Here is a 52,940-nt window from a genome sequence, read left to right on the forward strand (position 1 = left end):
GCGCCGCCCCGTCCGGGCAGCGCGCCGCTCCCTGCGGCCGGGACGGCCGGGGTGCTAGTGGGTGAGGTCGATGGCGACGACGCCCACCGCGATGATCAGGGCGGCGGAGAGGAGGAAGCCGGCCGTGATGGCGATGAGCGCCCAGGAGCGGGCGGATCCCGGTCGCTGCGAGCCGGGGCGGTCGGGGGCTGATGAGCTGGTCTGGTTCATGCCCACCATTCTGCGGCATCCGTGCGACCGGCTCCACCACGACGCGGCCCCGCACGCCGCCCAGCGGGCCCCGGCACGCGGGCCACGGGGTCTTGACGCGGCGCGGAGCAGCCCACAGACTGTGACCACTCGCGCCAAACGTCTGTTTTCAGACCTTTGTGGAATCCCGGAGGGATCGTCCCATGCCCGAATCCCCAGCACAGCCCACCCGCACCGACGAGTACTTCCAGCACCGCCAGCTCCGGTCCGGCGCCGCGGGCTGGGTCCTGCTCGCCGGCCTGGGCATCGCCTACGTCATCTCCGGGGACTTCGCCGGATGGAACATCGGCCTCTCCCAGGGCGGGTGGGGCGGGCTGCTCATCGCCTTCGTGCTCATGGGCCTCATGTACACCTGCATGGTCTTCGGCCTCGCCGAGCTCTCCTCCACCCTCCCCACGGCGGGCGCCGGCTACGGGTTCGCCCGCCGCGCCCTCGGCCCGCTCGGCGGCTTCGCCACCGGGACGGCCGTGCTCATCGAGTACGCCGTGGCCCCCGCCGCGATCGCCACGTTCATCGGCGGCTACATCGAGGCGCTGGGCCTGTTCGGGATCACCAACTCCTGGCCCGTCTACCTCGTGACCTACCTGGTGTTCATGGGCATCCACATGTACGGGGTGGGCGAGGCGCTCAAGCTGATGTTCGGGATCACCGTGATCGCGGTCCTCGCGCTGGGGGTGACCGTCGTCGCGCTCGTGCCGCACTTCGACGCCGCCAACCTCTTCGACATCGTCCCGGACGACGCCGTGGGGGCGAGCGCGTTCCTGCCCATGGGCTACGCGGGGGCGATGGCGGCCCTGGTCTACGGCATCTGGTTCTTCCTGGCGATCGAGGGCGTGCCGCTGGCCGCCGAGGAGACCGCCGACCCCCGCCGGGACATGCCGCGCGGGATCATCGTGGCCATGGGATTCCTCCTGGTCTCCGGCGCGCTCATGCTGGTCCTGGTGCCCGGAGCCGGCGGCTCGGAGGCGATGAGCACCTCGGACAACCCGCTGCCGGAGGCCATCCGCACGGTCGCCGGGGCGGACAGCGTGATGGCGAACATCGTGAACTACGCGGGCCTGGCCGGGCTGGTCGCGAGCTTCTTCTCCATCATGTTCGCCTACTCGCGGCAGCTGTTCGCCCTCTCCCGGGCCGGGTACCTGCCGCGCTTCCTCTCGCTGACCGGCAAGCGCAGGACCCCGTGGGTCGCCCTCATCGTGCCCGGCAGCATCGGTTTCGTGCTCGCGGCGGTGACCGGCGACGGCGGTCTGCTCATCAACATCGCGGTCTTCGGCGCCACCGTCTCCTACGTGCTGCTGAACCTCTCCCACATCGTGCTGCGGCTGCGCGAGCCGGACCTCCCGCGCGGCTACCGCACCCCGGGCGGCGTGGTCACCACCGGCATCGCCCTGGTGCTGGCGCTCGTGGCCGTGGTCGCGACGTTCCTGGTCGACGTGCTCGCCGCGTCCATCACGGCCCTCGTGTTCGTCGTCTTCCTCGCCTACTACTGGTTCTACAGCCGCCACCGGCTCGTGGGCCACGCCCCCGAGGAGGAGTTCGCGCAGATCCGCACCGCCGAGGCGGACCTGCACTGACGACCCGCCCCGCCCGACCCCCACTCCCCACGATCCCATCGATTCCAGCGATCCCAGCGACGAAGGACCGGACCCATGACCGAGACTCCCCAGCACCCGCGCAACGACCGGATGCTCACCGTCGAGCAGCTGCGGCGGCACGTCGCCGACGGGCTCGTGGACACCGTGGTCCTGGCGTTCACCGACATGCAGGGCCGGCTGCAGGGCAAGCTCAACCACGCGCAGTTCTTCCTGGACTCGGTGCTGGACGAGGGCGCCGAGGGCTGCAACTACCTGCTGGCCGTGGACACGGAGATGAACACCGTGGGCGGGTACTCGATCAGCGACTGGTCCTCGGGCTACGGGGACATGGAGTTCGCCATGGACCTGGACACCATCCGGCTGATGCCGCACAACCCGGGGCAGGTGATGATCCAGTGCGACCTCACCGGCCACGACGGCCGGCTGATCCCGATGTCACCGCGGTCCATGCTGCGCCGCCAGCTCGACCGCGCCCGGGACCTGGGCTTCACCATGGTCACCGGCACCGAGCTGGAGTTCTGCGTCTACAACACCAGCTACGAGGACGCCTGGGACGGCGGCTACCGGAACCTGGTCCCGGCCAACCAGTACAACGTGGACTACTCCGTGCTGGGCTCCCAGCGGGTCGAGCCGCTGCTGCGGGAGATCCGCAACGCCATGTACGCCGCCGGGCTGACCGTGGAGTCCGCCAAGGGCGAGTGCAACCTCGGCCAGCACGAGATCGCGTTCCGCTACGACGAGGGCATGGTCACCGCGGACAACCACGTGGTCTACAAGCTCGCCTCGAAGCAGATCGCCCACCAGCAGGGGAAGTCCATCACCTTCATGGCCAAGCCCAACGAGCGCGAGGGCAGCTCCTGCCACATCCACATGTCCCTGCGCGGACCGGACGGGGAACTGGTCTTCTGGGACCGGGAGCAGGACGCCCGCTCCCGCACCTACGAGCACTTCATCGCCGGGGTGCTGCGCACCATGCGGGAGTTCACGCTGTTCTACGCCCCGACCATCAACTCGTACAAGCGCTTCGTCGAGGGCAGCTTCGCCCCCACCTCGGTGGCCTGGGGCGTGGACAACCGCTCCTGCGCGGTGCGCCTGGTGGGCAGCGGGCAGTCCGCCCGGATGGAGAACCGGCTCCCGGGCGGGGACGTGAACCCGTACCTGGCGCTGGCCGCGATGCTGGCCTCGGGCCTGCACGGCATCGAGCAGGAGCTCGAGCTGGAGCCGATGACCGAGGGCAACGCCTACGAGTCCGACGCCCCCGTGGTGCCCTCGACCATGCGCGAGGCCCGGGACCTGCTCGCCGGCTCGGAGCTCGCGCGGGAGCTGTTCGGCGAGGACGTCGTCGAGCACTACGTGCACTACGCCGACGTGGAGCTGACGGCCTTCGAGGCCGCCGTCACCGACTGGGAGCTGCGCCGTGGCTTCGAGCGCCTCTGAGCCGGGCGGGCCCGGGTACCGGCCCCGGATCGGGCTGACCACCTACTACCAGGAGGGCTCCTGGGGGGTCTGGAACTCCGTGGCGGCGATCGTCCCGGGCGCCTACGTCGAGGCGGTCGCCGCCGCCGGGGGCACCCCCCTGCTGCTGCCCCCGGTCGGGACCGATCCCGGCGTGCTGGACCTGCTGGACGGGCTGGTCGTCATCGGCGGCGTGGACGTGGACCCGCGCTTCTACGGCGCCGAGCGGCACGAGCTGACCTCGTCCCAGCCCTCCCGCGACGAGCACGACCTCGCCCTGACCCGGGCGGCGCTGGAGCGCGGGCTGCCCCTGTTCGCGATCTGCCGCGGCGCCCAGATCCTCAACGTGGCCCTCGGCGGCACCCTGATCCAGCACCTGCCCGACGTCAACGAGAACGCCGTGCGCTACCGGCCGGAGCCGGGCCGCTACGGGGAGGTCGAGTTCAGCACCGCGCCGGGCAGCCGCTGCCGGGAGCTGCTGGGCGAGACGGCGTGGTCCCCGTGCTACCACCACCAGGCGCTGGAGACCGTGGCCGAGGGACTGGTCGTGACCGCCCGTGCCGAGGACGGGACGGTCGAGGCCGTCGAGACCACGGAGGGCGGCTGGACGCTCGGCGTGCAGTTCCACCCCGAGGAGAACCGGAAGGACTCCCGGCTCTTCGAGGGCTTCGTCCGCGTGGCCCACGACTGGGCGCAGGGCCTCACCCCGCAGCACCGCACCCCGCAGGACCGCCCCGGGGGGACCGGCCGGGCACAGACCGCCCCACAGCGAGAGGACACCCGCATCCCATGACCACCACGCAGATCATCGACCCCGCCACCGAGGAGCTCGTCGGCACCGTCGAGCTGACGTCCCGGGAGCAGACGGACGCGGCGATCGAACGGGCCCGGCGGGCCTTCGACACCTGGCGCACCGTGGCCCCCGCCGACCGCGCCCGGCTGCTGCGCCGCTTCGCCGACGCGGTGGACGCCGACCTCGAGCACCTGGCGGCCCTGGAGGTCCGCAACGCCGGGCACACCATCGGCAACGCCCGCTGGGAGGCCGGCAACGTCCGGGACGTGCTGACCTACTACTCCGGGGCGCCCGAGCGGCTCTCGGGGCAGCAGATCCCCGTCCCGGGCGGGGTCAACCTCACCTTCCACGAACCGCTCGGCGTGGTGGGCATGATCGTGCCCTGGAACTTCCCCATGCCGATCGCCGCGTGGGGATTCGCCCCGGCGCTCGCCGCCGGCAACACGGTGGTGCTCAAGCCCGCCGAGCTGACCCCGCTCACGGCCGTCCGGCTCGGGGAGCTGGCCCTGGAGGCAGGGCTCCCCGAGGGCGTGCTCACCGTGCTGCCCGGGAAGGGCTCGGTGGTGGGGGATCGCTTCGTGACCCACCCCGCCGTGCGCAAGGTCGTGTTCACCGGCTCCACCGCGGTGGGCAGGCGGATCATGGCCGGCTGCGCGGAGCAGGTCAAGCGACTCACCCTCGAGCTGGGGGGCAAGAACTCCAACATCGTCTTCGCGGACGCCGACCTCGAGCAGGCCGCCGCCACCGCTCCCGCCGGGGCCCTGGACAACGCGGGCCAGGACTGCTGCGCCCGCTCCCGGGTGCTGGTCCAGCGCTCCGTGCTGGACCGCTTCCTGGAGCTGCTGGAACCGGCCGTGCGGGACTTCGCGTGCGGGGACCCCTGGGACGAGGCCACGCAGATGGGGCCGCTGGTCTCGGCCGCGCACCGGGACTCCGTGGCGTCCTTCCTCGACGACGACGCTCGGGTCGCCTTCCGCGGCACCGCCCCCGACGGCCCCGGCTGGTGGTTCCCGCCCACCGTGCTCACCCCGACCCCGGACGCCCGGGTGTTCCGGGAGGAGATCTTCGGTCCGGTCATCTCCGTGGTCCCCTTCGAGGACGAGGCGGACGCCGTGCGGATCGCCAACGACACCGAGTACGGGCTCTCCGGGTCGATCTGGACCCGGGACGTGGGGCGTGCGCTGCGGGTCTCCCGCGCCGTCGACGCCGGGAACCTCTCCGTCAACTCGCACGCCTCGGTGCGGTACTGGACGCCGTTCGGCGGCTTCAAGCAGTCCGGCTTCGGCCGGGAGCTCGGCCCGGACGCCCCGCAGGCGTTCACCGAGACCAAGAACGTGTTCCTCGCCACCGGCTGACCCCACCGGCTGACGCCCCCCGCACCACCACCCGCCCCGCCCGGGGCGGCCCCCACCACCGAAGGAGGACCCATGGAGGTCAACGCCCGCCGCCTGGTCGGCCGCAGCGCCGTCATCACGGGAGGGGCCAGCGGCATCGGTCTCGCCGCGGCCCGCCGCCTCGCCGCCGAGGGCGCGCACGTCGTCGTCGCGGACCTGAACCCCGCGGCCGGGGAGGCGGCCGCCGAGGAGGTCGGGGGGCTGTTCGTGCGCACCGACGTGGCGGACGAGGCGGACGTCGTCGCGCTCTACGCGGCGACGCACGAGGCCTACGGATCGGTGGACATCGCCTTCAACAACGCCGGGATCAACCCGACCGACGACGCCTCGATCCTGGACACCGGCCTCGACGCGTGGCGGAGGGTGCAGGAGGTGAACCTCACCAGCGTCTTCCACTGCTGCAGGCACGCCATCCCCTACATGCGGGAGCAGGGGAAGGGCTCGATCGTCAACACCGCGTCCTTCGTGGCCGTCATGGGCGCGGCGACCTCCCAGATCTCCTACAGCGCGTCGAAGGGCGGAGTGCTGTCGATGAGCCGGGAGCTCGGCGTGCAGTTCGCCCGGGAGGGGATCCGCGTCAACGCCCTGTGCCCCGGCCCGGTCAACACGCCGCTGCTGCAGGACCTGTTCGCCGCGGACCCGGAGCAGGCCCAGCGCCGGCTCGTGCACGTGCCGGCCGGGCGGTTCGCGGAGCCGGAGGAGATCGCCGCGGCGGTCGCGTTCCTGGCCAGCGACGACGCCTCGTTCGTCAACGCCGCCACGTTCCTGGTGGACGGGGGGATCTCCGGGGCCTACGTCACCCCGGTGTGACCCGCCGGGATCAGGAGGCGGCGCCGGACAGGTCCTCCCGCAGCGCCGCTACGAATCCGTCCACGTCCTCCTCGGCGGTGTCCCACGAGCACATCAGACGGACCTCGCCGACCGCCGGGTCCCACACGTAGAACGGCCAGCGCTCCTGCAGCCGGGCCGTGGTTGCGGCCGGGAGCACCGCGAAGACGGCGTTGGCCTCCGGGGTCTGCGTCACCCGGGCGCCGGGGACCTCCGCGATCCCGGCGGCCAGGCGCCGGGCCATCGCGTTGGCCCGGCGGGCCGAGTCGAGCCACAGGTCCCCCGCGTGCAGGGCCAGCAGCTGCGCGGACACGAAGCGCATCTTCGAGGCCAGCTGGGTGGAGAGCTTGCGCACGAACCGGGGCTGGCGCACGGCGTCCGGGGTGAGCACCACGACGGCCTCCGCGCCCATCAGCCCGTTCTTGGTCCCGCCCCAGGAGACCACGTCCACGCCCGCGTCGGTGGTCAGGGTCTGCAGCGGGACGTCCAGGGCCGCGGCGGCGTTGGCGAGCCGGGCGCCGTCCAGGTGGACCGCCAGCCCCAGGCCGTGCGCGTGCTCGCAGACCGCGCGCAGCTCCTCCGGCGTGTAGACGGTGCCGAGCTCGGTGGACTGGGTGACGGTGACGACGCGCGGCTGGGCATGGTGCTCGAAGCCGAAGCCGTGCGCCTCCCGGTCGATCAGCTCCGGCGTCAGCTTCCCGTCCGGGGCGGGCACCGCCAGCATCTTCACGCCCGCGACCTTCTCGGGCGCCCCGCACTCGTCCACGTGCGCGTGCGCCGTGGTCGTGCAGATCGCGGCGTCCCAGCGGTCGGTCATCGCCGCGAGCGCCACGACGTTCGCGCCCGTGCCGTTGAACAAGGGGTAGCACTGCGCGTGCTCCCCGAAGTGCCGGCGGACCACGTCCTGCAGCGCCTCGGTGTAGGGGTCCGCTCCGTAGGCGCCCACGTGGCCGCCGTTGGCGGTCGCGAGGGCCTGGAGCACCTCGGGGTGGACGCCGGCGTGGTTGTCGCTGGCGAAGCCCCTCCGGGCGGGGTCGTGCAGGCGGGACAGGACGGAGTCGGTCACAGGGGTCCTTCCGGTGGGTCGGCGGTGCGCTGGGCGGCACTCGCACTCTACTCGCGCGTCCGCCGGGGCCGCCCGGCCCGCGCCCGGTGCGGGACCCGCCGACCGCGGGCGCGCCCGGTGCCGGTCCTCGGTAGGGTCGGGGCATGCGCATCGTGCGGGCCGCCGCGGCCGTGGTCGTCCGGGAGGACGGCCGGCTGCTGCTGGTCCGCCGGGGCACGGAGCCCCAGCGCGGGCGCTGGAGCGTGCCGGGCGGAACGGTGGAGCCCGGCGAGACCGTGGCCGAGGCCGCCGTCCGGGAGGCCTTCGAGGAGACGGGTGCCCGGGTGCGCGCGGAGCGGGAGCTGGGGGTGGTGCGCGTCCCGGCCGGCGCGGGCGTCGTGTACGAGGTGCACGACGTCGCCGCGACCTACCTCGGCGGGACGCTGCGCCCCGGCGACGACGCCGACGCCGTGCGCTGGGCGGCCCCGGGGGAGCTCGCGGAGCTCGAGACCACCGACGGGCTGCTGGAGCACCTCGCCCGCTTCGGCATCCGCCCGGGCTGAGCCGGGGCCCGTGCCGCCTCTCGTCCGGGCCCGCGGCGCGTGCTTGGATAGGGGCATGGCACAGACGCGGGGCTTCTACGTCGACACCGTGGAGCGCACCACCACGGCGGACCAGGACGCGGTGTGGGCGGTCGTCGAGGGCATCGGCGGCGAGCGCGGCTGGTACAGCACCGACCGCGCCTGGGCGGCCCGCGCCACGGCCAACCGCCTGGGCCTCCCGCCCGGGCGGCTGCGCCACCGCGAGGACCCGGACCACCTGTCGACCGGCGAGCGCCTGGACTGGTGGACCGTCGAGGCCCTCGAGCCGCCGCGGCGGCTGCGGCTGCGGTCCGTGGTGCGGATGCCGGGGGACGCCTGGCTCGACATCTGCCTGGAACCGCGCCCGGACGGCACCCTCGTCTACCGCCAGACCACGGTCTTCCGCCCGGCAGGTGCCGCCGGCCGTGCCTACTGGTACGCCATGCTCGCCCCGCACAAGGCCGTCCTGGGCCGGCTCGCCACGGACATCCTGCGGCAGGCGGGCGGATAGGGCTCTTCCGCCCCGGCCGCTCCCGCCGTAGCGTGGTCTCACCGGCCACCGTGACGCCCGGTGGACGCGGCCGGTGGCCGGGGGAGTACCTCGGCACCGCTGCCGGGCGGAGCCTCCAGGAGAGTGCCGCCATGACCGCCGACGCCCCGTCCGTCCCCGATTCCCGCGCCCTGGCCGACGAGGCCGTCGCCCTGGTCCGCGAGTGGCTCGTGCGCGCCGCCGAGGGCCGCCGGCGCCGCGACGGCGCCGCCGACCGGCTCGCCACCGTCCTGCAGGACCCCCACGGGCTCGAGTTCACCGTCGGCTTCGTGGACCGGGTGGTGCGCACCGAGGACGTGCGGGCCGCCGGGCGGGCCCTGCACGGGCTCGCCGAGATCGTGCCCCGCACCATGTCCGCGGCGGACCGCGCCCAGATCCGGCTCGGGGCGGCCCTCTCGGCCACGGCGCCCCAGGTGGTCGTCCCCGCCGCCCGGACCCGGCTCCGCCAGCTCGTGGGCCACATGATCGTCGACGCCCGCCCCCGGCCGTTCGGGCAGGCCGTCAAGCGGCTGACCGCCCAGGGGCACCGGCTCAACATCAACCTGCTGGGCGAGGAGGTCCTCGGCGGGGAGGAGGCCGACAAGCACCTCGCCGAGGCCGCCGCGCTGCTGGACCGGGACGACGTCGACTACGTCTCCGTCAAGGTCTCCTCCGTGGTCCCGCAGCTCTCCCACTGGGGCTTCGAGGGGACCGTGGCGAAGGTCGTCGAACGGCTGCTGCCCGTCTACCGGGCTGCCGCCCAGGCCCCGGCCGGCAGCAAGTTCATCAACCTCGACATGGAGGTCTACTCTGACCTGCACCTCACCACCGAGGTGTTCACGCGCCTGCTCGAGCACCCGGAGCTGCGCGGTCTCGAGGCGGGCATCGTGGTCCAGGCCTATCTGCCGGACGCGCTCGCGGTGGTCCGGCGGCTCTCGGTGTGGGCCGCCGCGCGGGTCGAGGCCGGCGGCGCCGGGATCAAGGTGCGGCTCGTCAAGGGCGCGAACCTCCCCATGGAGCGCGTGGACGCCGAGCTGCACGGCTGGCCCCTGGCCACGTGGGACAGCAAGCAGGAGACCGACACCAACTACAAGCGGGTGCTCGACTGGCTGTTCGTGCCCGGGCGGATGACCGGGCTGCGGCTGGGGGTGGCCGGGCACAACCTCTTCGACATCGCCTTCGCCCACCTGCTCGCCCGGCGCCGGGGCGTGACGGAGCGGATCGAGTTCGAGATGCTCCAGGGCATGGCGGTCGAGCAGGCGGGGGCCGTGAGCGCCGACGTGGGGCAGCTCCTGCTCTACGTGCCCGCCGTGCGCCCGGCGGAGTTCGACGTGGCTGTGTCCTACCTCGTGCGCCGGCTCGAGGAGAACGCCTCGCACGAGAACTTCATGTCGGGGATCTTCGAGCTGGCCCCGGACAACGAGGTCTTCGCCCGGGAGGAGCGCCGCTTCCGCGCCGCCCTGGAGGCACTCGACCCGCAGGAGAGCGCCGCCCCGGCCCCCGCCCGGGCCCAGGACCGCACCGCGCCCGGGGCCGGGTCCGCGCACCTGCCGCTGGAGGAGCCCTTCCGCAACGAGCCGGACACCGACGTGTCCGTGCCCGCGAACCAGGCGTGGGCGGACGGGATCGCGGCCCGGATCACGGACCGCCAGTGGTACGAGTCCCTGCCGGTGCCCGATCCCGTCGGCGCCGAGGACGTCGAGCGGCTCGTGCGCACGGGGCGGGACGCCGCCGGGCAGTGGCACGCCCGCGGCGCCCGCGAGCGGGCGGAGGTCCTCAACCGGGCGGCGGACGTGCTGGCCGGGCGGCGGGCGCACCTGCTGGCCGTGGCCGGGGCGGAGGCGGGCAAGACCCTGGGCCAGACGGACCCGGAGGTCTCGGAGGCGATCGACTTCTGCCGCTGGTACGCCCGCCGCGCCCTCGAGCTCGAGGCCGTGGACGGCGCCCGGTTCGTCCCGGACCGGCTCGTGCTGATCACCCCGCCGTGGAACTTCCCGCTCGCGATCCCCACCGGTTCCACGGTCGCCGCCCTCGCCGCCGGCGCCGCCGTGCTGCACAAGCCCGCCCCGGAGACCCGGCGCTGCTCGACCGCCGTGGTCGAGGCGCTGTGGGAGGCCGGCGTGCCGCGGGACGTGCTCCAGCTCGTCGACTCCGTCGAGGGGGAGGTGGGGCAGGCCATCGTCTCCCACCCCGGGGTGGACCGCATCGTGCTGACCGGCGCCTACGAGACCGCCCGGCTCTTCCAGTCCTGGCGGGCGGGCCGCCCCATGACCGCCGAGACGTCGGGGAAGAACGCCCTGGTCGTCACGCCCAGCGCGGACCGGGACCGCGCCGTGTGGGACCTCGTGACGAGTGCCTTCGGCCACGCCGGGCAGAAGTGCTCGGCGGCCTCCCTCGGCATCCTGGTGGGCAGCGTGGCGGAGTCCGCGCGGTTCCGCCGCCAGCTCCTGGACGCCGCGTCCTCGATGGTCGTGGACTGGCCGCAGAACCTGCAGGCCTCGGTGGGCCCGGTGATCGCCGAGCCCGGGGAGAAGCTGCACCGCGCGCTGACCCGGCTCGAGCCGGGGGAGCAGTGGCTGCTCGAGCCGCGGCAGCTCGACGGCACCGGGCGGCTGTGGCGGCCCGGGATCCGGACGGGCGTGGCCCCCGGCTCCTTCTTCCACCGCACCGAGTGCTTCGGCCCCGTCCTGGGGCTGATGGAGGCCGCTGACCTGCAGGAGGCGATCGAGCTGCAGACCGCGGTCGAGTACGGGCTGACCGCCGGGCTGCACTCCCTGGACCCCGACGAGGTCAGCACCTGGCTGGAGCTGGTCGCGGCCGGGAACCTCTACGTCAATCGCGGCATCACCGGGGCGATCGTCCAGCGCCAGCCCTTCGGCGGCTGGAAGCGGTCCTCGGTGGGCCTGGGCGCCAAGGCCGGCGGACCGAACTACCTGGTCCAGCTCGGCACGTGGCAGAAGGCCCCCTTCGCGGAGGCCCCCGCCGGGCAGGACGGCACCGAGCTCTCCGAGTCCGTCGCCCACCACCTCGCCGAGCTCGGCCCCCTCGTGCCCGAGCCGGACGCCGCCTGGCTGACGGCCTGCGCCGAGCAGGACCAGGCGTGGTGGGACCGGGAGTTCGGCCGGACCCACGACCCCACCGGTCTGCAGGCCGAGGCCAACCTGTTCCGCTACCGCCCGCGCGACGTCGTCGTGCGCGCGGCCGAGGACGCCCCCCTCACGGACGTGGTCCGGGTGGGCCTCGCCGCGGTGCGCTCCGGCGCGCGCACGGTCCTCGCCCCCGCGGCCGAGGTCCCCGCGGAGGTGCGGGGACTGTTCCGCTCGGTGCTGGACCCCTGCGGGGACGAGGCCTTCGCCCGGGTCGCCGCGGACTGGACCGACCCGAGCGGCGCCGGGCGGATCCGGGTGGTGGGCAGCGCGCCCGGGCTCGCCGAGGCGCTCGCGGAGCGGCCCGAGATCGCGCTGCTGACCGGTCCGGTGGTCGGCGCCTCCCGCGTGGAGATGCTGCCGTTCCTCGCGGAGCAGGCCGTCTCCGTCACGATGCACCGCTTCGGCAACCCCTCGACGGACGCCGAGACGGTGGTCCAGCGGCTGATCGCGTCCTCGCCGGGCCTGGGCACACCGGCGCCGGCCGCGCCACCGGAACCCCCGGCCGACATGTAGGCGTCGCCCCTGGTGGGGGCGACTACCGGGTGCCAGGCTGGGTGCATGCGCGCATCCCTGAGGTACCTCGCACTGGGCCTGGCCGGAGCGCTCGGCGTCTCCGGCACCGTTCTCGGCGGCTCCGCGGCCGTCGCGCACGACGATCCGCGGCACGGGGGACGGGACGCCCCCGTCACCGCCGAGCTGCCCAAGGTCCCCACCATGACCGGCGGCGGCGGGGCGGTCTCCTCCGTGGACCCCCTCGCGAGCCAGGTCGGCATCGACGTGCTCGAGCGGGGCGGCACCGCGGCGGACGCCGCCGTGGCCGCGGCCGCCGCCCTGGGCGTCACCGAGCCGTACTCCGCGGGCATCGGGGGCGGCGGCTTCTTCGTGCACCACAGCGCCGAGACCGGGGAGGTCCGCACGATCGACGGGCGCGAGACCGCCCCGGCGACGTTCACGGAGGAGGAGTTCCTGGACGAGGACGGCGAGGCCCTCGACTTCGCCACCGTGGTCAGCTCCGGGAAGTCCGTGGGCGTGCCCGGCACCCTGGCCACCTGGGAGACCGCGGCCGAGGAGTTCGGCACGATGGACCTGCACGACCTGTTGCGGCCCGCGGAGCGGATCGCCGCCCGCGGCTTCGTGGTGGACGAGAACTTCCAGGAGCAGACGGCCCAGAACGCCGAGCGCTTCCGGACGTTCCCCGAGACCGCGGAACTGTTCCTGCCCGGTGGCGAGGCGCCGGAGGTCGGCACCGTGTTCCGCAATCCCGACCTCGCCCGCACCTACCACTCGATCCGGCACGAGGGCACCGGCGCCTTCTACGACGGGCCCATCGGGGCGGCGGTCGTCGACGCGAGCCGCCGGCCGGCCACCGTCGAGGGCACGGAGGTGCTCGCCGGGGAGCTGACCCTGGCGGACCTGCAGGCCTACGAGGCCCTGCTCAAAGAGCCGACCCACACCGAGTACCGCGGCCTGGACGTCTACGGCATGGGCCTGCCCAGCTCCGGCGGCATCACGGTGGCCGAGACCCTCAACCTGCTCGAGGCCTACGACGAGCGCACCGGGACCGGGCTGGCCGAGGTCCCCGACGCCCAGTACCTGCACCGCTTCGCGGAGGCCACGGCGACCGCCTTCGCCGACCGCAACCGGTGGATCGGGGACGTCGAGGGCGTGCCCGTGGAGCAGCTCACGAGCCAGGAGTTCGCCGACGAGCGCGCGTGCCTCTTCGACCCCGGGACGGCGCAGGAGCGCCCGATCCCCTTCGGGGAGCCCGACGGGGAGTACGCCGAGTGCGGGGCGCCCGGGGCCCGCCAGCCCGAGCCCGCCGGCGGCGTCTCGACCACCCACCTCAACGTGGCCGACCGGTGGGGCAACGTGGTGTCCTACACCCTCACCATCGAGCAGACCGGCGGCTCCGGGATTACGGTCCCGGAGCACGGGTTCCTGCTCAACAACGAGCTGACCGACTTCAACTTCACACCCGTCACGGAGGGCGTGCCGGACCCGAACCTGCCCGGTCCGGGCAAGCGGCCCCGCTCGTCGATGAGCCCCACGATCGTGCTCCGTGACGGGGAGCCGTGGATGTCGGTGGGCTCGCCCGGCGGCGCCACGATCATCACCACGGTGGCGCAGATCCTCACCGGGCACATCGACCGGGACCTCGCCCTCGTGGACGCCGTGGCCGCGCCCCGGCTGAGCTCCCGCAACGGGGCGGAGGAGTTCGACCTCGGCCTGGCCGACTCCGAGGTCGGCCGGCAGCTGAGCGGGCTGGGCCACACCCTGGTCCCGCCCCCGCGCCGCTGGATCGGCAACGCCTCGGCCATCCGGTTCCTGGACGACGACCGCTTCGAGGCGGCGGCCGAGACCGAGCGCGGCTACGGCGGCTCCGCCATGGTGGTGCACCCCGAGCCGTGACCCGGCTCCGACGACGCCGCGGGCCCCGTCCGCCCCGGACGGGCTCCGCAGCCGTGCCGGGACAGGTCCTACGCTGGGACCGGACCGCGCGTCCCGCGCCGCCCCCGCCCGACCCAGGAGCCGCACCGTGTTCAGCCATCCGCCCGCCGACCGCCCCGGACCCGTCGAACCCGTCGTGCCGGGCGATCCTGCCCTGGACGACCGGTGGCGGGCGGCGACGGCCGGCTGGCGCCCGTCCTCGATCCGCCCGTCCTCGGTCCGCACGGGCGAGCCGGACCGCGTCCGGGCCTGGGTGCGCCACGCCTGGGAGGACCTCGACGGCCCGACCGCACGGACAGGGGACGACGACGACGCACTCGCCCGGCGGGTGCGCGACCTGATGACCGTGGCCGCGCTGTTCGTCCTGCAGGAGCGCTTCCTGGCCGTCGCCGCCGGCGAGCCGGTCCCCGCCGAGGCGCCCGACCCCCGCGGGGACGGCGCCCCGCTGGACGACGACGAGGTCCTGGCGGTCGTGCGGCAGACGTGGGACGTCGACCCGGCGGAGGAGGGGACGGACGGGTTCGCGGCGGAGCTCGCCGGCTTCTTGCAGGACCACCTGGACGAGCTCGCCGAGGAGGTCCGCGAGCGGCTGGTGGACCGGCGGGGCCCCACCCAGGTGTTCGCCGAGCTGTGGAGCCTGGAGCACGTGGACGAGCTCGAGCCCGCCGACGAGGAGGGGCGGCCGCCGTTCCCGCTCTCCACCGATGACATCGCCTGGATCGTCAGCGGCGTCCCGGGTCCCGAGAAGCACGCCGCCTGGGAGTGGCTCGTCCGCTGAGCCGGGGCCGGGCCGTGCCGCCGGAATAAGTGCGACCGCCGACAAGTTTTATGGATGTATCCACAAAATCTGCGACGAGGAGCCCCGCATGACCCTCCAGCTCGGCCTCAACACCTTCGGCGACCTCTATCCCGGTCCGGACGGCCGGATGCTCGGCGGGGCGCAGGTGATCCGCAACGTCGTGGCCGAGGCGGTCCTGGCCGACCAGGTGGGCCTGGACTTCTTCGGCATCGGCGAGCACCACCGCGAGGACTTCGCGGTCTCCTCGCCGGAGACGGTGCTCGCCGGCATCGCCACGGTCACCGAGCGGATCCGGCTGGGCTCGGCGGTGACGGTGCTCAGCTCCGACGACCCGGTGCGGGTCTACCAGCGCTTCGCCACCGTGGACGCCCTCTCCTCCGGCCGCGCCGAGGTGATCCTGGGCCGCGGCTCCTTCACGGAGTCCTTCCCGCTGTTCGGCCATCCGCTGGACGAGTACGAGGCCCTGTTCGAGGAGAAGCTGCAGCTGTTCGACCGGTTGCGCACCGAGGGCCGGATCGACTGGCAGGGCCGGCTGCGCGCGCCGATCCAGGGCCTGGAGGTGTACCCCAAGACCGAGGCCGGCGCGCTGCGGACGTGGATCGCCGTGGGCGGCTCGCCCAACTCGGTGGTCCGCGCGGCCCACTACGGCCTGCCCGTCATCTTCGCCATCATCGGCGGCAGCCCGGCGGCCTTCGCGCCCTTCGCCGACTACTACCGCCAGGCCCTCGGGCACTTCGGCAAGGAGGCGCAGCCGGTGGCGTTCCACTCCCCGGGCTACGTGGCGGAGACCGACGAGCAGGCCCGCGAGGAGTTCTTCCCGCACCAGGCCTACACGCACGCCCGGATCGGCCGGGAGCGCGGCTGGGGCCCCCTGACCCGTTCGGAGTTCGACGCGATGTGCGGGCCGGAGGGCGCCTACTTCGTGGGCTCCCCGGAGACGGTCGCCCGCAAGATCGTCCGGTCCTCGGCGGCGCTCGGCGCGTCCCGGTTCGACCTCAAGTACGCGGTGGGCACCCTGGACCACGCCCGGATGCGCCGCAGCATCGAGCTGTACGGCACCGAGGTGCGCCGCTACGTCGAGGACATGACCGCCGACCTGGCCGGTGCCGCCGTGGTGTGACGCCGTGGTGTGACGCCGGCCCGGCCCGGTGCCGGCCGCGCCGGGCCGGAGCGGGCCGTGTCGGGACGAGCCGCTCAGAGCCGGCTCGTCACCGCGTCGGGGGGCAGGGTGGCCCGCACCGTGGTCCCCACGCCCGGCTGCGACCGGACCTCCAGCGCGGCCCCCGCGGCGTCGGCGATGTCCCGCATGATGCGCAGTCCCAGATGGCCCTCCGGGGAGCCCCGGGAGTCGTCGAAGCCGGTGCCGTCGTCGCTGATCGTCAGCACCGTGGCGCCGTGCTCCACGCCGAGCCGCAGGCTCACCGTGGACGCGTGGGCGTGCTTCGAGATGTTCGCGAACGCCTCCCGCGCCACCTTCAGGAGCATGCCCTCCTGCTCCGGGGTGAGGAGCACCGCGGGGCTGATCTGCACGGACGTGTCGATCCCCCGCTGGGCCAGCGGGTCCGCGAGCCGGGCCAGGGCCTTGGGCAGCCCGAGGGTCAGCAGGTCCGGGGAGTACAGGGCGGTGGTGATCCCGCGCAGGGTGCGCAGGCTGCCCTGCAGGATCGCCCGCGACCGGCCCAGGGCGCTGCGCTGCTCCGGCACGGCCGCAGTCATCTCCTGGGCCTCCAGGGAGTAGGACAGGCCGGCCAGGTCCTGGATCACGTCGTCGTGCAGGTCCCGGGCGACCCGGACCCGTTCCAGCTCGGCGGCGTCCACGGCGTGCTGGAGCAGCTGGGCGCGCGCCGTCCGGTGGTCCTGGATCCGGCGGGCGAGGCTGACCGCGGGGGCCAGCTGCGCGAGCTGCAGCAGCGCCAGGGTCAGGAGGACGACCGGGGCCATGCCCATGAGCACGGAGCGCTGCTCGTCCCGCACGATCGAGTCGTCGTAGTAGGCCTCGAAGACGAGCTGCTCGCCGCCGGCGGGGACGAAGCCCACGTAGACCTCGACCAGGCCCCCGGCCCCGGACTCGTGCGCGTTCTCCGCGTCGTGCTGATGCTCGACCGTGGCGACCCCCTCGCCCCGGGCCACGAGCTCCTCGTCCCACGAGGGCGGTCCGTAGTTCTGTCCGATGAGGGCGCGCTCGTCGGAGTACAGGACCGTGCCGTCCGCGTCCCAGATCTTGATCCGGTGGATGGTGCCGTCGGTCAGCCACGGCTGCAGCCGGACGTCCAGCTGGGCGGTGGCGGCGGCGTCGCCCGCCAGGAGGTCGTCGGTGATCAGGGGCGCCACGGCGTAGTTGGCCAGCCGCTGGGTGATGCGCAGGACGCTGTCGACGGCGTGCTCCTCGGCGACGGCCCGGATCCACCACGTCGCCGGGACGGCCGCGACGAGCAGCACCACGAGCCCGGTGAGCAGGAATCTGCGCACCGCGGCCCGCACCTCGGACCGGTCCGTCGGCGGGGCCGGCGGCGGCAGCGGCCAGTCGTCGAAGACGGGCGCGGCCCCCGGGTCGGCGCGGTCCACGCGCGAGAGCAGGCGTCTCACGGCCGGGCCGTCAGCAGGCCGAGCCTCGAGGCCACGGCGACCGCCTCCAGCTGGGAGTGCGCCCCCAGCTTGACGAGGATCGTCTTCACGTAGCCGCGGCAGGTGTTCGGGGTGATGTTCAGCAGCTGTGCGTTCGCGCCCACGCTGTGCCCCTCGGCCATCAGGCGCAGGACCTGCAGCTCGCGCCGGGTGAGCGCCGGGACCCCGGCGTCCGGCCGGCGGGCCGGATCCGTGGCCGCGAGCAGCGAGGGGTGGACCGCCATCGTGCCGCAGCGGGCGCTGCGGATGGTCTCGAGCAGGGTCGCGAGCGAGCCGTCCTTCGGCAGGAACGCGCAGATCCCGGTGCTCGCGGCGGCCTCGAGGACGTGCTGGGTGGGGTCGCCGGTCAGCATGACGATCCGGGTCCCCGGCCGGTCCCGGAGGATCCGGGCGGAGGCGGTCACCCCGTTGCCGCCGGCGAGGTGGTAGTCCATGACCACCACGTCGGGCCGCAGTGCCGCGCTCAGGCGGACGCTCGACTCGACGTCGTCGGCCACGCCGACGCTGCACAGGTCCGGCTCCTGGCCCAGCGCGCCGGTCAGCAGCTCCGCGAACGTGGTGTGGTCGTCCACCACCAGTATCGAGGTGCGCGCCGCGCGCCCCTCCGCAATGTCAGCGTCCATCTCGGACCAGCCCTCCGGCAACTCCCGTACTACGTGTGAGTAGTATGCCGATTGCAAATCATGGGCACCAAGCGGGCGGCTGTCACCTGTTTGGGGCTTGACAAGCGGGCATTCCGTTCGGAAACGCCGTCGGTTGCACCTGCTCACGCCGCCACCCCCTAGGCGGCCGTGCTCAGATTGCGGCCCAGGAAGGCCTGGAGCACCGAGGCCGCCTCCTGCCGGGCGAGCGGGACGCGGGTGCCGGGCATCCAGTCCGGGGCGCCGGCCCGGCCGTGGAGCACGAGGAGGGCCGTCAGGGCCTGACCGAGCTCGTCGCCGGTGGTCGCCGTGGCGCGCAGCATCCGGGCGTAGGACGCCTGCAACGACGAGGAGGGAGCGCATCCCAGCTCGTGGACCAGGGTCCGCCGGCACTGCTCGTAGGCCTGCAGGCCCTCGACCGAGCGCCCAGCTCCTTCGAGCCCGAGCACGAGCACGGTCCAGGCGCGTTCGTTCAGCGGGTCGGCCGCGAGCACCTTCCGGGCCTGGACCACGGCTTCCTCGCAGCGGCCCAGCTCGAGGTCTGCCTCGGCCAGCAGCACACGGGCCTCGGTCACTCGAGCCGCGAAGGCGCTGCGCTGGGAGTCGATCCACTCGCAGTCCTGCTCGTCCTCCAGCAGGGCGCCCGAGGCCATGCCCAGCGCGCGGTGGAGCAGCAGATCCGCCTCGCGGGCGGAGGAGCGCATCGCGGTGTCCAGCAGCCGCTCGAAGCGGGGCAGGTCCAGGTCCACCAGGGCGGCGTCGACGACGTAGCCGCCGTTCGTGGTCCTCAGCGGACCGTTCCTGCCCTGTCCGGGCTGGAGGTGCCGGCGCAGAACGCTGACGTAGCTCTCCAGGTTCGCGGAAGCCGCCGCGGGCGCGTCGGCCCCCCAGAGCAGGTCGACGAGTCGTTGTTTCGACACCGGTGTCCCCAGGTGCAGGAGGAGGATCTCGAGGATCCGCCGCTGCCGGGGACCCCCCAGTTCCTTCGACGTCAGGGTCCGGCTCCCGCGCCGGACCACGAACGGACCGATGACCTGCACCGACAGCCGGACCCCCGTGGCACCGGCTGCGGTTCGAACGTCGACAGTAGAAACTTCCATCGTGATCACTCCCCCCGAAGTGCCTCCACTATGGCGGTCGGCTCCCCTCGGCCAACAGCACCGGATGGGGGGGAGGGGCACCCCCCCATCTGAGGGGTGTGCCATAGGGAACGACCGGCGCGCAGGGTGCCGGCCCCCGGGCGTCCGGGCCTCGCCCGCCCGGCAGCAGTCCGCCCGGAGGGCCGGACGGACCCGGCCGCAGCCCTCGCGGTCACTGGCCGGCGACATGGAACGTCATGAACACGGGGTGGCTGTCCCCCGACCGGACGACGTGCGGAGGCGATCGGTCCGCACCGCAACGTTTCTCCAAGGTCCCGTGCCGACCGTGGGGTCATGACCACTCAGGAATCGACAGCCGTCATCGACACCCCACCGGCCCGGCGGGGACGCCACCGCTGGATGCTGCCGGCGCTGTTCCTGCTGGCGCTCCTCCTGGTGCTCGCGCACGGTGCCCTCTCCGCGGAGAAGGAGCCGGGCACCATGCTCGGGGCCTCCGGGTCCGTGCCCGGAGGGCTCGCGCGTCTCAACGGGGTCATGCCGTACACGCAGTTCGTCGCCCAGGAGGGACGGGACGTGCCGGCGGAGCTCACCGGAGACGTCCCGAGCGGCGCCCACCTGGTGATCGTCCTGCTGGAGCTCACCGCCATGGAGCCCGGAGGCCTGGAGTTCGACGCCGACGACTACGTGGTGGAGCGGCTCGGGGGACGCACGTCGCAGGTGGTCTGGGCGTCGCCGTCCGAAGCTCCGCTCGCGCAGAACGAGACCGTGCAGGCGGAGCTGGTCTTCGAGGTGCCCGACAAGGCCCTCGAGCTGACCCTCGCCGGAGCCGGCGACGTGCGTCTGTCGATGGGTACCGAACACCACAGCGGCGGCGGAGGACGCTGACCGCACGGGACGACCCGGTCGGGGGACTGGTCGTTCCATCACACGTCTTGACCAGAACGCGGGACCGCGCGGAGCGCGACGGTCCCGATCCAAGGGGGAACAACATCATGGCCGTCTCGAGAAGAAACGTCCTGCTGCTGGGCGGGCTGGGAGTCGCAGGGGCGGCTCTGGGCGTGCCGACGACAGCGGTCAACGCCAAGTCGGCGAGCGCGCTCGCCGACTCCCTGATGCCCAGGCCGTTCCGGACCGGGTTCGCCCAGGCGCCCGTCCTCGGTGCCGACGACCCGCTCGGTCGACCCACGATCGATCCCGTCGACGGAAAGCCCATCAAGTACTACACGGTCACGGAGCAGGCCGCCTCGGCCCAGATCCTGCCGACGGCGGGTCTCCTGACGCCCATTCTCGGCTACAACGGCATCTTCCCGGGTCCCACGATCGACGTCTACCAGGGCACGAAGGTCGAGCTCACCGTGGTGAACAAGCTGCCGCGCCAGCACGCCCTGGACGGTCACAGCCTGGACACGTCCACCCACCTGCACGGTTCCGCTTCGCTGCCCCAGTACGACGGCTACGCCAGTGACATCACGCGCCCGGGGTTCCAGAAGACGTACAAGTATCCGAACTTCCAGGGCGCCAGGACCCTCTGGTACCACGACCACGGGGTCCACCACACCGCGCTCAACGCCTATTCGGGACTGGCGGGGCAGTACCACATGCACGACGCCCACTCGGAGCGGCTCCTGCCGCGGGGGAAGTACGACGTCGCGCTCACCGTCTCCGACGCGATGTTCGCCGCCAACGGCTCCCTGGGCTACGACGACAACAGCCGGTCGGGGCTGTGGGGGGACGTCATCCTCGTGAACGGCAGGCCCTGGCCCGTCATGAAGGTGCAGAAGCGGGTCTACCGGTTCCGCTTCCTCAACTGCAGCATCTCCCGGTCCTTCCGGCCCCGGCTCAGCACGGGGGACCCGCTCGTCATGGTCGCCACGGACGGCGGGCTGATGCCCACCGCCCAGCCTGTCCGCGAGTACCGGCACGCCAGCGCCGAGCGCTACGAGTTCCTCGTCGACTTCAGCAAGTACAGGACGGGACAGCGGATCGAACTGCAGAACCTGTCCAACGACAACAACGTCGACTACGACTTCACGAACAAGATCATGGCCTTCGACGTCGTGGACGAGCCCGTGGACACGTCCGACCCCACCTGGAACCGGATTCCCACCACTCTCGCCGGCAGCGAGGTGATGGACCTGCAGGAGAGCCGGTCGACCAGGACGCGGCGCTTCCGGGTCAAGCGCGAGAACAGCACCTGGACGATCGACGGGGTCACCTGGGCGGACGTCATCGCCAGCAACTACCGCAAGGTCGCCGCGGAGGTGCCGCTGGGGGCCACGGAGATCTGGGAGTTCGAGAACAGCTCGGGCGGGTGGTTCCACCCCATGCACATCCACCTGGTGGACTTCAAGATCCTGGGCCGCAACGGCAGAGCCCCCTTCGCCTACGAGAAGGGGCCGAAGGACACCGTCTACGTGGGCGAGGGCGAGACCGTCCGCCTGCTCATGAAGTTCGGTCCCCACCAGGGCCGGTACATGGTGCACTGCCACAACCTGGTCCACGAGGACCACGACATGATGGTGCAGTACCAGGTCGGCGAGTCCGTGGACCCGGACCCCAACGATCCGATGACGGCGGCCCCGGCGGTGCCGGCGGGAACGAGCAGCACCACGCCGTCCCCCGAGCCGTCCCCCTCGGCCTCGCCCTCGCCGTCGGCCTCGCCCTCGCCGTCGCCCTCACCGTCGGCATCGCCGTCACCGTCGCCGTCGCCCTCACCGTCGGCATCGCCGTCACCGTCGCCGTCGCCCTCACCGTCGGCATCGCCGTCACCGTCGCCCACGCCCACCAAGAACTCCGGGAAGAAGTCGCAGACCAAGGATCCGCGTGCCGGCAGATGAGGTGCACCTGTCGTCGCAGCCGTACGGGCTCAGCGGACCCGCTGTCCCGAGAAGAGAGGATGAGCTGACATGCTGCAGCTGAGCCCGGCCCCCGACCCGACCCGGCAGAAGCCGGACCGGACACGTCACCGGCCCATCGGGTCGCGGACCGTCTGGGCGGTCCTGCTGGGCGTGGCCCTGGTCCTGGCCACCCGGGCCTGGTTGATCGAACCCGTGGTCGTCGCCTCGGACAGCATGGAGCCCACGATGGGGCAGAGGAGCGTGGCGCTGCTGCTGAAGCTCGATCCCGATCCCGCCGCGGTGTCCGCGGGCACCGCGGTCGTCTTCCCCCACCCCGATGACGGCAGCACGACCGTGAAGCGGGTGGTGGCCACCGGCGGACAGACCGTGGCGATCGAGGACTCCCTCCTCGTCGTCGACGGCAGGACGGTCGACGAGCCGTTCGTCGACCACAGCCGGATCGACGGCACCTACTTCGGCCCGGTCACCGTCCCCGACGGACACGTCTTCGTCATGGGCGACAACCGGGGGGTGTCGGTCGACTCCCGGCACTTCGGCACCGTGCCCGCCGAGGACCTGGAGGCCACGGTCCTGCTGCCCCGGCCCTGAGCCGGCCGCCGCCCGACGGCGCCCGCACCGGCGGGCCCGGGACATCTCACTCCCCTCGTCCCGGGCCCGCTCCTCCACGTCATGGACGGAGCATCTGCAAGGTATTTCCAAGACCCGCACCGTTGTCTGTTTGCACATGCACCAGCTGGGGGAGAAGGACATCCGATGAAAACCACGAAGAGGATCCGCGTGCCGGAGGGGACGGCGGCGGAGGGCGTCTCGCGCAGGGGCGTCCTCACCGGAGTGATGGCGGGCCTGGCCGCGCTGCCGGTCGCCGGCCAGGCCCATGCCGCGCCCAGGACGCCCGCACCCAAGGTTCCCGCACCCACGGCTCCCGCCGCGGCTCGAGTGCTGAGCGCGGCCCGGTCGGGCCACGGCACGGGGGCGCCGCGCGGCTCCGACATCGCGGTCACCGCGGGGCGGACCAAGGAGGGACGCTTCGGGGTCATGTTCAAGAAGCTCCCGGCCTTCGCCCCGAGCGACGACCTGCTGGCGGATCTCGCGCAGCAGATGGTCGACCGCACCCCGCCGCTGGCCGACGTCTCGCTGAGCAACGACGGGTTCGACAACCCGGACATTCCCGCCGGCTACGCCTACCTGGGGCAGTTCATCGACCACGACATGACGCTCGACAAGACGCCCATGCCGCTGCAGGACATGGACCCGCAGGGCCTCACCAACTTCGACACCCCTTTCTTCGAGCTGGGCTCCGTCTACGGCCGGGGACCGGCCGCCGACCCCCAGCTCTACGACCCGGCCGATCGGCGCCGGATGCGCATCGGGCGGAACCACGACGGTTTCCCGGACCTGCCGCGCAACGCGGACGGCACCGCGATCATCGGGGACCACCGCAACGACGAGAACCTGATCGTCGCCCAGTTCCACCTCACCTTCCTGCAGCTGCACAACAGGTTCGTGGACGAGGGCAGGACGTTCCAGCAGGCGCAGCAGCTGACCCGGTGGCACTACCAGTGGCTGATCGTGCACGACTTCCTGCCCCGGATGGTGGGCAAGGGCCTGGTGGCCGGCATGCTCAGGCCGCGCCGGGGCGGACCGACCGGGGTGGACTGCAGGTTCTACAAACCCGGCAATCCCACCCGGCCCATGATGCCCATCGAGTACTCGGTGGCCGCCTACCGGTTCGGCCACAGCATGATCCGCGCCGAGTACGAGATGCACGACGCGGTCACCATTCCCTTCTTCGGGCACCCGTCGAACGACCTCCGCGGCTCTCGCCCGCTGCCGACCAGAGCCCGGGCCGACTGGAACTATTTCTTCGACGTCCCCGGGATGAGCGAACCGGACGACCGCAACATGACCCGGCTGATCGACACCAAGCTGGCGCTCCCGCTCGACGAGCTCCCGCCGACCGTGGTGCAGCACGTCGACGGCGCCATCCTCTCCCTGGCCCACCGGAACCTGCTGCGGGGCAAGCGGCTGGGCCTGCCGGCCGGCCAGGACGTCGCCAGGGCCATGGGCGTGGCGCCGATCCCCAACGACAGGCTCGGGCTCACGGACCCCGGCTGGAACGGCCGGGCACCGCTGTGGTTCTACATCCTCAAGGAGGCGGAGCTGCTCGGCGGCAGGACGCTGGGTCCCGTCGGCGGGAGGATCATCGCGGAGGTCGTCCTCGGCATCCTCTCGCTGGACCGCACCTCGTTCCTCAACGCCCCCACCGGATGGGCGCCTGCGCGGACACCGTTCGAGTGCGGCGACTTCCTCGAGATGGCCGGTGCCCTCGAGAACATGCCGGTCGGCGACGAGGACGAGGGCACCGAGGACGAGGGCACAGAGGACGAGACGGAGGAGCCGCACGAGGACGAGGAGGAGGTCGAGACGGCGGGCTGAGGACGCGGCCGGCATCAGCGCACGCACAGGACCGTCCTGCCCCTCCGGGCAGGGCGGTCCTGTGCGTGGGCCTGTGGGCGAACCGCGGACCCACAGCACGCAGGAACGGGTCCGGGCCCGTGCTCCGAGAGGTCTCGGAGCGCGGGCCCGGCAGGGGGATGATGTGCTGCGTCTGTGCTGCTATCCGGCTGCGACCACCCCCGTTGCGGTGCCGCCGCGGGTCGACTCCACCAGGATGCTGGACACCCGCTGGCCGGGGCCGGGCTTGGCCCGGTACTCCCAGTTGCCCAGGGTGTCCACCGACGCCGAGGCGATCTTGACGGGCGTACCGTTGCTGGTGTTGTAGATGTTGACCGACGAGACCGGGTTCAGCAGCGTCGGAGCACCGGCCACCACGGCCGTTCCGGAGAGCCGGATCTCCTTGCCCACCCGGTGCCGGGAGGCGGCGTCGACGGTCACCGTGTCGTCGCTCCTCAGCGTGATCGTCACCGGATCGCTCCTGTTGCCGGCGGCGTCCTTGACCACCAGCTGCAGCACCGGGTCCGTGTCCGGTGCCTTGGGCGCGGTGGCGGCGGCCGTCGTGAAGAACGGCACGGTCACCTTGGGCTTCGCCACGTCCGTCCTGTCGAACGTCACCTTGGGCGCGCTGGGATCCTCCTTCTGGGACCATTCGTAGGCGACGACGCCGACGTTGTCCCTCGAACCGCTGCCGTCCAGCTCGGTCGCGATGGCGCGGGCGACGGAGGTCGGCAGCGCGGCGACGGCAGCGGTCGGCTTCTCGGTGTCCTCGACCGGGGTGCCGGTGCCTCCACCCGCGCCTCCCTCGGTCTCCGTGACAGGACCGGGGTTCTCACCTTCAGGAGGAGCGGGGACCGCCGCCGGTGACGCCTCGCCGCCCGTGACCACGACCGGAACAGTGGCCCTGCCGGAGCCGGTCGCGACGGTGACGTCGACCGGGGGCGCCACGGTCTCGAACGTGCCCTCGTGGGTGCCGTCGGCGCCGGCCACCATGGTGCCGTCGAATCCCCTGACGCCGACGACCTTCGGGGTGGACCCCGGGGACGTCTTCGCCGTGACCGTCAGCTTCGTGCCGTCGTACGTGGCGGCGGTGGGGATGGAGACGTCGCTCACGCTCACGGTGCTGGTGCTCTGCGGGTCGTCGGTGAGGTTCTTGACGGTCACCTCGCCGGGTGCTGCGCCGTTGAGCTGGATGCGGGCATAGGCGAGTTCGGAGTCCCCGGGGGCCTTCTCCAGCGGAGTGGTCGGGATGTTCTGCCCGGACACCTCGAGGACATCGCCGCGGCTGGTCGCGAAGACGTCGAGGAAGCCGTCGTTGACGACGGCCTGCTCCGCCTTCACCCCCGTGTTGGTGGCGATCTTGCCCTGGACGGTGAACAGGTCGGTGCTCGCGGCGACGGGCGCGCCGGTCGCCGAGTTCGTGCCGGTCATGGAGAAGGTGGTCCGAAGACCCCCCACGATCCTGTGCGGGACGTCCGGGTTGCCGAGGTAGCCCGCGGGGGCCCCGGTGTCCCACTTCAGGAACGGGCCGAGATTGCTCCCCAGCGGCGTGGTGAAGTTCCCGACAGCCGGAGCGATGTCCTCCACGAGCTTGGCGTTGCCCTCGGCGTCGGTGTCGACCTCGATGGTCCCGTACGGGTGCGGGAAGGACAGCGTGCTGTTGGCCGGCCCGTCCTTGACCACGAGTCGCTGGCGGGCGAAGACCATCTGCTCCCCGGGGGCCACCTCGTTGCCGAAGGCGGCCTCCAGCCCGAGCGTCAGCACGGCACTTCCCCCACCGGGAAGGTCCAGCTCGGAACCGGCCAGCATGTAGAAGATCTCGTGGGGGAAGTTCCCGGGCAGCGCGAGAGGCTGCTCCGGGTCGAAGCCCTCCTCGGGAGCCAGGCCGCAGAGCGGGTTGCGGCCGTCGTCGCACAGTTCCAGGCGTGTCCCGGTCTTGTCCTCGTACCAGGCCGGGAACCCGTACTTGCTGTTCACGGGGCCGACGGCCTCCAGCTGGTTCTTGTTCGTCTCGGTGACCTTGGTCGCGGCGACCGCTGCGCTGATGCCCGTGGCCCCCAGGGCCAGGGCCAAGGACGCTGCGAGACCCTGGCGGAGGCGAGGTCGCCTCGGTGGATCCCGGAAGAGCTCCCTGGGGCGGGTTGGCGTGCTCATGATGTCTCCTCATAGAGCGGGTGGTGATAACACCGCAAATATGTGGAGCGACGCTTGGAAAAACCCTGTCGCACCCGTGACGAACAGCACGTGCGTCACGGCGCGCTGTCTGCGCGAGGGGCGGCGATCATCCGCGCCCCGACGCCCGGAGCCGGTCGAGGGGGCCGGGCCGGCCCGGCGTTCCGCGGGTACCGGCCACGGACGACCTGCCGGGGACGGGCAGACCGGTGTCCGTCGCACCGCACCGGCGGCACGGAGCGACAGCGCGTTCGCTCGTGCGACGCACGGCGTCACACCGGGCCGGGACGCACGTTCCGGTGCTCAGCCCCGCAGCCGGGCCACGGCGTGCTCCTGGTCGAGGATCTCCTGGCGCATCTCGTCCTCGAGGAAGGCGAGCAGGGCGCGGGAGAGGTCCGGGTTCTCGGAGGCCACGGCGTCCCGGGCCACGGCCGCCCGGAAGTCGTGCGCGAACCCGTCGATCGCGGTCTGGGCCACGCAGCTGTGCGTGGAGATGCCGCACAGCAGCAGGTGGGTGGCCTCCAGGTTGCGCAGCCGGGCCGCGAGGTCGGTGTCGAAGAACGCGCTGTCGCGGGTCTTGACGAGTCCCGTCCCGCCCTCGGTGTCGAGGCCGGCCACGTACTCGGACTGCTCCGTGCCGGGGAACGCGAACCCCTGCCCGTCGTCGTGCATGTTGACGGTCCACGTGGAGCGGTCCCGCTCGTGCTGGGTGCGGATCAGCACGATCGGGCAGCCGCCCTCGCGGGCCGCCCGGATCAGCTCGTTGACCTTCGCCGTCACGGGCTCCCGCTGCTCCTCGAGCTCGGGGAAGTCGAAGTACGAGTTCTGCATGTCGATGACGAGCAGGGCGGTGCGGCCCTGCGCCGGGTGCTGGGGCATGGCGTCCTCTCCGGTGCGGGGGAGCCCTGCGAGGAGCTCCGGTGGACAACGATCCGATCAGTGAACTTACTACCTTCGGGCGCGCGGCTCCACCCCGTTCCGGGGCTCCGGTAGCCTGAGGCGCATGGCCTATCACGCGGACTCCCTCGAGCTCGAGGGCAAGGAGATCCTCACGTGGGAACGCTTCGGCGAAGCGACCCAGGAGCTCGCCCAGAGCGTCGTGGACAGCGGCTTCCTGCCGGACATCATCATCGCCGTGGCCCGCGGCGGACTGCTCCCGGCCGGTGCGCTGTCCTACGCGATGGGGGTCAAGCTCTCCGACGCGATCAACGTGGAGTTCTACACCGACGTCCACCAGACCCTGCCGGACCCCGTGCTGCTCGCCCCGATGCTGGACACCGAGTCCATCGCGGGCCGGAAGCTGCTCGTGGTCGACGACGTGGCCGACTCCGGACGGACCCTCGCCCTGGTGCTGGAGCTGCTGCGCGGCCTGGGCGCCGAGGCGCGCTCCGCCGTCATCTACGGCAAGCCGCGCTCCGTGATCCGCCCCGACTACCTGTGGAAGGCCACCGACGACTGGATCGTCTTCCCGTGGTCGGCCGCACCGCCGGTCACCGCCGGGGCCTGACCGGGACGAGCCCGCGCACCACGGCGGAGGCACGCTCCGTCAGCGCAGGGCCGCCCGCACCCCGGGACGTCCCGCCACGACGAGCCACACGACGTTGACCGCCACGAGGACGGTGGTGCTCAGCCCGGGCAGCAGGTGACCGCCCAGGAGGAACACCGCGAGATCGAACAGGTCGCCCAGCACCGCCAGGGAGCAGAAGACGATGCCGAGGATCCAGCCCCACTGCAGCTGCTCGCGCAGCGGGAACCAGACGAGCGCGTAGAGCGCGGTCGTCAGCAGCACGCCGAAGAGCGCCAGCACGGCGCCCAGACCGCCCCCGGGCAGCCCCGGGAACAGGACCAGGTCCTCCATGCCCGGCAGCAGGGTGCTGGGGCCCGCGACCGCCTGCACACCCGTGTCCACCACGTTCACCACGAGGGAGAGCAGGGTCAGCCGCAGCAGGAGCCGCAGCGGGGCGGTCCTCGGCGGCCGGGGCGGGACCGTCCCCGGGCCGCCGGGACCGTGCGGGTGCTGGCTCATGGCCTGTGCCTCCTGGCGCGTGCGGGGTGTGCTCACCGCCGAACCTACCGTCCCCGGGCCCGCCCGGCACGGGTTCCTCCGGTGCGTCCCGCGGGAACCGCCCGCCGGGACGGCCGCTGCGACGTGGATCACCCGGGGTAGGGTGGCACGGTAGGCACCGACGGCGCGACCGCTCGTCGGTCGTGCGCGCACCCGTGACGACCGACCAGCCAGGAGCAGCCGCGACATGACGACTCAGCACGACCGCACCGCCGCCCCCGAACGCCACCGCGCCGAGGTCATCGACGCGCCGCTGCGCGCGGACGTCCGCCGCATCACCACCCTGCTGGGGGAGACCCTCGTGCGCCAGCGCGGCGAGGAGCTGCTGGAGCTCGTCGAGCAGGTCCGCCGCCTCACCAAGGACGCGAAGGACGCCAAGGCCTCCGGGGCCGACGACGCCGCGGGCCGGGTCCGCGACCTGCTCGGCTCCCTGCCCCTCGACCGTGCGACGGACCTGGTGCGGGCCTTCGCCCACTACTTCCACCTGGCCAACGCCGCCGAGCAGGTGCACCGCGTGCGCGTGCTGGGCGGTCGCGCCGAGGAGGAGGGGTGGCTCGCCGCGGCCGTCACCGACGTCGTCGGCGAGGCCGGTCCCGACGCCCTGCGGGACGCGGTGGGCCGCCTGGACGTGCGGCCGGTGTTCACCGCGCACCCCACCGAGGCCTCCCGGCGCTCGGTGCTGACCAAGATCCGGCACCTCTCCGACATCCTGGCCCGCGAGACCGCCGAGGGCTCCGCCGCGCGCCGCAGCCAGGACCGGCGCCTCGCGGAGCTGATCGAGCTCCTGTGGCAGACCGACGAGCTGCGCCAGAACCGCCCCACCCCGCTCGACGAGGCCCGCAACGCCCTGTACTACCTGCGGGAGGTCCTCACCGAGACCATGCCCGTGCTGCTCGCGGACCTGGAGGACCAGCTCTCGCAGCACGACGTGCACCTGCCCGCCGGCCCGCCGCCGCTGCGCTTCGGCTCGTGGATCGGCGGGGACCGGGACGGCAACCCCAACGTCACCCCCGAGATGACCCGGCGCGTGCTCCAGCTGCAGGGGCAGGCGGCCGTCGACATCGCCCTGGGCTTCCTGGACGTGCTGGTCTCCCGGCTGTCCCCCTCCACCGCCATCGTCGAGATCGACCCCGAGCTCCAGGACTCCGTGGCGCGGGACGTGGCCCACCTGCCCGGCCTGGACCCGCGCGTGCTCGAGCTCAACGCCCAGGAGCCGTACCGGCTCAAGCTCACCTGCATCAAGGCCAAGCTCATCAACACCCGCCGCCGGTTCGCGGAGGAGACCGTGCACGAGCCGGGCCGGGACTACCGGGCCACCGCCGAGCTCGTGGCGGACCTGGACGTGGTGGCCCGCTCGCTGCGCCACCACACGGGCGCGCTCGCCGCGGACGGCTCCCTCGCCGCCGCGACCCGCACCATCGCCGGCTTCGGTCTCGGCCTGGCCACCCTGGACGTGCGCGAGCACGCCGACGCCCACCACGAGGCCGTCGGCCAGCTGCTCGACCGGCTGGGCGAGCTGGAGCGCCCGTACGCGGAGATGGACCGCGCCGCGCGCGCCGCGGTGCTCGCCGGGGAACTCGCCGGGCGCCGCCCGCTCGCCCCGCCGGGGCTGGCCACGGGCGCGGTGCAGCTCGACGGCGACGCCGACCGCACGTTCGCCGTCTTCCGGGAGATCGCCCGGGCCCAGGAGACCTACGGCGAGGAGATCGTCGAGACCTACATCGTGTCCATGACCCGGGACGCGGACGACATCCTGGCCCCCGTGATCCTGGCCCGCGAGGCCGGGCTGGTGGACCTCACCGGCGAGCAGGACCGCGCCACCCTCGGCTTCGCGCCGCTGCTGGAGACCGTGCAGGAGCTGCGCCGCTCCGCGGAAGTCATCGACGAGCTGCTCTCCGACCCGGCGTACCGGCGGGTGGTCGCCGCGCGCGGGGACATCCAGGAGGTCATGCTCGGCTACTCCGACTCCAACAAGGAGTCCGGGGTGATGACCAGCCGGTGGGAGATCCACCGGACCGAGCGCCGGCTGCGCGACGTCGCGGCCCGGCACGGCGTGCGGCTGCGCCTCTTCCACGGCCGGGGCGGGTCCGTGGGCCGCGGCGGCGGACCCACCCACGACGCGATCCTGGCCCAGCCCAGCGGTGTGCTGGCCGGCGAGATCAAGTTCACCGAGCAGGGCGAGGTCATCAGCGACAAGTTCTCCCTCCCCGCGCTGGCCCGGGAGAACCTCGAGCTGTCCCTGGCCGCGGTGCTGCGCGCCACGGCGCTGCACCAGGACCCGCGCTCCACCGAGGAGGAGCTGGACCGGTGGGGGGAGGTCATGGACGTGGTCAGCGACGCCGCCTTCGCCGCCTACACGGGCCTGGTCGAGGACCCCGACCTCCCGGAGTACTTCCTGTCCGCCACCCCCGTGGAGCAGCTCGGCGCGCTGAACATCGGCTCCCGCCCGGCCAAGCGCCCGTCGTCGGACAAGGGCCTGTCCGGGCTGCGGGCCATCCCGTGGGTCTTCGGCTGGACGCAGTCCCGCCAGATCGTGCCCGGCTGGTTCGGCGTGGGCTCGGGTCTGCGCGCCGCCCGCGAGGCCGGCATGGAGGGGGACCTGCGCACCATGCTGGAGCGCTGGCACTTCTTCCGCTCGGTGATCTCCAACGTGGAGATGACCGCGGCGAAGACCGACCTGGAGATCGCCGCCCACTACGTCCGGGCGCTCGTGCCCGAGCGCCTGCAGCACGTGTTCGAGACGATCCGCCGCGAGTACGAGCTCACCCTCGACGAGCTCGCCCGGCTCACCGGGCAGGCGGAGCTGCTGGACGGCAGCCCCACCCTGAAGCAGACCCTCGAGGTGCGCGACCAGTACCTGGACCCGATCTCCTACCTGCAGGTGGAGCTGCTCCGCCGGATCCGGGAGCAGGACGCCGGGGGGCAGGAGGTGGACGAGGGCCTGCAGCGGGCCCTGCTCATCACCATCAACGGCGTGGCCGCCGGTCTGCGCAACACCGGCTGACCGGCCGGGCCGGGCGGCCCGCCGGCCGGCGGCTCAGACCAGCAGCTGGTGGCGGGCCAGCTCGCGGTAGAGCTCCGAGGTCCCCAGGAGCTCCTCGTGGGTGCCCACGGCGGTCACCCGGCCCCGGTCGAGCACCACGATCCGGTCGGCCCCGGCGACGGTGGACAGCCGGTGGGCGACGATGAGCACCGTGCGCCCGGCCGCGGCGGAGCGGATCGCGGTCTGCAGGGCCTTCTCGTTGCGGGAGTCCAGGCTGGCGGTCGGCTCGTCGAGCAGCAGCAGCGGGGTGTCCGCGAGCAGAGCCCGGGCGATGGCCAGGCGCTGGCGCTCGCCGCCGGAGAGGCCGGCGCCGTCGTCCCCGACGGTGGCGTCCAGGCCCTCGGGGTGCGACCGGACGCGCTCCAGGAGGTTGACGGCGTCCAGCACCGCCCGGCAGGACTCCTCGTCGGCCTCGGGGGCGGCGAGCACGAGGTTCTCCCGCAGGGATCCGGCCAGCACCGGGGCGTCCTGCTCCACGAAGCCGATCCGGGCCCGCAGATCCGCGCGGGACATGGTGCGCACGTCGGTGCCGTCGAGCCGGATCGACCCGGCCACGGGGTCGTAGAAGCGCTCGACCAGGGCGAGCAGGGTGGACTTGCCCGCCCCCGACGGCCCGACGATCGCGGTGGTCGACCCGGCGGGGACCGTGAAGCTGAGGCGGTCCAGCACGGGACGCTCCGCCCCGTACGCGAACGTGACCTGGTCGAGGACCAGCTCGACGGGTCGCCGGTCCGCGGCCGGGGCGGTCCCGGTGCGCGGTGCGGGGCCCGTCCGCTCCGGGGCCTCGTCGTCCGCGTCCTCGCGAGGCAGGTCCAGGATCTCCTGGATGCGGCCCAGGGCGCCCAGGGCGGTGCGGACCGTGGTGACCGCGGAGAAGAACTGCCCCAGCGGCATCACCATCATGAACAGGAAGAGGATGAAGGTCACCAGGTCGGCCACCGCGAGGGCGCCGGAGGCCACGCGGTAGCCGCCCACGCCGAGCACGGCCAGGAAGGAGCCCTGGACGGCCAGCCCGCTGATGGGCCAGAGCACGGCGCCGACACCGGCGACGCGCACGCCGAAGCCGTAGGCCGACACCGCCTCGGCCTCCAGCCGGGCGATCTCGCGGTCGGTGGCCCCGCCGGCGCGGATGGTGCGCACCGCCGACAGGGCGCGCTCCACGCCCGCGGCGAGCCGGCCCACCGCCTCCTGGGCCGAGCGGGTGAGCGACTGGATCCGGGCCGAGGCGACCACCACGGCCGCCACGGCCACCAGGACGACGCCGAGCGTGATGCCGAGCAGGAGCGGGTCCAGCAGCGCCATGCCGACCAGCGCGCCGGTGAACACGAGCGCCCCGCCCAGGGCCTCCACGAGCCCGCCGGTCAGGGCGGCTCGCACCATGGTGGTGTCCGAGCCGACCCGGGAGACCAGGTCCCCGGTCCGGCGGGAGTCGTGCTCCCGGACCGGCAGGCGCAGCAGCTGCCCCACCAGTCTCCGGCGGGCGGAGAGCACCACGCCCTCGGCCGTGCGCTCCAGCAGGTACCGCTGCACCGCGCCCACCAGACCGGCTCCGAGCACCAGCAGCACCAGCACGGTGACCTCCGGCGCCGGTGACCGGCCGGTGCCGATGGACCCGATCACGCGGTTGACGAGCACCGGCTGCGCCAGGCTCAGCCCGGCCCCCAGCACGGACAGCACGAGCACCACGCCCAGGACGCCGCGGTGCTCGACGAGATAGGCCATCAGGTCGCGCAGCCGCCCCCGCGGCGCCGCACCGGCCGCAGGCTCAGCCACGCCCGAACCTCGAGCCCCCGTACTTGCGGTGCACCGCCTGCCGGCTCACTCCCAGGGCCGTGGCGATCTGCGCCCAGGACGCGCCGCGGGCGCGGGCCCGGCGCACGGCCACGGCCTCCGCCCGGGACACCTGCCGGTGCAGCTCCGCCGTGGCCGCCAGGGCCCGCAGGGGGTCGTCGTCCTCCGCCTGCGCCACCAGTGCGCTCATCGTGACCTCGCTCATCGCCGGACCACCTCCTGACTGTCAACATAAGGTGACAACAGGATTCCGTCAATGCTCGTTGACACACGAGTACGCGCAGGGACGTCCCCGCGACTCCGGAGCGGTCGGAGGACAGGGAGCAGCCGGGCGAGGAAGCCCGGGCCGGACCGTACCGCCCGGAGACGGTCGGTCCGCGCCCTCGACCCGGGGCTTCAGTCGCCGACGGCGTCGCGGCCGCGCCGGACGATCAGCGGGTCCGGGGGATGGACCACGTCCGGGTCCTTGTCCTCGTAGTCGAACTGGTCCAGGAAGAAGCGCAGCGCGTTGATCCTCGCCCGTTTCTTGTCGTTGGACTTCACCGTGATCCAGGGAGCGTGGTCGGTGTCCGTGCGCAGGAACATCTCCTCCTTGGCCTCGGTGTAGTCCTCCCACCGGTCCAGGGAGGCCAGGTCCTGCGGGGAGAGCTTCCAGCGGCGGACGGGGTCGATCTGCCGGATCGCGAAGCGGGTGCGCTGCTCCTGCTGGGTCACGGAGAACCAGAGCTTGGTCAGGTGGATGCCCGAGTCCACGAGCATCTTCTCGAACACGGGCGCCTGGGCCATGAACCTGGCGTAGTCCTCCGGGGTGCAGAAGCCCATCACGGGCTCCACGACGGCGCGGTTGTACCAGGAGCGGTCGAAGAGCACCATCTCCCCGGACGTGGGCAGGTGGCGGATGTAGCGCTGGAAGTACCACTGGCCCCGCTCCCGGTCCGAGGGCTTGGTCAGCGCCACGACCCGGGCGGCGCGCGGGTTCAGGTACTCGGTGAAGCGCTTGATGGTCCCGCCCTTGCCGGCGGCGTCCCGGCCCTCGAACACGATGACGTGCTGGAGGTCGTGGTCCTGGCCCCAGTACTGGAACTTCAGCAGCTCGATCTGCAGCTGGTACTTCTCGAGCTCGTACTCCTCCCGGCTCATCATGTCGTCGTACGGGTAGTCCTCCCGCCAGGTCTCCACGGCCGAGCCCCCGGGATCGATGAGGTCCGGGTCCTCCTCGTGCCCGTGGGGCACGGTGTAGCCCATCTGTGTGAGGTGGTCGATGAACTCCCGCAGGTTCTCCCGCACCGCCCACTGGTCGGCGGGCATCCACTGCCGTTTTCCGTCGGGCATCGGCCGTTCCTCTCCGGTCAGGGTCTCGTGAGCGCAGTGTAGGCGGAGCCATCCTCGCCTGCCCGGGCGGCCGGCACATGACCGCACGGTGAACACCGGAGGCTCGGGCGCCGGGCCGCCCGTGCCGGCGCCTACCGTGCGTCGTCCGCGGCGTCGCCGACGTCGACGCTCACGTCGTGGCTCACCGCGGTTCCGTGCTCCACCGTGCGCGAGACCGTGCAGTACTTGTCGTGGGAGAGGGCGGCCAGGCGTTCCACCATGCCGGCGGCCTTGCGGCCGGCCGCGTCGTCGGGAAAGGCGAGGTGGAAGGAGAGGTGCAGGTCCTCCAGGCGGTTGGCGCCGTTCTCCTCGACGATCTTCTGCCCGGTGGCCTGCACACGGAACCTCGAGGGCTCCGCGCTGCGGGAGGTCGCGGTGTCCACGTCGACGGACGAGCACCCCGCGATGGCGGCGAGCAGGAGCTCCACGGGGGAGAGGAGCCCCTCACCGCGGCCGAAGGCGATCTCGGCCCCTGCGGGGTTGCGGGCGGTGTAGTGGCCGGTGGCGGTGCGGATCAGCTCGATGGAGCGCGTCGTGGGCTCAGGGGTCTCGTTCATGAGCCCATGATGCCAACCGGACTCCGAGCGGCGCGGACGCGCGAGGTGGGCCGCGGTGCGGGCGGCCCACCTCGTCGATCCCGGCGCCGGGGCGCTCGCGCTCCTCGACGGCGGAGCGCACCGCCGGGTCGTCGGTGTCGTCGACCCACGGCTCGGTCTGGCGGTGCTCCTCCCCGTGGTCGGGATGGCGCGCCTGCAGCGCGTCCTCGACCTCGTGCTTCATCTGGTCGTCGAGCTCCGGCCTGCCGGCGTGCCCCTGGTGGATGGGGGCGGGCAGGGCGTCCTCCTCGGGGGCGATGACGTCGTCGAGGTCCGGCACGTCGTCGTTGTTCGGAGTGGTCACAGGAAGCCTCCTGACCGTGGGTCGTGCCCCAGGCTGGTGAGGCGCCCCGGGCAGGGGAACCCGTTCCGGCCGGCGTCCGGAGGGGTGCGGCTCCTGCCGGGGCCGGGGATCACACCTCGACGTGCGTGCTGGCAGAGCCCCTGCCCACGGTCGCGGCCAGCTCCCGCGGCTTCACGTTGCGGTGGTCGGAGACGGTCTTGAGGATCTCCACGGCCTCCTGCTGGGTGCAGCGGTTCCGTACCATCACGATGCCCGCCGCCAGCTCGATCGTGGTCCGTGACTCCAGGGCGGCGACCGGATCGCCCTCGGTCTCCCGGTGGGCGGCGAGGCGCACGGCCAGGCGCCGGGCGCTGGAGGCCAGGATCACCTCGCGCCGGGCATCCTCGACGGCGGCCTTGTCGTGGACGTGGGGCTGATCGGCGTAGATGTTCAGTGCCGCCCTGGCCTCCCCGGCCGGCTCGAAGGGCACACCGAGCACCGAGGCGATCCCGGCCGCCGTGTGGCCGGGCCATCGCTGGTCGGTGGCCACGTCAGGGACGTGCACGACGACGTGCTCCCTCGCGGCGGTGAGGCACGGCCCGTCGCCGTAGACGTACTGGATCCCGTCCAGGGCCGCGGCCCGCTCGTTGCCGGAGGCCATAGTGGCGCACCGCCGGCGCGCGCGGACATGCTGCGCCGGGTCCGGGGGGAGGCCTGCCCTCCGCCCGCCGTGGACCGCGAGGGGCGCGGTGCCATGGGGGACGAAGGGCAGGTCGGGTCCACGCCCGGTAGTGCCGTGGCCCCTCGGCGCCGTGCGTGGAAGTCACTTGCGCCAGTGTCCACTTTACGCACACGAGGTCAGAAAGCGCACCCCCCGTCGACGGATCGGAAGAGAGGTCCGGCCGCCGGGCCGTGTGGTCGATTGCCGTCCGGCCAGGGGGTTCCTATCCTGAGCACGAAGGCCACACAGACGACCTGCCCTGTGCGTGTTCCGACCTGCTGGAGGCAGCTGCCCTATGCCCGCGCCGATCCCGGAGCTGACGCCGGCACGCTCGCCGCTGACCGGTTCCGGTCCCCGGTCCTTCTCCGTCGCCACCCAGGACCCCGAGAGGGGGATCGAGGTCCTGGAGCAGGTGTACGCGATCCGGCGGATCGAGCTCGACCGCAGGACCCCCTTCAGCATGTCCCAGGCCGTGCGCGGCGTGGAGGGACTGAGCCTGGAGCAGGCACGGCTCCAGGGCGCACCGACCGGGGCGCTCGTCGATGCCACCGGCATCGTGCGGGTGGGACAGGTGCGCCGCGGGGCACTGGCTTTCACCGATGGGACGCGCACCACCGCCGGGCGGGCGCCGTTCCTGTTCCCGGTCCGCCCCTACGCCTGCCGCTGGAACGAGCTGGGGCTGCTGACCGTCTCCCTGGACCTCGCCGCCGTGCAGGCGCACGCGGCCGGGCTGCTCGGGCTCGACGAGTTCGCGCTGCGCTTCACCGAGGGCGCCCCGGTGTCGGCGCCGATGACCCGGTATCTGGCGCACCTCATCACCTCCCTCGGGGAGACGCAGCTCAGCGACGACGCCATGGGCCACCCCCTGCTCCGCCAGGAGGCCTTCCGGTCCGTGGCCACCGCGGTGCTGCACGCCTTCCCGAGCACCTTCCTCGGCCGGCCGGCCCGTCCGGCGGACTCGGACCGGGTGCCCGGTGGGGTCCGCCGGGCGATCGCCCACATGGAGGAGCACCTGAGCCGTCCGCTCACCCTGGCGGAGCTCGCGGAGGCGGCCCGGATGAGCCCGCGCGGGCTGCAGGCCGCCTTCGCCCGCCAGCTGGGCACCACGCCGATGGCCCACCTGCGGAGCCTGCGGATGAGGGCCGCCCACGCCGAGCTGCTGGAGGCCGATCCCGGCCGGGGCGACACCGTGGCCGGGATCGCGGCCCGGTGGGGGTTCACCCACCCGAGCCGCTTCGCGACCGACCACCGGACCGCCTACGGGGTGGCACCGGGGGCCGTGCTGCACCGCTGAACCCCCAGGGCGGACAGCCAGGACGCGCACAGTTCCGGCCAGGCGGCGGGCTGCCCGGCGTCCGTGGCCAGTCCGAGGCCGTGCTCCCCCTCGGGAAAGACGTGCAGGGCGTGGGGGACTCCCGCGTCCGCCAGCGACCGCGCCAGCCGGTACGAGTGCTGCACCGGCACCGAGGGGTCGTCGGCGGTGTGCCAGACGAAGAACGGCGGAGCCGCCGCCGTCACCAGGCGGTCCAGGGACGTCGCGGCCCGCACCTCGGCGCTGGGAGCCGGGCCCAGGAGCTCCTGCTGGCTGCCCCGGTGGGTGTCGAGCTCCATGGAGACCACGGGATAGCAGAGGACCGCCGCGTCGACGCGCTCGGGGTCCGTGGCCGCCGCGGTCAGGGCGGCGTGGCCGGCCAGATGCCCCCCGGCGGAGAACCCGAGGAGGACGACCCGCTCCGCGCCGTCCGCCCGGACCCGGCGGATCGCGGCCCGTACCGCGTCCAGGGGAGCAGGGTGCTCGGCGCGCACCGGATAGCGGAGCACGCTTGCCGCGAGACCGAGCGTGCCGAGCCACTCGGCGACGGGTTCCGCCTCGTGGTCCGCGTGTCCGGCGTACCCGCCGCCGGGCAGGACGACGACGTGCGTGGCAGAGCCTGGGCGGGCCGGTCGCGCGGTGCCGGAGGACGACGACGGACGAGGGGGTGCTGAGGACCGTGGTGAGTTCATGGCGTCAGCATCCCAGGGATGCGTGGCCGCTGCGGACTCCAGTACTGCACGGGCGGTCCGCGCGCCGTGGATCCGGTGTCCGGCATCCGGGGCGGAATAGGCCCCGGGGCTCCACGGTTGACGATGGGACGTCCGTGTCCACCGTCCAGGAGGCCTGCTTGTCCCCGTCACGACCGGCACCCGACCGCGACGACCACCAGGAGCCCGAGCAGAGCCCGCTGGACGCCGAGCTCCAGGCGCTGATCAGCGGCTACCGGGAGCTGCACCAGGACGACGCGCGGCTGCGCCGCATCGAGCGGACGATCCATTCCGGGCGCCAGGACGCCGAGGCGGAGTCCGTGGGCTGGACCGGGGCGGTCCACGAGGAGCAGATCGCCCCCGAGCTGCGGACCCAGGACGTCCGGCGGGTGGCCGCCGGGCTGCTGCGCACCGAGGCGGACATGCGGGCCTACGCGGCCCGCTTCGCCCTGCGCAGCACCGAGGAGGACCCGGCGGGACGGGACCTGGACCACCAGGCGCACGCACTGGACGCGGCGGGCCGGCACTGGCTGCTCATGATCGGCCAGCACCGCGACCACGGACTCGTCGCCTGCCGCTTCGTCCGGGAGAAGGGCATCCCGCACGCCCGCATGGTGTCCTTCACGGCCGAGCGGCTGCCGCTGCCGATCCTCGTCGTCGAGCTCGGCGCGGGAGAGGACGGCGCGGGAGAGGACGGCGCGCCGTCTCGGTGACTCCCGCCCCGAGCGGTCAGGACTCCCGCGGGGCCGGCGGCCGGTGCGGTGGGCTCAGGGCCGCGTCGCGAGCACCAGCTCCGCGAGCGCGCTGAGCAGCGGCCCCTCGACGCCCAGGGCGGGCGCCTGCCCGAGCGCCCCCACGGGGTCCTGCCGCACGGCCTCGTGCACCCGCCGCTTGACCTCGTAGCTGATCTGGGCGTCGTTGAGCAGGTCGAAGACGCGGTCCGCGGGATCCTGGGCGGCCACGGTGCCCAGTTCCGGCGACCGCACGACCACCCGCGCTCCGGGGGCGACGTCCTCGACGGTGACCGACGTGCGGTGCCCGCGCACGCCGTTGCCGCGGCGGACCGCGCGGACGGGGACGGCCGTCCCGTCCACGGTGGCGCTGAGCCCGGTCAGGTCCTCCATGCCGACGAAGGTCAGGGTCCAGGTGCGCGCCGCCGGCAGGCAGTCCGTCCCGCCCCGGGCCGGACCGATGCTGAACTCCCCGGCGGCGACGTCGAGGGCGAGCCCAGTGCGCGCCCAGCGGGCCGGGTCGAGACCGTCCCCGCTGTCGTCGTCCTCGTCCAGCACGGTGCGGTGGGAGGCGCCGGCGACCACGAGGACCTCCAGCGCGGCGGGGTTGCCGATGCCCGGCGCGGCGTCGTCGTCGGACCCGGCGAGGGGCACGATCGCGCCGGCCCGGGCCAGGACGGGCACGTCGTCGAGGCCGCGGTGGAGCACGAGCTCCCGGCCGCCGTCGTAGACGGTGCCGGTAAACAGGTCCGTCCAGGAGCCCTCCGGCAGCCACACCGGCACCGCCGCGCGGGTGAGCACGGGGTCCGCAGGGGCGGTGACCGGGGCGACCATCAGCTCGGCCCCGAACAGGTACTGGTGGCCGTACCGGTAGGCCTGCTCCGCCTCCGGGTGCTCGTGGTACAGCGGCCGGACCAGGGGCACGCCCTCCACGGCGGCGGCCCGGTTGGCAGTGTGCAGGTAGGGGACCAGCCGGTGCCGCAGCCGCAGACCGCGCTCCATGGCCTCGGCGTAGGGGGAGCGGTAACGCCACGGCTCCTTGGCGATGAAGTCGTTGTCGCCGGAGTGCAGGCGCAGGACCGGGGAGAACACCCCGAACTGCAGCCAGCGGGTGGCCAGCTCGTCGTCCCGGCCGCCGAAGATGTGCCCGCCGATGTCGTGGCTCCACCAGCCGAAGCCGATGTTCGCCGCCGTGGCCGTGAAGTACGGCTGGAACGCCAGCGAGGCCCAGGAGATGACGGTGTCGCCGGAGAAGCCGACCGGGTACCGGTGGCTGCCCGGGCCGGCGTAGCGGGAGAGCGTCAGCGGGCGCGAGCCGTCCGCGCCCGAGTCCAGGAAGTGATAGTGGTTGAGCACCCACAGGGGATCCACGCCCGGCAGCCGGGAGTGCGGCCCGGACTGCCAGTCCACCCACCAGAAGTCCACGCCGTCGGCCTCCAGGCCACGGTGGAGGACCTCGAAGTACGCGGCCACGAAGTCCCGGTCGGTGACGTCGAAGGCCACGGGCTCCTCCGAGTCCGGCTCGCGCCCCAGGGCCTCGAGCATCGCGGGATGGGCGTCCTCGAAGGAGCGCACCCCGTCGGCCGGGTGCAGGTTGAGGGTGACCCGGTAGCCGCGCTCGTGCGCCCACGCGAGGAAGTCCCGGGGGTCGGGGAACAGCTCCCGGTTCCAGGTGTAGCCGGTCCAGCCCGAGCCGTGCCGGCGCTCCACGTGCTCGTCCGTGAGGTGCCAGTCCATGTCCACCACCAGCACGGAGAACGGCAGCCGGCGCCGGTCGAACTCGGCGACCAGCTCCCGGTACTCGGCGTCGTCGTAGGCGTGGTAGCGGCTCCACCAGTTGCCGAGCGCCCAGCGGGGCAGGACGGGCTGCGGCCCGGACAGGGCGTAGAAGTCGCGCAGCGCCTGCCGGTGGTCGTGGCCCCAGCCGAAGAAGTAGAGGTCCACGGCGCCCTCCTCGGGCGCGCGCGGGGCGTACCAGCCGTCGTCCGCCAGCAGGACCGAGCCGGAGTCGTCGATCACCCCGAAGCCCTCGCGGGACGTGATCCCCGGCTCGAGCGGGATCGGGCCGTCCGCCTCGTCCAGGGTGCGGGCGGTCCCGCCCAGGGTGGGGACCGGGGTGCCGTAGCGCCACACGCTGTGGTAGCTGGTCACGCCGCCGCGGATCTGCGCGGACAGGCCCGTCGGGCTGAAGGCCTGCTCGTCGTAGCTGAGGTGGACCCGGTCGGTCAGGAGCTCGATCCCGGACGGGGTGCGCCGCACCCGGAAGTCCGGCACCGGGAACCGGCGGTCCACCGCGAACGCGGACGGGCGGTCCTCGAAGCGGCCGCTGGGGCTGTACTCCAGGCGCAGCAGCCCGGGGCTCAGCACGCTGATGCGGTAGCGCTCGCCGGCGACGACGGCGCCGGGGTCGACGGTGCCGTCACCGGTGGGCAGGAAGTGGGGGAGGGGCATGCGTCCAGCCTAGGCGGGGTCGGGGGGAATAATCCGGGCCGGACAGCGCTTGACGCCAGTAGTTCAAATTTGAAATAAAGGTGGTGCCCGGCCGACCGGGCGCCGCCGCGGAGCAGGAGGACCACATGCAGTTCGGCATCTTCACCATCGGGGACGTCACCGAGGACCCGACCACGGGGCGCACCCCCACCGAGCACGAGCGGATCAGGGCGACCGTGGAGATCGCCCGGAAGGCGGAGGAGGTGGGCCTGGACGTCTTCGCCACCGGCCAGCACCACAATCCGCCGTTCGTGGCGCCGGCGAACCCGCCGATCCTGCTCGCGAGCATCGCGGCGCAGACCGAGCGGCTGCAGCTGTCCACGGCCACCACCCTGATCACCACCACCGACCCGGTGCGCATCGCGGAGGACTACGCCTATCTGCAGCACCTGACCGGCGGCCGCGTGGACCTCACCATGGGCCGCGGCAACACCGGCCCGGTCTATCCGTGGTTCGGCCAGGACATCCGCCAGGGCATCCCCCTGGCGGTCGAGCACTACAGCCTGCTCCACCGGCTGTGGCGGGAGGACGTGGTGAACTGGCAGGGCCGGTTCCGCGGCGCCCTCCAGGGCTTCACCTCGACCCCGCGCCCGCTCGACGGCGTGGCCCCCTTCGTGTGGCACGGCTCGATCCGCTCCCCCGAGATCCCGGAGCAGGCCGCCTACTACGGCGACGGGTTCTTCCACAACAACATCTTCTGGCCCGCCGAGCACACCCGGCGGATGGTGGAGTTCTACCGGGCCCGCTACGAGCACTACGGCCACGGCTCCGCCGACCAGGCGATCGTGGGCCTCGGCGGCCAGGTGTTCATGCGCCGCAACTCGCAAGACGCCGTGCGGGAGTTCCGCCCCTACTTCGACAGGGCCCCGGTCTACGGCCACGGGCCGTCCCTGGAGGACTTCACGGCGCAGACGCCGCTCACCGTGGGCTCTCCGCAGGAGGTCATCGAGAAGACCCTCGCGTTCCGCGACTACGCGGGTGACTACCAGCGCCAGCTGTTCCTGATGGACCACGCCGGCCTGCCGCTGAAGACCGTCCTGGAGCAGCTCGACCTGCTGGGCGAGGAGGTCGTGCCGGTGCTGCGCCGGGAGTTCGCCGCACTGAAGCCCGCCCACGTGCCGGAGGCCCCGACCCACGCCTCGCTGGTGGCCCGCCACCGCGCCGGCCAGGACCCGGTGCCCGGCGGCGCCGAGGACTCGCCCGCCGGACGCGCCCGCGCCGCGCAGGCCACGGAGCGTACCGCTGCGGAGGCGCACCGATGAGCGCCCCGGACCTTCCGACGACGACGGGCGCCGCCGCGGCGCGCCCGCTCACCGTGGCCGTGGTCTCGGCGGGGATGTCCGACGCGTCCTCCACCTCGCTGCTGGCCGAGCGGCTGGCCGCGGCCACCCGCGCCGCCCTGGACGGTACGCCGGTGCGGATCGAGCGCGTGGACCTGCGCCCGCTGGCCCACGCCATCGCCGACCACCTGCTCACCGGTTTCCCCGGCCCGGAGCTGCGGGCCGCGCTGGAGACGGTCGCCGGGGCGGACGCCCTGATCGCGGCCACCCCGACGTACCAGGCCTCCTACTCCGGGCTGTTCAAGTCCTTCGTCGACCTCGTCGAGGAGACCGCGCTCGAGGACCGGCCCGTGCTGATCGCCGCGACCGGGGGCACCGCCCGGCACTCCCTGATGCTGGAGACCGCCCTGCGGCCCCTGTTCACCCACCTCAAGGCGCTGGTGCTGCCCCTGGGCGTCTACGCCGCCACCGAGGACTGGGCCGGCGAATCGCTCGACTCGCGCATCCGGCGGGCCGGCGCGCAGCTGGCGCGCCAGCTCGTGACCGGCAGGGGGCACGGTGCCCGACCGGTCGACGAGGAGGCGGCGGGAGCGGCCCGGCCCGAGGCGGGCACCGGGTTCGACCGGGTCCCGGACTTCGCGGACCTGCTCGCCCGGGCCGGCCGGTGAGCGGGCCCGTGACCGGGGCGCAGCCCGCCCCCGGCGCCGGGCCGGAGACCGCCGCCCGTCCGTGGGCGGTGTGGCAGCTGTTCTTCGAGACCACCGCCCGGCTGACCACCGAGATCGAGAGCCGGCTCAAGGAGCACGGCTGCTCGCTCATGGACTACCAGGTGCTGCTGCTGCTGCACGACGCCGAGGGGCGCCGGCTGCGGATGGGGGAGCTGGCCCAGCGGATGGTCTTCTCCCCGAGCCGGCTCAGCTACCAGATCGGCGTGCTCGAGAAGCGCGGCTGGGTGCGCCGCCGGCGGTGCCCGCAGGACGCGCGCGGCCTCGAGGCCGAGCTCACCGACGAGGGGCTGCGCGCCTTCCGCCGGCTGCGGCCCGCCCACGCCCGGGACGTCGAGCAGCTGTTCCTCCGCGCGCTCGAGGGTGACGACGCCGACCGCCTGGCCGCCGTCATGGACCGCCTGGCCCGCACGCTGCCCTGACCACGGGGCGGCTCCGTCACGGCGCCGACGTCCCGGCGCGCGGTCAGCGCAGCGCGGCCCGCACCCCGGGCCGGGCGGCCACCACGAGCCAGGCAACGTCCACGACGGCCTTCAGGGCACCCGTCACGAGCCCCGGCGACGCGCCGAAGGGGCCCGCGAGCACCAGCACCGCGTTGGCCAGGATGGCCAGCAGCGCCATGGACGCCAGGACGATGCCGAGGATCCAGGCCCACTGCCGCTGCTCGCGCAGCGGGAAGTAGACGAGGGCGTAGAGCCCGGCGGTGAACCCGACTCCCAACAGCAGCGACATGACGAGGACGACCGTCCCGAACGCCGGCCCCGCAACCGGGCCCGTGTGCTGCTCGGGCGCCGCCAGCAGCCCCACGGCGCCGCCGAGGACCGCGATCGCGAAGGACGCCACGGTGAGCCGGAGCAGCAGCCGCAGATCGGGGGTCGCCGGGGGCCGGGGCGGGTGTGCCTTCGCGTAGGGCGGCGCGCCGAGCGGTGGCGGGCCGCCGGGGCCCCGGGGCTCGTAGGGCTGCTGGGACATCGTCGGCGCCTCCTGGCACAGCGGACGGACACGGGGCAGGAGCCTTGACGGGATCCCGCACCGAACCTATCCGGCCGAATCGCTTTCGCGAACACCTGGCGGGTCGACCCGCCCTGTGCGGCGGACCGTGACGCCCGGACCGCTCGGGCGGCGTGCCGCCCGGGTCCGGTCAGGCGCCGGGGGACCCGGCCGCGACGAGCGCCGCGGTCGCCGCCGCGATGGCCTGCTCCTCGTCGGTGGGCACCACGAGCACCTCCAGCGCCGAGCCCGGCGCGGAGATCCGGCGGACCTCCCGGGAGCGGGCGGCGTTGGCGTCGTCGTCGAGCATGACCCCGAGGGCGCCCAGGCGGCCGCAGACGCGGGCGCGGAAGGCCGAGGCGTTCTCCCCGATCCCGGCCGTGAAGACCAGCGCCTGCGCGCCGTCCACGGCCACGTGGTAGCCGCCCACGTACTTCGCCAGGCGGTGGGCGGCCATCTCCAGGGCCAGCTCGGCGCGCTCGTCACCGCCGTCGGCGGCCTCCTGGACGGCGCGCATGTCGTGGCTGCCGGCGACGGCCCGCAGGCCGGACTCCTTGTTGAGCACGGCGTCGAGCCGCTCGGGGGTCATCCCCGGCTCCCGGCGCAGGACGGCCGTGACCACGGACGGGTCCAGGTCCCCGGTGCGGGTCCCCATCACCAGGCCCGCCAGGGGGGTGTAGCCCATCGACGTGTCGTAGGAGGCGCCGTCCTTGACCGCGGTCACCGACGCCCCGTTGCCCAGGTGCGCCACCACGCAGCTGAACCGCTCGCGGGGGACGCCCAGGAACCGCGCGGCCTGCCCCGTCACCCAGTCGTGGGACGTGCCGTGGAACCCGTAGCGGCGGATGCCCCAGCGCTCGTAGAACTCCTCCGGCACGGCGTAGCGCCACACGTGCTCGGGCATGGTGCGGTGGAACGCGGTGTCGAACACGCAGATCTGCGGCAGGTCCGGCCACGTCCGCTGCACGGCCCGCAGGCCCAGGACGGCGGCGGGGTTGTGCAGGGGCGCCAGCGGCACCAGCCGCTCGATGTCGCGGATGATCTCGTTCGTGGCCAGCACCGGGGCGGAGAAGCGCTCGCCGCCGTGGACCACGCGGTGGCCCGCGGCGTCGATCGTGCGCCCCTCCAGCTCCACCTCGAGCCGCTCGGCGAGCAGCTCGAGCGCCTGCGTGTGGTCCTCGATCCGCGAGCTGCCGATGTTCTCGATCAGCCCGGAGGCCAGCACCGTCCCGCCGTCCTCGCCGGCCTCGAGCTCCCGGACCTGGTACTTCAGCGAGGACGAGCCGCAGTTGACGACGAGCACGAGCATGGAGGACTCCCTGGGGCGGTGGGACGGGGACGGAGGCGGTGGGTCACATGCCCTGCGCCTGGATCGCGGTGATCGCGACCGTGTTGACGATGTCGTCCACGGTGCACCCCCGCGAGAGGTCGTTCACGGGCTTGCGCAGTCCCTGCAGCACCGGGCCCACGGCCACGGCGCCGGCCGACTGCTGGACGGCCTTGTAGGTGTTGTTGCCGGTGTTGAGGTCCGGGAAGACGAACACGGTGGCGCGGCCGGCCACGGCGGAGCCGGGCAGCTTGGAGGCCGCGATCGAGGCGTCCACCGCGGCGTCGTACTGGATGGGGCCCTCCACCTCGAGCTCGGGGTCCGCGCCGCGCACGATCTCGGTGGCCGCCCGGACCTTGTCCACGTCCTCGCCGGAGCCGGAGCCGCCGGTCGAGTAGGACAGCATCGCCACCCGGGGCTCCACCCCGAACCGGCGGGCGGTGCGGGCGGAGGCGAGCGCGATGTCCGCGAGCTGCTGCGCGTCCGGGTTGGGGTTCACGGCGCAGTCGCCGTAGACCAGCACGCGGTCCTCGAGGAGCATGAGGAACACGGAGGAGACGATCCTCACGCCCTCGGACGTCTTCACGAACTCCAGGGCGGGGCGGATGGTGTTGGCGGTGGTGTGCGCGGCGCCGGAGACCATGCCGTCCACGTCCCCCATCTGCACCATCATGGTGCCGAAGTAGGAGCCGTCGAGCATGCGCTCGAGCGCGGTCTCCGGCTGCACGCCCTTGTGGGCGCGCAGCCGCACGTACTCCCCGGCATACCTCTCGCGCAGGGCCTCGTCGTGCTCGAAGTCCACGAGCGTCAGCCCGTCCTCGGCGAAGTCGAGGTTGATGCCCTCCGTCTGGCACAGCTGGGCGATCCGCCCGGGATCGCCCAGGACCGTGAGGTCGCAGAAGTTGCGGCGGTGGATCATCTCCGCCGCCCGCAGGATGCGCGGGTCCTCGCCCTCGGGCAGCACGATGTTCTTCCGGTCCGCCCGGGCGGTCTCGACGAGCTCGTGCAGGAAGCGCAGGGGAGTGCGCTTGGCCGGGCGCGGGAGGTCCAGCCGGCTCACGAGCTCCTCGCCGTCCACGCGCCGGGCCCACTCGCCGAGCGCGGCCGCGACCTTGCGCGGGTGCGCCCCGGAGAGGGTGCCCCGGGTCCGGGAGACCTCCCGCGCGGCCTGGTAGGTGTCCAGCCCGGTGGTCAGCACGGGGAACGGGGCCGCGGCGGTGAGCTCCCGGATCCGGCCCTCGGTCTCGAAGCCGCCCGTCAGCAGCATCCCCGAGGGGACGGGCAGCGCGGGGGAGAGGGCGGAGGCCAGGGACGCGACGACGATGTCGGAGCGGTCCCCCGGTGTGATGACGAAGTCGCCGTCGGCGAGCTGCTCGAGGTAGTGGCCCACCGTCATGGCGGCGATCTTCACTCCCTTGACGTCGCGGTCCAGGGAGACCGCGGACGGGCCGTCCCCGAAGCCGTGCCGGTCCCGCAGCTCGGCGACCGTGGGCGCGGCGACCGCCTCGTTCTCGGCGATGACGTACACGGGCAGGCCGCGCACGCCGCGGGCGGCGTTGTGCTCGATCCGCTCCACCCAGCCGGGGCGGGCCCGGTTGACGATGACGGCGAAGATGTCGCACCGCATCTGGTTCAGCTCGGCACGGGTGACCTCGATCGCGTTGAGCACGTCCTCGGGGCTCTCCGACTCGTCGGCGCCGATCACGGCCAGCACGGAGGCGCCCAGGTTGTTGGCCATCCGGGCGTTCATGTCGAACTCGGCGGTGGCCGCGTTGTGCGCCAGGAGGTCGGTGCCGTCCACCACGACCACGTCGCAGTGCCGGGCCATCTCGCCGTAGACGGACACGGCCATCGCGTCGAGCTCGTCGTGGTCCCCGGCGGCCAGCAGCTCCCGGGTGCGGGCCAGGGAGATGCCGCCGCGGCAGCGTTCGTCCGGGAGGTCGAAGTTGCGCTTCATCAGCTGGACCATGGGGTCCTCCGCCGGGCTCTCCCCGAGGTGGACGGGCCGGAAGTAGCCCAGGCGGTCCGTCTTGCGGAACAGCGAGTCGGCCAGGCCGAGGGCCACGAGCGACTTGCCGGACTGCGGCGTCATCGCGCTGACGTAGATGCCTTGGGTCATGGTGGCGGAGTCCTCCGACGCTCGGGCTGGGTCGGTGACCAGTCTAGGCCCGCCCGAGGGACGGGTGGGCCGGGCCCGTGGCCTCGGACCGGGGACTCAGGCCAAGGAGAGGAACATCTTCTCCAGCTCGGCCCTGTCCAGGCTCGGGTCCTCCGAGCGCAGGCACTGCTCGAGGCCCGTGGCGATGATGGAGAAGCCGGCCTTGTCGAGCGCGCGGGAGACGGCGGACAGCTGCGTCACCACGTCCTTGCACTCGCGGCTCTCCTCGAGCATGCGGATGACGGCGCCCAGCTGGCCCTGCGCCCGCTTGAGCCGGTTGATGGTGGGGGTGAGGTCCTGGGGGTCGAGTTGCACGGGGCGCTCCTGGGTGTGGGGTCTGCTCCGACGATTCTATACCCCCAGGGGGATCTTGCATACCCAGGGGGGTATGGTGCATCATGGAGTCACACCCCGACACCCCGGAAGGAACTGCCGCATGACCTCGAAAGTCGCCCCCGCCGAGCTGAAGTCCTGGATCGAGTCCGGCGAGGAGGTCGCCGTCCTCGACGTGCGCTCCGCCGCCGAGTTCGCCGCCGAGCACATCGACGGCGCCTACAACGTCCCCGTCGACCTCGTGGCCGACCACGCGCAGGACATCGCCGAGGCCCTCGGCGGCAAGGTCGCCCTGATCTGCCGCTCCGGCGCCCGGGCCTCCCGCGCCCAGGAGATCCTGTCCTCGGCCGGCACCGAGAGCACCTACGTCGTCGACGGCACCGTCGACGACTTCGAGCAGGCCGGCGGCGCGGTCGTCCGCGGCGCCTCCACCTGGGCCATGGACCGCCAGGTCCGCATGGTCGCCGGCTCGCTCGTGCTCGCGAGCGTGGTGGGCGGGCAGCTGGTCTCCCCGAAGCTGCGCGCCGTCGCCGCGGGCGTCGGCGGCGGGCTCGCCTACTCCGCGCTGTCCAACACCTGCGCCATGGCGAACGTGCTCTCGAGGATGCCCTGGAACCGGGGTGCCGAGGATCCCTCCAAGGACGCCGTGCTGGAGCAGCTCGCGGCGAAGTGAGCCGCCGGGCCGACCCCGCGGTCCGATCCGGCGCCCGGCCCCGCCGCCACGTCCCCTGCGTGGCGGCGGGGCCGTCGTCGTCCCCGGGGTTCACCCGGACGCCGCCGGGTGGGAGGATGGGGGCATGCTGGTTGCCTTCTCCGTCTCCCCGTCCGGTGGCGAGAACCCGAGCGGTTCCGTCCACGACGCCGTCGCCGCCGCCGTCCGCGTGGTCCGCGAGTCCGGCCTGCCGCACGAGACCGATGCCATGTTCACCACGATCGAGGGCGAGTGGGACGAGGTCATGGACGTCGTCAAGCACGCCACCGAGGCCGTGGCCGACTACGGGCCCCGGGTCTCCCTCGTGCTCAAGGCCGACATCCGCCCCGGCCACACCGGGGAGCTGCAGGGCAAGGTCGAGCGCCTCGAGGCCGCCATCCGGCGGCAGGCGATCGAGTCCTGAGCTCTGCCCCCGCCGCGGTCCGCCTGCGGTCCGCCGGGCCGTCCGACGCCGCGGCCTGGACCGAGCTGCACCTGCGCTGCCTCGACGAGACCTACCGCCCGCTCTTCGGGGACGCCTTCGCCGACCGGCAGCAGGCCGCGGCCGGGCGCACCGCCGGATACGACCGCGCCCTCCTCGCCGACCCCGACGTGCGCACCCTCCTCGCGGTCGACGACGACGGGTGCCCGCTCGGGCTGGTCTCCGCCGGCCCGGCCCCCGCCGCGTGGGAGGGACGGGCCGGGGTGCCCGCCCCGATCGTCCCGCTGCAGCTGTTCCAGCTCTACGTGCTGCGGGCGGCCTACGGCACGGGCGTCGGCGCCGCCCTGCAGGAGGCCGCCATCGGCGCCGCGGACGCGTATCTGTGGATCATGGACGGCAACGCCCGTGCCGAGCGCTTCTACGCCCGGCACGGCTTCCGGGCCCTGGCCGAGTCCTTCCCCGCCGGCGGGCCCTGGGCCGGGCAGCACATGCACCGCATGCTGCGGACGGGGGCCGCGTGAGCCGGGCGTCCCGCCGCTCGCGGGCCGCGCCGGCGCCCGCCGGGACCACCGGTCCCGCGGCGGGCAGCTACGAGATCTCGACCGGCACCGCCGAGCTCGTGCCCGACGCCTATGCCCCCGGCTCCTGGGTGCTGCACGTCAACGGCGTCCCCTCCTCCCACGTGGACCCCGAGCACCCCGAGCGGCTGGACTTCGAGTACATGCGCTGGATCGCCGCGGTCGTGGACGCCCACGTGGGTGTCCAGCTGGACCCGGAGCGGCTGCGGGTGCTGCACCTCGGCGGCGGCGCCTGCTCGCTCGCCCGGTACCTCGCCCACGCGCACCCGGCGGCGCGGCAGGTGGTCGTCGAGCTCGACGGCCGGCTCGCCGAGCTGGTCCGGGAGTGGTTCGACCTCCCGCGCGCCCCGCTGCTGCGGATCCGGGTGGGGGAGGCCCGGGCCGTCACGGAGTCGCTGAGCCCCGGCACCCGGGACGTGGTGGTCCGCGACGTCTTCGCGGGCGCCGTGACGCCCGAGCCGCTCACCACGGTGGAGTTCGCCCGGCACGTCCGGCGCGTCCTGGCCCCGGGCGGGCTGTACGTGCTCAACTGCGGCGACACCCGGGACCTCGCCGGGGCGCGCGCGGAGCTCGCCGCGCTGTCCGAGGTCTTCGAGCACGTGGCCGCCGTGGCGGACCCGGCGATGCTCAAGGGCCGCCGCTACGGCAACATCGTGCTGGCCGCCTCTCCCGAGCCGCTGCCGCCCGAGGGCTCGCCCGGGGCGGTCGCGCTGGCCCGGGAGCTGCTCGGCGGCGCGGTGCCCGCCCAGTACAAGGACGAGGCGTGGGTCCGCTCCTTCGTGGGCGGCACCCCGCCGCGCCACGACCCGGCCCCCGAGGGGGAGCGCGATGGCGTCTGAGCTCCCGGCCGGGCAGGACGTGCGCGCCCTCGCGGCGCGGCACGGGCTGGACCTGGAGCCCGGCAGCGTCCGGTTCGAGGAGGCGGGGCTGGACTACCGGGTGGCCTTCGCCGCGGCCTCCGGCACCGGCGAGCCGTGGGTGCTACGGATCCCGCGTCGCCCCGACGTCGCGGCCAAGGTGGCCGAGGAGCGGCGGATCCTCGACTTCGTGCGGCCGCGGCTCCCGGTCGCGGTGCCCGACTGGCGGATCGCGGGCCCGGATCTCGTCGCCTATCCGCTGCTGCCCGGCCGGCCCGGTCTCACCCTCGACCCCGCGGGGCAGCCGGTCTGGCACTACGACACCGCCTCCCCGGAGTACGCCCGGTCCCTGGCGGAGGTCGTCGCGTCCCTCCACCGCCTCGACCCCGCCGCCGCGGCGGCGGCCGGTGTCCCGGCCGAGACCCCCGACGAGGTGCGTCGGCGGTGGGCGGCCGACCTCGAGCGGGTGCTCGGCCAGTTCGACGTCGCCGCGGAGCTCGCGGCGCGGTGGCGGGCCTGGCTCGACGACGACGGGCTGTGGCCGCGCAGCACGGTCCTCACGCACGGCGAGATCTATCCCGCCCACCTGCTGCTCGACGACAGCGGCCGCGTCCTGTCCGTCCTGGACTGGACGACGGCCGGCGTCGGCGACCCGGTCCTGGATCTCGTGCACCAGTACCTGATCGCCCCACCCGGGTCCTTCGCGGTGACGGTCCGGGCCTACGAGGAGCTCACCGGCCGCCACGAGCCCCGCCTCGCCGACCGCTGCGAGGCCCTGCTGGCGGCCGGTCCCCTCGGCTACGCGCTCTTCGCCCTGGCCTCCGGGGCGCCGGAGCACCGGGCGGCCGCCGCCGCGCAGCTGCGCCCCTGAGGCCTCCCGCCCGGCAGGGGCGGATCGGGCGACCGCCGGGGCGGTCGGAGTCGCTAGCGTGGGAGCACACCTGTCCCCAGGACCGACCAGGAACGGAGCACCATGAGCGGCACGGCGCGGAACGACGAGCACCAGGACCGGACGACGTCCTCGGCGGAGGGGTTCTCCGAGGAGGAGCGCGCCGCCATGAGATCCCGGGCCGCGGAGCTGAGGGCCGCGGCACGCGGGGGCCGTGGCGCGAAGAAGGCGGCCGCGGACGAGGCGGCGGTGCTCGCGGCGATCGCCGCGATGGCGCCGCCGGACCGGGAGCTGGCGGAGCGCGTGCACGCCGTCGTCACCGCGGCCGCCCCCGAGCTGGCCCCGAAGCTCTGGTACGGCCAGCCGGCGTGGGCCCGGGGTGGGAAGGTGGTGTGCTTCTTCCGCAGCGGCCGGCAGGACGAGGAGCGCTATTCGACGTTCGGCTTCAGTGCCGAGGCGCACCTCGACGACGACGCCGGTCTGTGGGCGACCTCCTTCGCCCTGACCCGGCTGGACGAGGCCGGTGCGGCGACCCTCGGCGAACTGGTCCGGAGGGCCGTGGGCTGAGGCGTCCCCCGGGCCGCGGCCGCGCGGGCGGACGGGGACCGCTTCCTGCTCACGGGGTCCGAACCACCGTGGACACCGTGCGCTAGTACGTATTAGTCTTCGGGGACCTGCACTACCCGGGTCTCCCCGGGTCGGTGCGTCCCGCGTCGGAAAGAGGATCCCATGCCTGCTCCCCGTCAGTTGAACGTCGGTTTGATCGGCGCCGGCCGCATCGGCTCCAGCCACGCGGAGCTGATCGCCCGCGCCATTCCCAACGCTCGTCTGGCGGCCGTGGC

48 protein-coding genes and 1 pseudogene are annotated in these 52,940 nt (G+C 73.5%); 28 read left to right on the forward strand and 21 right to left on the reverse strand.

Annotated elements, in window-relative coordinates:
- Positions 1 to 54 precede the first annotated feature (54 nt).
- Positions 55 to 210 carry a hypothetical protein gene (locus tag ACFU0Y_RS01815; protein ID WP_380212734.1) on the reverse strand — a complete coding sequence of 52 codons (156 nt, stop codon included), beginning with the start codon at positions 208 to 210 and terminating at the stop codon, positions 55 to 57.
- Positions 211 to 392: 182 nt separating this feature from the next.
- Between ACFU0Y_RS01815 and eat the strand changes: the two genes are divergently transcribed.
- The 5 genes from eat (at position 393) to ACFU0Y_RS01840 (ending at position 6,296) form a co-directional block, all read left to right on the forward strand.
- Positions 393 to 1,823: an ethanolamine permease gene (eat, locus tag ACFU0Y_RS01820; protein ID WP_380212735.1), complete on the forward strand. Its 1,431-nt coding sequence runs from the start codon at positions 393 to 395 to the stop codon at positions 1,821 to 1,823.
- A gap of 75 nt (positions 1,824 to 1,898) precedes the next feature.
- The gene (locus ACFU0Y_RS01825) at positions 1,899 to 3,281 is read left to right on the forward strand and encodes a glutamine synthetase family protein (protein WP_380212736.1); all 1,383 of its coding nucleotides are present in this window, start codon (positions 1,899 to 1,901) and stop codon (positions 3,279 to 3,281) included.
- Complete coding sequence (locus tag ACFU0Y_RS01830; RefSeq protein WP_380212737.1) at positions 3,262 to 4,092, forward strand: gamma-glutamyl-gamma-aminobutyrate hydrolase family protein; 831 nt, start codon at positions 3,262 to 3,264, stop codon at positions 4,090 to 4,092. The genes ACFU0Y_RS01825 and ACFU0Y_RS01830 overlap by 20 nt, the downstream gene beginning before the upstream one ends.
- Complete coding sequence (locus tag ACFU0Y_RS01835) at positions 4,089 to 5,447, forward strand: aldehyde dehydrogenase family protein (protein ID WP_380212738.1); 1,359 nt, start codon at positions 4,089 to 4,091, stop codon at positions 5,445 to 5,447. The genes ACFU0Y_RS01830 and ACFU0Y_RS01835 overlap by 4 nt, the downstream gene beginning before the upstream one ends.
- A gap of 72 nt (positions 5,448 to 5,519) precedes the next feature.
- Positions 5,520 to 6,296, forward strand: coding sequence for a 3-oxoacyl-ACP reductase (locus tag ACFU0Y_RS01840; RefSeq protein WP_380212739.1), 777 nt, complete (start codon positions 5,520 to 5,522; stop codon positions 6,294 to 6,296).
- Between the two features lie 10 nt (positions 6,297 to 6,306).
- Here ACFU0Y_RS01840 and ACFU0Y_RS01845 read toward each other — a convergent pair whose 3' ends face one another.
- A complete protein-coding gene (locus ACFU0Y_RS01845; protein WP_380212740.1) occupies positions 6,307 to 7,380 on the reverse strand; it encodes a threonine aldolase family protein in 1,074 nt (357 codons plus the stop codon).
- Positions 7,381 to 7,523: 143 nt separating this feature from the next.
- Here ACFU0Y_RS01845 and ACFU0Y_RS01850 point away from each other — a divergent pair, with 143 nt between their 5' ends.
- The 6 genes from ACFU0Y_RS01850 (at position 7,524) to ACFU0Y_RS01875 (ending at position 15,985) form a co-directional block, all read left to right on the forward strand.
- Positions 7,524 to 7,922, forward strand: coding sequence for an NUDIX hydrolase (locus ACFU0Y_RS01850; RefSeq protein ID WP_380212741.1), 399 nt, complete (start codon positions 7,524 to 7,526; stop codon positions 7,920 to 7,922).
- Between the two features lie 55 nt (positions 7,923 to 7,977).
- Positions 7,978 to 8,451, forward strand: a complete 474-nt coding sequence (locus tag ACFU0Y_RS01855; protein WP_380212742.1) for a DUF2867 domain-containing protein — start codon at positions 7,978 to 7,980, stop codon at positions 8,449 to 8,451.
- Between the two features lie 131 nt (positions 8,452 to 8,582).
- A complete protein-coding gene (locus ACFU0Y_RS01860) occupies positions 8,583 to 12,131 on the forward strand; it encodes a proline dehydrogenase family protein (RefSeq protein WP_380212743.1) in 3,549 nt (1,182 codons plus the stop codon).
- A 45-nt stretch (positions 12,132 to 12,176) separates the two neighbouring features.
- Complete coding sequence (ggt, locus tag ACFU0Y_RS01865; protein ID WP_380212744.1) at positions 12,177 to 14,027, forward strand: gamma-glutamyltransferase; 1,851 nt, start codon at positions 12,177 to 12,179, stop codon at positions 14,025 to 14,027.
- A 127-nt stretch (positions 14,028 to 14,154) separates the two neighbouring features.
- Positions 14,155 to 14,844 (forward strand): hypothetical protein, encoded by a 690-nt coding sequence (locus ACFU0Y_RS01870; RefSeq protein ID WP_380212745.1) that lies wholly within the window; start codon positions 14,155 to 14,157, stop codon positions 14,842 to 14,844.
- Between the two features lie 88 nt (positions 14,845 to 14,932).
- Positions 14,933 to 15,985, forward strand: coding sequence for an LLM class flavin-dependent oxidoreductase (locus ACFU0Y_RS01875; RefSeq protein WP_380212746.1), 1,053 nt, complete (start codon positions 14,933 to 14,935; stop codon positions 15,983 to 15,985).
- Positions 15,986 to 16,059: 74 nt separating this feature from the next.
- On the opposite strand, the gene ACFU0Y_RS01880 is transcribed toward ACFU0Y_RS01875, so the two are convergent.
- The 3 genes from ACFU0Y_RS01880 to ACFU0Y_RS01890 form a co-directional block, all read right to left on the reverse strand.
- The gene (locus ACFU0Y_RS01880; protein ID WP_380212747.1) at positions 16,060 to 17,451 is read right to left on the reverse strand and encodes a sensor histidine kinase; all 1,392 of its coding nucleotides are present in this window, start codon (positions 17,449 to 17,451) and stop codon (positions 16,060 to 16,062) included.
- Complete coding sequence (locus tag ACFU0Y_RS01885) at positions 17,448 to 18,113, reverse strand: response regulator (RefSeq protein WP_380212748.1); 666 nt, start codon at positions 18,111 to 18,113, stop codon at positions 17,448 to 17,450. The genes ACFU0Y_RS01880 and ACFU0Y_RS01885 overlap by 4 nt, the downstream gene beginning before the upstream one ends.
- A gap of 158 nt (positions 18,114 to 18,271) precedes the next feature.
- Positions 18,272 to 19,231: a BTAD domain-containing putative transcriptional regulator gene (locus ACFU0Y_RS01890; RefSeq protein ID WP_380212749.1), complete on the reverse strand. Its 960-nt coding sequence runs from the start codon at positions 19,229 to 19,231 to the stop codon at positions 18,272 to 18,274.
- 333 nt (positions 19,232 to 19,564) lie between these two features.
- Between ACFU0Y_RS01890 and ACFU0Y_RS01895 the strand changes: the two genes are divergently transcribed.
- Both ACFU0Y_RS01895 and ACFU0Y_RS01900 read left to right on the forward strand, forming a co-directional pair.
- The gene (locus ACFU0Y_RS01895; protein WP_380212750.1) at positions 19,565 to 20,116 is read left to right on the forward strand and encodes a hypothetical protein; all 552 of its coding nucleotides are present in this window, start codon (positions 19,565 to 19,567) and stop codon (positions 20,114 to 20,116) included.
- A 227-nt stretch (positions 20,117 to 20,343) separates the two neighbouring features.
- Positions 20,344 to 21,759, forward strand: a pseudogene (locus tag ACFU0Y_RS01900) (multicopper oxidase family protein); the annotation flags it as partial.
- Here the strand turns inward: ACFU0Y_RS01900 and ACFU0Y_RS01905 are convergent.
- Positions 21,642 to 22,016, reverse strand: coding sequence for a hypothetical protein (locus ACFU0Y_RS01905; RefSeq protein ID WP_380212780.1), 375 nt, complete (start codon positions 22,014 to 22,016; stop codon positions 21,642 to 21,644). The pseudogene ACFU0Y_RS01900 and the gene ACFU0Y_RS01905 sit on opposite strands and share 118 nt — an antisense overlap.
- Before the next feature lie 121 nt (positions 22,017 to 22,137).
- Here ACFU0Y_RS01905 and lepB point away from each other — a divergent pair, with 121 nt between their 5' ends.
- Positions 22,138 to 22,677, forward strand: a complete 540-nt coding sequence (gene lepB, locus ACFU0Y_RS01910) for a signal peptidase I (protein WP_380212751.1) — start codon at positions 22,138 to 22,140, stop codon at positions 22,675 to 22,677.
- 165 nt (positions 22,678 to 22,842) lie between these two features.
- Positions 22,843 to 24,525 (forward strand): heme peroxidase family protein, encoded by a 1,683-nt coding sequence (locus ACFU0Y_RS01915; protein WP_380212752.1) that lies wholly within the window; start codon positions 22,843 to 22,845, stop codon positions 24,523 to 24,525.
- Between the two features lie 180 nt (positions 24,526 to 24,705).
- Here the strand turns inward: ACFU0Y_RS01915 and ACFU0Y_RS01920 are convergent, their stop codons facing one another.
- A complete protein-coding gene (locus ACFU0Y_RS01920) occupies positions 24,706 to 26,697 on the reverse strand; it encodes a hypothetical protein (RefSeq protein WP_380212753.1) in 1,992 nt (663 codons plus the stop codon).
- A gap of 321 nt (positions 26,698 to 27,018) precedes the next feature.
- On the reverse strand, positions 27,019 to 27,594 hold the full coding sequence (locus ACFU0Y_RS01925; protein ID WP_380212754.1) for a cysteine hydrolase family protein: 576 nt from the start codon (positions 27,592 to 27,594) through the stop codon (positions 27,019 to 27,021).
- A 124-nt stretch (positions 27,595 to 27,718) separates the two neighbouring features.
- Between ACFU0Y_RS01925 and ACFU0Y_RS01930 the strand changes: the two genes are divergently transcribed.
- Positions 27,719 to 28,222, forward strand: coding sequence for a phosphoribosyltransferase (locus ACFU0Y_RS01930; protein WP_380212755.1), 504 nt, complete (start codon positions 27,719 to 27,721; stop codon positions 28,220 to 28,222).
- A gap of 39 nt (positions 28,223 to 28,261) precedes the next feature.
- Here the strand turns inward: ACFU0Y_RS01930 and ACFU0Y_RS01935 are convergent, their stop codons facing one another.
- Positions 28,262 to 28,741 (reverse strand): hypothetical protein, encoded by a 480-nt coding sequence (locus ACFU0Y_RS01935; RefSeq protein WP_380212756.1) that lies wholly within the window; start codon positions 28,739 to 28,741, stop codon positions 28,262 to 28,264.
- 226 nt (positions 28,742 to 28,967) lie between these two features.
- On the opposite strand from ACFU0Y_RS01935, the gene ppc reads away from it, so the two are divergent.
- Positions 28,968 to 31,784, forward strand: a complete 2,817-nt coding sequence (gene ppc / locus ACFU0Y_RS01940; RefSeq protein ID WP_380212757.1) for a phosphoenolpyruvate carboxylase — start codon at positions 28,968 to 28,970, stop codon at positions 31,782 to 31,784.
- Positions 31,785 to 31,817: 33 nt separating this feature from the next.
- Here ppc and ACFU0Y_RS01945 read toward each other — a convergent pair whose 3' ends face one another.
- From ACFU0Y_RS01945 to ACFU0Y_RS01970, 6 genes are all read right to left on the reverse strand, one after another.
- Positions 31,818 to 33,596: an ABC transporter ATP-binding protein gene (locus ACFU0Y_RS01945; protein WP_380212758.1), complete on the reverse strand. Its 1,779-nt coding sequence runs from the start codon at positions 33,594 to 33,596 to the stop codon at positions 31,818 to 31,820.
- Entirely contained in the window at positions 33,589 to 33,819 is a 231-nt protein-coding gene (locus tag ACFU0Y_RS01950; RefSeq protein ID WP_380212759.1) for a hypothetical protein, read from the reverse strand. Before ACFU0Y_RS01950 ends, ACFU0Y_RS01945 begins: the two co-directional genes overlap by 8 nt.
- Before the next feature lie 191 nt (positions 33,820 to 34,010).
- Positions 34,011 to 34,946 (reverse strand): polyphosphate kinase 2, encoded by a 936-nt coding sequence (gene ppk2 / locus ACFU0Y_RS01955; protein ID WP_380212760.1) that lies wholly within the window; start codon positions 34,944 to 34,946, stop codon positions 34,011 to 34,013.
- A gap of 131 nt (positions 34,947 to 35,077) precedes the next feature.
- On the reverse strand, positions 35,078 to 35,542 hold the full coding sequence (locus ACFU0Y_RS01960) for an OsmC family protein (protein WP_380212761.1): 465 nt from the start codon (positions 35,540 to 35,542) through the stop codon (positions 35,078 to 35,080).
- Entirely contained in the window at positions 35,526 to 35,885 is a 360-nt protein-coding gene (locus ACFU0Y_RS01965) for a hypothetical protein (RefSeq protein WP_380212762.1), read from the reverse strand. The genes ACFU0Y_RS01960 and ACFU0Y_RS01965 overlap by 17 nt, the downstream gene beginning before the upstream one ends.
- Positions 35,886 to 35,994: 109 nt before the next feature.
- On the reverse strand, positions 35,995 to 36,525 hold the full coding sequence (locus ACFU0Y_RS01970) for a GAF and ANTAR domain-containing protein (protein WP_380212763.1): 531 nt from the start codon (positions 36,523 to 36,525) through the stop codon (positions 35,995 to 35,997).
- Between the two features lie 355 nt (positions 36,526 to 36,880).
- Between ACFU0Y_RS01970 and ACFU0Y_RS01975 the strand changes: the two genes are divergently transcribed.
- Positions 36,881 to 37,879, forward strand: a complete 999-nt coding sequence (locus tag ACFU0Y_RS01975; protein WP_380212764.1) for a helix-turn-helix transcriptional regulator — start codon at positions 36,881 to 36,883, stop codon at positions 37,877 to 37,879.
- Here ACFU0Y_RS01975 and ACFU0Y_RS01980 read toward each other — a convergent pair.
- Positions 37,843 to 38,589 (reverse strand): alpha/beta hydrolase, encoded by a 747-nt coding sequence (locus ACFU0Y_RS01980; RefSeq protein ID WP_380212765.1) that lies wholly within the window; start codon positions 38,587 to 38,589, stop codon positions 37,843 to 37,845. The genes ACFU0Y_RS01975 and ACFU0Y_RS01980 overlap by 37 nt on opposite strands.
- Positions 38,590 to 38,747: 158 nt before the next feature.
- Between ACFU0Y_RS01980 and ACFU0Y_RS01985 the strand changes: the two genes are divergently transcribed.
- The gene (locus ACFU0Y_RS01985; RefSeq protein WP_380212766.1) at positions 38,748 to 39,320 is read left to right on the forward strand and encodes a hypothetical protein; all 573 of its coding nucleotides are present in this window, start codon (positions 38,748 to 38,750) and stop codon (positions 39,318 to 39,320) included.
- A 54-nt stretch (positions 39,321 to 39,374) separates the two neighbouring features.
- On the opposite strand, the gene ACFU0Y_RS01990 is transcribed toward ACFU0Y_RS01985, so the two are convergent.
- The gene (locus tag ACFU0Y_RS01990) at positions 39,375 to 41,789 is read right to left on the reverse strand and encodes a TIM-barrel domain-containing protein (protein WP_380212767.1); all 2,415 of its coding nucleotides are present in this window, start codon (positions 41,787 to 41,789) and stop codon (positions 39,375 to 39,377) included.
- Positions 41,790 to 41,914: 125 nt separating this feature from the next.
- On the opposite strand from ACFU0Y_RS01990, the gene ACFU0Y_RS01995 reads away from it, so the two are divergent.
- From ACFU0Y_RS01995 to ACFU0Y_RS02005, 3 genes are read left to right on the forward strand one after another with little or no spacing between them, the layout of a single operon-like run.
- Positions 41,915 to 43,090, forward strand: a complete 1,176-nt coding sequence (locus tag ACFU0Y_RS01995; protein ID WP_380212781.1) for an LLM class flavin-dependent oxidoreductase — start codon at positions 41,915 to 41,917, stop codon at positions 43,088 to 43,090.
- Positions 43,087 to 43,776 (forward strand): CE1759 family FMN reductase, encoded by a 690-nt coding sequence (locus ACFU0Y_RS02000; RefSeq protein ID WP_380212768.1) that lies wholly within the window; start codon positions 43,087 to 43,089, stop codon positions 43,774 to 43,776. Before ACFU0Y_RS01995 ends, ACFU0Y_RS02000 begins: the two co-directional genes overlap by 4 nt.
- An 8-nt stretch (positions 43,777 to 43,784) precedes the next feature.
- A complete protein-coding gene (locus ACFU0Y_RS02005; RefSeq protein ID WP_380212769.1) occupies positions 43,785 to 44,255 on the forward strand; it encodes a MarR family winged helix-turn-helix transcriptional regulator in 471 nt (156 codons plus the stop codon).
- Between the two features lie 43 nt (positions 44,256 to 44,298).
- Here the strand turns inward: ACFU0Y_RS02005 and ACFU0Y_RS02010 are convergent, their stop codons facing one another.
- The 4 genes from ACFU0Y_RS02010 to ACFU0Y_RS02025 form a co-directional block, all read right to left on the reverse strand.
- Entirely contained in the window at positions 44,299 to 44,805 is a 507-nt protein-coding gene (locus tag ACFU0Y_RS02010; RefSeq protein ID WP_380212770.1) for a hypothetical protein, read from the reverse strand.
- A gap of 169 nt (positions 44,806 to 44,974) precedes the next feature.
- Positions 44,975 to 46,132, reverse strand: coding sequence for an acetate/propionate family kinase (locus tag ACFU0Y_RS02015; RefSeq protein ID WP_380212771.1), 1,158 nt, complete (start codon positions 46,130 to 46,132; stop codon positions 44,975 to 44,977).
- A 43-nt stretch (positions 46,133 to 46,175) separates the two neighbouring features.
- Entirely contained in the window at positions 46,176 to 48,269 is a 2,094-nt protein-coding gene (pta, locus tag ACFU0Y_RS02020; protein WP_380212772.1) for a phosphate acetyltransferase, read from the reverse strand.
- Between the two features lie 96 nt (positions 48,270 to 48,365).
- Positions 48,366 to 48,623, reverse strand: coding sequence for a metal-sensitive transcriptional regulator (locus ACFU0Y_RS02025; RefSeq protein ID WP_380212773.1), 258 nt, complete (start codon positions 48,621 to 48,623; stop codon positions 48,366 to 48,368).
- A gap of 121 nt (positions 48,624 to 48,744) precedes the next feature.
- On the opposite strand from ACFU0Y_RS02025, the gene ACFU0Y_RS02030 reads away from it, so the two are divergent.
- The 6 genes from ACFU0Y_RS02030 to ACFU0Y_RS02055 all read left to right on the forward strand — a co-directional run bounded on the left by ACFU0Y_RS02030 (position 48,745) and on the right by ACFU0Y_RS02055 (position 52,665).
- Positions 48,745 to 49,314 (forward strand): rhodanese-like domain-containing protein, encoded by a 570-nt coding sequence (locus tag ACFU0Y_RS02030; protein ID WP_380212774.1) that lies wholly within the window; start codon positions 48,745 to 48,747, stop codon positions 49,312 to 49,314.
- 124 nt (positions 49,315 to 49,438) lie between these two features.
- Positions 49,439 to 49,756 (forward strand): MTH1187 family thiamine-binding protein, encoded by a 318-nt coding sequence (locus ACFU0Y_RS02035; RefSeq protein ID WP_380212775.1) that lies wholly within the window; start codon positions 49,439 to 49,441, stop codon positions 49,754 to 49,756.
- 188 nt (positions 49,757 to 49,944) lie between these two features.
- Positions 49,945 to 50,295: a GNAT family N-acetyltransferase gene (locus ACFU0Y_RS02040; RefSeq protein WP_380212776.1), complete on the forward strand. Its 351-nt coding sequence runs from the start codon at positions 49,945 to 49,947 to the stop codon at positions 50,293 to 50,295.
- The gene (locus ACFU0Y_RS02045) at positions 50,292 to 51,191 is read left to right on the forward strand and encodes a spermidine synthase (protein ID WP_380212777.1); all 900 of its coding nucleotides are present in this window, start codon (positions 50,292 to 50,294) and stop codon (positions 51,189 to 51,191) included. The genes ACFU0Y_RS02040 and ACFU0Y_RS02045 overlap by 4 nt, the downstream gene beginning before the upstream one ends.
- Entirely contained in the window at positions 51,181 to 52,080 is a 900-nt protein-coding gene (locus ACFU0Y_RS02050; protein ID WP_380212778.1) for a macrolide 2'-phosphotransferase, read from the forward strand. The genes ACFU0Y_RS02045 and ACFU0Y_RS02050 overlap by 11 nt, the downstream gene beginning before the upstream one ends.
- Positions 52,081 to 52,182: 102 nt before the next feature.
- Positions 52,183 to 52,665: a DUF1801 domain-containing protein gene (locus ACFU0Y_RS02055; protein WP_380212779.1), complete on the forward strand. Its 483-nt coding sequence runs from the start codon at positions 52,183 to 52,185 to the stop codon at positions 52,663 to 52,665.
- Positions 52,666 to 52,940: the final 275 nt, after the last annotated feature.

The sequence above is a fragment of the Kocuria sp. NPDC057446 genome (genome assembly GCF_042802875.1).
Lineage (GTDB): Bacteria > Actinomycetota > Actinomycetes > Actinomycetales > Micrococcaceae > Kocuria.

Coding starts and splice junctions, on each gene's coding strand:
- eat (WP_380212735.1), top strand. CDS start 393: ATGCCCGAATCCCCAGCACAGCCCACCCGCACCGACGAGTACTTCCAG.
- ACFU0Y_RS02030 (WP_380212774.1), top strand. CDS start 48,745: ATGACCTCGAAAGTCGCCCCCGCCGAGCTGAAGTCCTGGATCGAGTCC.
- ACFU0Y_RS01990 (WP_380212767.1), bottom strand. CDS start 41,789: ATGCCCCTCCCCCACTTCCTGCCCACCGGTGACGGCACCGTCGACCCC.
- ACFU0Y_RS01885 (WP_380212748.1), bottom strand. CDS start 18,113: ATGGACGCTGACATTGCGGAGGGGCGCGCGGCGCGCACCTCGATACTG.
- ACFU0Y_RS01975 (WP_380212764.1), top strand. CDS start 36,881: ATGCCCGCGCCGATCCCGGAGCTGACGCCGGCACGCTCGCCGCTGACC.
- ACFU0Y_RS02050 (WP_380212778.1), top strand. CDS start 51,181: ATGGCGTCTGAGCTCCCGGCCGGGCAGGACGTGCGCGCCCTCGCGGCG.
- ACFU0Y_RS01890 (WP_380212749.1), bottom strand. CDS start 19,231: ATGGAAGTTTCTACTGTCGACGTTCGAACCGCAGCCGGTGCCACGGGG.
- ACFU0Y_RS01815 (WP_380212734.1), bottom strand. CDS start 210: ATGAACCAGACCAGCTCATCAGCCCCCGACCGCCCCGGCTCGCAGCGA.
- ACFU0Y_RS01950 (WP_380212759.1), bottom strand. CDS start 33,819: ATGAGCGAGGTCACGATGAGCGCACTGGTGGCGCAGGCGGAGGACGAC.
- ACFU0Y_RS01925 (WP_380212754.1), bottom strand. CDS start 27,594: ATGCCCCAGCACCCGGCGCAGGGCCGCACCGCCCTGCTCGTCATCGAC.
- ppc (WP_380212757.1), top strand. CDS start 28,968: ATGACGACTCAGCACGACCGCACCGCCGCCCCCGAACGCCACCGCGCC.
- ACFU0Y_RS02055 (WP_380212779.1), top strand. CDS start 52,183: ATGAGCGGCACGGCGCGGAACGACGAGCACCAGGACCGGACGACGTCC.
- ACFU0Y_RS01935 (WP_380212756.1), bottom strand. CDS start 28,741: ATGAGCCAGCACCCGCACGGTCCCGGCGGCCCGGGGACGGTCCCGCCC.
- ACFU0Y_RS01960 (WP_380212761.1), bottom strand. CDS start 35,542: ATGAACGAGACCCCTGAGCCCACGACGCGCTCCATCGAGCTGATCCGC.
- ACFU0Y_RS01825 (WP_380212736.1), top strand. CDS start 1,899: ATGACCGAGACTCCCCAGCACCCGCGCAACGACCGGATGCTCACCGTC.
- ACFU0Y_RS01840 (WP_380212739.1), top strand. CDS start 5,520: ATGGAGGTCAACGCCCGCCGCCTGGTCGGCCGCAGCGCCGTCATCACG.
- ACFU0Y_RS01995 (WP_380212781.1), top strand. CDS start 41,915: ATGCAGTTCGGCATCTTCACCATCGGGGACGTCACCGAGGACCCGACC.
- ACFU0Y_RS01835 (WP_380212738.1), top strand. CDS start 4,089: ATGACCACCACGCAGATCATCGACCCCGCCACCGAGGAGCTCGTCGGC.
- ACFU0Y_RS01970 (WP_380212763.1), bottom strand. CDS start 36,525: ATGGCCTCCGGCAACGAGCGGGCCGCGGCCCTGGACGGGATCCAGTAC.
- ACFU0Y_RS01915 (WP_380212752.1), top strand. CDS start 22,843: ATGAAAACCACGAAGAGGATCCGCGTGCCGGAGGGGACGGCGGCGGAG.
- ACFU0Y_RS01875 (WP_380212746.1), top strand. CDS start 14,933: ATGACCCTCCAGCTCGGCCTCAACACCTTCGGCGACCTCTATCCCGGT.
- pta (WP_380212772.1), bottom strand. CDS start 48,269: ATGACCCAAGGCATCTACGTCAGCGCGATGACGCCGCAGTCCGGCAAG.
- ACFU0Y_RS01895 (WP_380212750.1), top strand. CDS start 19,565: ATGACCACTCAGGAATCGACAGCCGTCATCGACACCCCACCGGCCCGG.
- ACFU0Y_RS02000 (WP_380212768.1), top strand. CDS start 43,087: ATGAGCGCCCCGGACCTTCCGACGACGACGGGCGCCGCCGCGGCGCGC.
- ACFU0Y_RS01930 (WP_380212755.1), top strand. CDS start 27,719: ATGGCCTATCACGCGGACTCCCTCGAGCTCGAGGGCAAGGAGATCCTC.
- ACFU0Y_RS02035 (WP_380212775.1), top strand. CDS start 49,439: ATGCTGGTTGCCTTCTCCGTCTCCCCGTCCGGTGGCGAGAACCCGAGC.
- lepB (WP_380212751.1), top strand. CDS start 22,138: ATGCTGCAGCTGAGCCCGGCCCCCGACCCGACCCGGCAGAAGCCGGAC.
- ACFU0Y_RS01850 (WP_380212741.1), top strand. CDS start 7,524: ATGCGCATCGTGCGGGCCGCCGCGGCCGTGGTCGTCCGGGAGGACGGC.
- ACFU0Y_RS01855 (WP_380212742.1), top strand. CDS start 7,978: ATGGCACAGACGCGGGGCTTCTACGTCGACACCGTGGAGCGCACCACC.
- ACFU0Y_RS01860 (WP_380212743.1), top strand. CDS start 8,583: ATGACCGCCGACGCCCCGTCCGTCCCCGATTCCCGCGCCCTGGCCGAC.
- ggt (WP_380212744.1), top strand. CDS start 12,177: ATGCGCGCATCCCTGAGGTACCTCGCACTGGGCCTGGCCGGAGCGCTC.
- ACFU0Y_RS02010 (WP_380212770.1), bottom strand. CDS start 44,805: ATGTCCCAGCAGCCCTACGAGCCCCGGGGCCCCGGCGGCCCGCCACCG.
- ACFU0Y_RS01920 (WP_380212753.1), bottom strand. CDS start 26,697: ATGAGCACGCCAACCCGCCCCAGGGAGCTCTTCCGGGATCCACCGAGG.
- ACFU0Y_RS01980 (WP_380212765.1), bottom strand. CDS start 38,589: ATGAACTCACCACGGTCCTCAGCACCCCCTCGTCCGTCGTCGTCCTCC.
- ACFU0Y_RS02015 (WP_380212771.1), bottom strand. CDS start 46,132: ATGCTCGTGCTCGTCGTCAACTGCGGCTCGTCCTCGCTGAAGTACCAG.
- ppk2 (WP_380212760.1), bottom strand. CDS start 34,946: ATGCCCGACGGAAAACGGCAGTGGATGCCCGCCGACCAGTGGGCGGTG.